This window comes from Streptomyces sp. NPDC028928 (genome assembly GCF_055564915.1).
Genome location: NZ_JBVHVI010000010.1, coordinates 131,142 through 188,812, shown reverse-complemented (window position 1 = coordinate 188,812; position 57,671 = coordinate 131,142). Strand labels below are relative to the sequence as shown.

42 protein-coding genes, 1 tRNA gene and 2 pseudogenes (1 of these 45 only partly in view) are annotated in these 57,671 nt (G+C 72.8%); 28 read left to right on the top strand and 17 right to left on the bottom strand.

Translation table 11 applies throughout. The features are described 5' to 3' along the window. From ACZ4U1_RS24470 to ACZ4U1_RS24455, 4 genes are all read left to right on the top strand, one after another. A protein-coding gene (locus tag ACZ4U1_RS24470; RefSeq protein WP_467905943.1) for a phage holin family protein crosses the window boundary here: on the top strand, window positions 1-1,592 show its 3' portion. The gene continues 502 nt to the left of window position 1, outside the view; 1,592 of the gene's 2,094 nt are visible here — the last part of the coding sequence; the start codon falls outside the window, past its left edge; the stop codon is at window positions 1,590-1,592. Window positions 1,593-1,670: 78 nt separating this feature from the next. Continuing rightward, window positions 1,671-2,732 (top strand): ATP-binding protein, encoded by a 1,062-nt coding sequence (locus tag ACZ4U1_RS24465; RefSeq protein ID WP_467905941.1) that lies wholly within the window; start codon window positions 1,671-1,673, stop codon window positions 2,730-2,732. Between the two features lie 56 nt (window positions 2,733-2,788). Beyond that, window positions 2,789-4,522, top strand: coding sequence for a vWA domain-containing protein (locus tag ACZ4U1_RS24460; RefSeq protein ID WP_467906217.1), 1,734 nt, complete (start codon window positions 2,789-2,791; stop codon window positions 4,520-4,522). Window positions 4,523-4,588: 66 nt separating this feature from the next. After that, window positions 4,589-5,014 carry an OsmC family protein gene (locus tag ACZ4U1_RS24455; protein ID WP_467905940.1) on the top strand — a complete coding sequence of 142 codons (426 nt, stop codon included), beginning with the start codon at window positions 4,589-4,591 and terminating at the stop codon, window positions 5,012-5,014. Here the strand turns inward: ACZ4U1_RS24455 and narJ are convergent. The 3 genes from narJ to ACZ4U1_RS24440 all read right to left on the bottom strand — a co-directional run bounded on the left by narJ (window position 4,989) and on the right by ACZ4U1_RS24440 (window position 7,409). Then, a complete protein-coding gene (gene narJ, locus ACZ4U1_RS24450) occupies window positions 4,989-5,531 on the bottom strand; it encodes a nitrate reductase molybdenum cofactor assembly chaperone (RefSeq protein WP_467905939.1) in 543 nt (180 codons plus the stop codon). The genes ACZ4U1_RS24455 and narJ overlap by 26 nt on opposite strands. Window positions 5,532-5,619: 88 nt before the next feature. Continuing rightward, window positions 5,620-6,483, bottom strand: a complete 864-nt coding sequence (locus tag ACZ4U1_RS24445; protein ID WP_467905937.1) for a helix-turn-helix domain-containing protein — start codon at window positions 6,481-6,483, stop codon at window positions 5,620-5,622. 98 nt (window positions 6,484-6,581) lie between these two features. Further along, entirely contained in the window at window positions 6,582-7,409 is an 828-nt protein-coding gene (locus tag ACZ4U1_RS24440) for a helix-turn-helix domain-containing protein (RefSeq protein WP_467905935.1), read from the bottom strand. Window positions 7,410-7,496: 87 nt separating this feature from the next. On the opposite strand from ACZ4U1_RS24440, the gene ACZ4U1_RS24435 reads away from it, so the two are divergent. Together ACZ4U1_RS24435 and ACZ4U1_RS24430 are read left to right on the top strand one after the other, a co-directional pair. Further along, window positions 7,497-7,802 (top strand): 4a-hydroxytetrahydrobiopterin dehydratase, encoded by a 306-nt coding sequence (locus tag ACZ4U1_RS24435; protein WP_467905933.1) that lies wholly within the window; start codon window positions 7,497-7,499, stop codon window positions 7,800-7,802. A gap of 5 nt (window positions 7,803-7,807) precedes the next feature. After that, window positions 7,808-8,575 (top strand): class I SAM-dependent methyltransferase, encoded by a 768-nt coding sequence (locus ACZ4U1_RS24430; protein ID WP_467905932.1) that lies wholly within the window; start codon window positions 7,808-7,810, stop codon window positions 8,573-8,575. Here the strand turns inward: ACZ4U1_RS24430 and ACZ4U1_RS24425 are convergent. The 4 genes from ACZ4U1_RS24425 to ACZ4U1_RS24410 all read right to left on the bottom strand — a co-directional run bounded on the left by ACZ4U1_RS24425 (window position 8,572) and on the right by ACZ4U1_RS24410 (window position 15,443). Continuing rightward, complete coding sequence (locus tag ACZ4U1_RS24425; protein ID WP_467905931.1) at window positions 8,572-8,901, bottom strand: STAS domain-containing protein; 330 nt, start codon at window positions 8,899-8,901, stop codon at window positions 8,572-8,574. The genes ACZ4U1_RS24430 and ACZ4U1_RS24425 overlap by 4 nt on opposite strands. Window positions 8,902-9,002: 101 nt before the next feature. Further along, window positions 9,003-9,461: a cyclic nucleotide-binding domain-containing protein gene (locus ACZ4U1_RS24420; protein WP_467905930.1), complete on the bottom strand. Its 459-nt coding sequence runs from the start codon at window positions 9,459-9,461 to the stop codon at window positions 9,003-9,005. Window positions 9,462-9,749: 288 nt separating this feature from the next. Further along, complete coding sequence (locus tag ACZ4U1_RS24415; RefSeq protein WP_467905928.1) at window positions 9,750-12,413, bottom strand: cellulose binding domain-containing protein; 2,664 nt, start codon at window positions 12,411-12,413, stop codon at window positions 9,750-9,752. A 99-nt stretch (window positions 12,414-12,512) separates the two neighbouring features. After that, entirely contained in the window at window positions 12,513-15,443 is a 2,931-nt protein-coding gene (locus ACZ4U1_RS24410; RefSeq protein ID WP_467905927.1) for a glycoside hydrolase family 48 protein, read from the bottom strand. A 261-nt stretch (window positions 15,444-15,704) separates the two neighbouring features. On the opposite strand from ACZ4U1_RS24410, the gene ACZ4U1_RS24405 reads away from it, so the two are divergent. The 4 genes and pseudogenes from ACZ4U1_RS24405 (at window position 15,705) to ACZ4U1_RS24390 (ending at window position 20,894) form a co-directional block, all read left to right on the top strand. Continuing rightward, window positions 15,705-17,180, top strand: a complete 1,476-nt coding sequence (locus ACZ4U1_RS24405) for a cellulase family glycosylhydrolase (RefSeq protein WP_467905925.1) — start codon at window positions 15,705-15,707, stop codon at window positions 17,178-17,180. A gap of 31 nt (window positions 17,181-17,211) precedes the next feature. Beyond that, window positions 17,212-19,020, top strand: coding sequence for a glycoside hydrolase family 6 protein (locus ACZ4U1_RS24400; protein WP_467905924.1), 1,809 nt, complete (start codon window positions 17,212-17,214; stop codon window positions 19,018-19,020). Window positions 19,021-19,194: 174 nt separating this feature from the next. After that, window positions 19,195-20,112 (top strand): class I SAM-dependent methyltransferase, encoded by a 918-nt coding sequence (locus tag ACZ4U1_RS24395; protein ID WP_467905923.1) that lies wholly within the window; start codon window positions 19,195-19,197, stop codon window positions 20,110-20,112. 74 nt (window positions 20,113-20,186) lie between these two features. Continuing rightward, window positions 20,187-20,894: pseudogene (locus tag ACZ4U1_RS24390) on the top strand (SDR family oxidoreductase). Window positions 20,895-20,907: 13 nt separating this feature from the next. Here ACZ4U1_RS24390 and ACZ4U1_RS24385 read toward each other — a convergent pair. Further along, a complete protein-coding gene (locus ACZ4U1_RS24385) occupies window positions 20,908-21,612 on the bottom strand; it encodes a glycoside hydrolase family 75 protein (RefSeq protein ID WP_467905921.1) in 705 nt (234 codons plus the stop codon). 207 nt (window positions 21,613-21,819) lie between these two features. Between ACZ4U1_RS24385 and ACZ4U1_RS24380 the strand changes: the two genes are divergently transcribed. Continuing rightward, the gene (locus ACZ4U1_RS24380) at window positions 21,820-22,431 is read left to right on the top strand and encodes a hypothetical protein (protein WP_467905920.1); all 612 of its coding nucleotides are present in this window, start codon (window positions 21,820-21,822) and stop codon (window positions 22,429-22,431) included. Between the two features lie 87 nt (window positions 22,432-22,518). Here the strand turns inward: ACZ4U1_RS24380 and ACZ4U1_RS24375 are convergent, their stop codons facing one another. The 3 genes from ACZ4U1_RS24375 to ACZ4U1_RS24365 all read right to left on the bottom strand — a co-directional run bounded on the left by ACZ4U1_RS24375 (window position 22,519) and on the right by ACZ4U1_RS24365 (window position 28,081). Continuing rightward, window positions 22,519-23,355: an aldo/keto reductase gene (locus tag ACZ4U1_RS24375; protein WP_467905919.1), complete on the bottom strand. Its 837-nt coding sequence runs from the start codon at window positions 23,353-23,355 to the stop codon at window positions 22,519-22,521. Window positions 23,356-23,483: 128 nt separating this feature from the next. Continuing rightward, window positions 23,484-25,310 carry an AMP-dependent synthetase/ligase gene (locus ACZ4U1_RS24370; protein WP_467905918.1) on the bottom strand — a complete coding sequence of 609 codons (1,827 nt, stop codon included), beginning with the start codon at window positions 25,308-25,310 and terminating at the stop codon, window positions 23,484-23,486. Window positions 25,311-26,593: 1,283 nt separating this feature from the next. Continuing rightward, complete coding sequence (locus ACZ4U1_RS24365; protein WP_467905916.1) at window positions 26,594-28,081, bottom strand: MFS transporter; 1,488 nt, start codon at window positions 28,079-28,081, stop codon at window positions 26,594-26,596. Between the two features lie 111 nt (window positions 28,082-28,192). Between ACZ4U1_RS24365 and ACZ4U1_RS24360 the strand changes: the two genes are divergently transcribed. Continuing rightward, window positions 28,193-29,170, top strand: a complete 978-nt coding sequence (locus ACZ4U1_RS24360; RefSeq protein ID WP_467905915.1) for an Lrp/AsnC family transcriptional regulator — start codon at window positions 28,193-28,195, stop codon at window positions 29,168-29,170. A gap of 15 nt (window positions 29,171-29,185) precedes the next feature. Here the strand turns inward: ACZ4U1_RS24360 and ACZ4U1_RS24355 are convergent, their stop codons facing one another. After that, window positions 29,186-30,055, bottom strand: coding sequence for a LysR substrate-binding domain-containing protein (locus tag ACZ4U1_RS24355; protein WP_467906215.1), 870 nt, complete (start codon window positions 30,053-30,055; stop codon window positions 29,186-29,188). A gap of 170 nt (window positions 30,056-30,225) precedes the next feature. Here ACZ4U1_RS24355 and ACZ4U1_RS24350 point away from each other — a divergent pair, with 170 nt between their 5' ends. Beyond that, a complete protein-coding gene (locus tag ACZ4U1_RS24350) occupies window positions 30,226-31,290 on the top strand; it encodes a bile acid:sodium symporter family protein (RefSeq protein WP_467905914.1) in 1,065 nt (354 codons plus the stop codon). Here ACZ4U1_RS24350 and ACZ4U1_RS24345 read toward each other — a convergent pair. Both ACZ4U1_RS24345 and ACZ4U1_RS24340 read right to left on the bottom strand, forming a co-directional pair. After that, window positions 31,240-33,117, bottom strand: a complete 1,878-nt coding sequence (locus ACZ4U1_RS24345) for an exo-alpha-sialidase (protein WP_467905912.1) — start codon at window positions 33,115-33,117, stop codon at window positions 31,240-31,242. The genes ACZ4U1_RS24350 and ACZ4U1_RS24345 overlap by 51 nt on opposite strands. A gap of 115 nt (window positions 33,118-33,232) precedes the next feature. Then, window positions 33,233-34,150 carry a quinone oxidoreductase family protein gene (locus ACZ4U1_RS24340; RefSeq protein ID WP_467905910.1) on the bottom strand — a complete coding sequence of 306 codons (918 nt, stop codon included), beginning with the start codon at window positions 34,148-34,150 and terminating at the stop codon, window positions 33,233-33,235. A 107-nt stretch (window positions 34,151-34,257) separates the two neighbouring features. Between ACZ4U1_RS24340 and ACZ4U1_RS24335 the strand changes: the two genes are divergently transcribed. Next, window positions 34,258-34,695, top strand: coding sequence for a MarR family winged helix-turn-helix transcriptional regulator (locus tag ACZ4U1_RS24335; protein WP_467905908.1), 438 nt, complete (start codon window positions 34,258-34,260; stop codon window positions 34,693-34,695). A gap of 35 nt (window positions 34,696-34,730) precedes the next feature. Here ACZ4U1_RS24335 and fdhD read toward each other — a convergent pair whose 3' ends face one another. Beyond that, window positions 34,731-35,579, bottom strand: coding sequence for a formate dehydrogenase accessory sulfurtransferase FdhD (gene fdhD, locus ACZ4U1_RS24330; protein WP_467905907.1), 849 nt, complete (start codon window positions 35,577-35,579; stop codon window positions 34,731-34,733). 263 nt (window positions 35,580-35,842) lie between these two features. Between fdhD and ACZ4U1_RS24325 the strand changes: the two genes are divergently transcribed. From ACZ4U1_RS24325 to ACZ4U1_RS24315, 3 genes are all read left to right on the top strand, one after another. Continuing rightward, window positions 35,843-36,082, top strand: a complete 240-nt coding sequence (locus ACZ4U1_RS24325) for a hypothetical protein (RefSeq protein WP_467905905.1) — start codon at window positions 35,843-35,845, stop codon at window positions 36,080-36,082. Between the two features lie 115 nt (window positions 36,083-36,197). After that, entirely contained in the window at window positions 36,198-37,145 is a 948-nt protein-coding gene (locus ACZ4U1_RS24320; RefSeq protein WP_467905903.1) for a beta-ketoacyl-ACP synthase III, read from the top strand. A 116-nt stretch (window positions 37,146-37,261) separates the two neighbouring features. Continuing rightward, a complete protein-coding gene (locus ACZ4U1_RS24315) occupies window positions 37,262-37,939 on the top strand; it encodes a GntR family transcriptional regulator (protein ID WP_467905902.1) in 678 nt (225 codons plus the stop codon). A 9-nt stretch (window positions 37,940-37,948) separates the two neighbouring features. Here ACZ4U1_RS24315 and ACZ4U1_RS24310 read toward each other — a convergent pair. After that, a pseudogene (locus tag ACZ4U1_RS24310) lies at window positions 37,949-38,401 on the bottom strand (MFS transporter); the annotation flags it as partial. 418 nt (window positions 38,402-38,819) lie between these two features. Between ACZ4U1_RS24310 and ACZ4U1_RS24305 the strand changes: the two are divergent. From ACZ4U1_RS24305 to ACZ4U1_RS24275, 7 genes are all read left to right on the top strand, one after another. After that, a tRNA-Leu gene (locus tag ACZ4U1_RS24305) sits at window positions 38,820-38,907 on the top strand. Between the two features lie 431 nt (window positions 38,908-39,338). Beyond that, complete coding sequence (gene fusA / locus ACZ4U1_RS24300; RefSeq protein ID WP_467905901.1) at window positions 39,339-41,402, top strand: elongation factor G; 2,064 nt, start codon at window positions 39,339-39,341, stop codon at window positions 41,400-41,402. 204 nt (window positions 41,403-41,606) lie between these two features. Further along, on the top strand, window positions 41,607-42,923 hold the full coding sequence (locus ACZ4U1_RS24295; protein WP_467905899.1) for an ABC transporter substrate-binding protein: 1,317 nt from the start codon (window positions 41,607-41,609) through the stop codon (window positions 42,921-42,923). Window positions 42,924-42,928: 5 nt separating this feature from the next. Then, a complete protein-coding gene (locus ACZ4U1_RS24290) occupies window positions 42,929-43,915 on the top strand; it encodes a carbohydrate ABC transporter permease (RefSeq protein ID WP_467906213.1) in 987 nt (328 codons plus the stop codon). Further along, a complete protein-coding gene (locus ACZ4U1_RS24285) occupies window positions 43,908-44,768 on the top strand; it encodes a carbohydrate ABC transporter permease (RefSeq protein WP_467905898.1) in 861 nt (286 codons plus the stop codon). The genes ACZ4U1_RS24290 and ACZ4U1_RS24285 overlap by 8 nt, the downstream gene beginning before the upstream one ends. Before the next feature lie 29 nt (window positions 44,769-44,797). After that, a complete protein-coding gene (locus ACZ4U1_RS24280) occupies window positions 44,798-46,162 on the top strand; it encodes a GH1 family beta-glucosidase (protein ID WP_467905896.1) in 1,365 nt (454 codons plus the stop codon). A gap of 86 nt (window positions 46,163-46,248) precedes the next feature. Then, window positions 46,249-47,904: an N-6 DNA methylase gene (locus ACZ4U1_RS24275; protein ID WP_467905894.1), complete on the top strand. Its 1,656-nt coding sequence runs from the start codon at window positions 46,249-46,251 to the stop codon at window positions 47,902-47,904. A gap of 64 nt (window positions 47,905-47,968) precedes the next feature. On the opposite strand, the gene ACZ4U1_RS24270 is transcribed toward ACZ4U1_RS24275, so the two are convergent. Then, window positions 47,969-52,078 (bottom strand): Eco57I restriction-modification methylase domain-containing protein, encoded by a 4,110-nt coding sequence (locus ACZ4U1_RS24270; protein ID WP_467905892.1) that lies wholly within the window; start codon window positions 52,076-52,078, stop codon window positions 47,969-47,971. 223 nt (window positions 52,079-52,301) lie between these two features. Between ACZ4U1_RS24270 and ACZ4U1_RS24265 the strand changes: the two genes are divergently transcribed. The 4 genes from ACZ4U1_RS24265 to ACZ4U1_RS24250 are packed head-to-tail and all read left to right on the top strand — an operon-like array spanning window position 52,302 to window position 57,320. Continuing rightward, the gene (locus ACZ4U1_RS24265) at window positions 52,302-52,784 is read left to right on the top strand and encodes a GNAT family N-acetyltransferase (protein WP_467906212.1); all 483 of its coding nucleotides are present in this window, start codon (window positions 52,302-52,304) and stop codon (window positions 52,782-52,784) included. 53 nt (window positions 52,785-52,837) lie between these two features. Then, a complete protein-coding gene (locus ACZ4U1_RS24260; protein WP_467905891.1) occupies window positions 52,838-54,334 on the top strand; it encodes an ABC transporter substrate-binding protein in 1,497 nt (498 codons plus the stop codon). A gap of 2 nt (window positions 54,335-54,336) precedes the next feature. Next, complete coding sequence (locus ACZ4U1_RS24255) at window positions 54,337-56,079, top strand: ABC transporter permease subunit (RefSeq protein ID WP_467905889.1); 1,743 nt, start codon at window positions 54,337-54,339, stop codon at window positions 56,077-56,079. Next, complete coding sequence (locus tag ACZ4U1_RS24250) at window positions 56,076-57,320, top strand: MFS transporter (protein ID WP_467905888.1); 1,245 nt, start codon at window positions 56,076-56,078, stop codon at window positions 57,318-57,320. Before ACZ4U1_RS24255 ends, ACZ4U1_RS24250 begins: the two co-directional genes overlap by 4 nt. Window positions 57,321-57,671: the final 351 nt, after the last annotated feature.

Below are 57,671 nucleotides of genomic sequence, written 5' to 3'. Positions count from 1 at the left end.
TCCAGCTCGACGGCGTCGGCCACGACGTCCTCGTGGACGCGGTCCGCAAGGGGCTGATGCCGACCGTGGCCCGCTGGCTGTCCGCCGCCGACGGCACGGAGCACACCACCCGCCTCCCCACCCACCGCCTCACCCCCTGGCGCACCGACTGGTCCAGCCAGACCGGCGCCAGTCAGCTCGGCATCCTGCACGGCAGCACCTTCGACGTGCCCGCCTTCCGCTGGTACGAGAAGGACCGCGGCGAGGTGATGGTCTGCAACCGGCCGACGAGCGCCGCCGAACTGCAGCGCCGGGCCGTACGGCACACCCGCGACGGCGGGCTGCTCACCGTCGACGGCGCCAGCCGCGGCAACCTGTTCAGCGGCGGGGCCGGCGAACAGGCCCTCGTGCTGTCGATCGCCACCCGCCGCCGCGGCCGGGAGAACCGTTCCCGCGCCGGCTACTTCGCCTACTTCTCCGACCCCGCGAACGCCGTCCGCACCGCCCTGTCCTTCGTCGCCGAGGTGGCCCGCGAGATCGGCCAGTCCACCCGCGCACGCCTGCGCGGACAGCGCCCGCGCGTCGCCCGGGGCGGCCTGTACCCGTTCGTCCGCGCCTTCGCGACCGTCGTCGAACGGGACGTCGTGGTCGCCGCGGTCATGGGTGACATGCTCGCCGGCCGCACCTCCGTCTACGCCGACCTCGTCGCCTACGACGAGGTCGCCCACCACTCCGGCCCGCACAGCCGCGACGCCGAGAAGGTCCTGCAGCGCCTCGACCGGTCCCTCGCCCTCCTCGAACGCGTCGCCGAACACGCCCCGCGCCCCTACCGGATCGTCGTCCTCTCCGACCACGGACAGAGCCCCGGCGAAACCTTCCGCTCCCGCTACGGCCTCACCCTCGGCGACCTGGTCCGGGCCGGCTGCGGACTGCCCGTCCCGCGCCGGGCCGAGCGGACCCGCAGCGGCGCCGAGGCCCGCACCGCCGTCCGCGCCGCCCTGCGCCGGCCGGTGGAGGAGAAGCCCGAGGACCACCGCCCCGCCCGCCGCTCCGAGCCGATCGTGCTGGCCTCCGGCAACCTCGGCCTGGTCTCCTTCCCGGACGTCCCGCACCGCATGACCAAGGAGGAGATCGACGCCCGCCACCCCGCCCTGCTCCCCACCCTCGCCAACCACCCCGGCATCGGCTTCCTGCTGGTGCGCAGCGAAGAGCACGACGGCGTGGTGCTGGGCGCCCACGGTGCCGAGATCCCGCTGGCCAGGCTGGACGACGAACCCGGCCCGCTGGCCGCCTTCGGCCCCGGCGCCGCCGACGCCGTCCGCCGCACCCACTCCTTCCCGCACACCGCCGACATCATGGTGAACTCCGCCTACGACCCCGCCGACGGCGAAGTCCTCGCCTTCGAGGAGCAGATCGGCTCCCACGGCGGCCTCGGCGGCGCCCAGTCCCACCCGTTCCTGCTCTCCCCCCGGGAGCTGTCCGCACCGGCCGCGGACGGGGAGGAGCTGACCGGCGCCGAGCACGTCCACCGCGTACTGCGCCGCTGGCTGGGCGAGTCGGACGGACCCCAGGTGCCGCTCGCCCCGGACGTGGAGGAGGAGCGGGCCGCCTGAAAATCGGCTGCGCCCGCACCGCCGTACACCCACACTGTTCGAGTCGTACATCACTCGAACACCCAAGGACTCCTCGCTTTGCAGGCCGCCGTCACCGTCACCCCCGCCCGTGTCCCCGAACTTCTCCTCGGCCTGGCCACCGTCCGGCCCGTCTTCCTCTGGGGCGCCCCGGGCATCGGCAAGTCGTCGCTGGTGCGGGAGTTCGCGGCCTCGCTGGGGCTGGAGTGCGTGAGCCTGCTGGGCACGCAGCTCGCGCCCGAGGACCTGATCGGCGTGCCGCAGATCCGGGACGGACGGTCGGTGTTCTGCCCGCCGGAGGTGATCGCGCGGGACGAGCCGTACTGCCTGTTCCTGGACGAGCTGAACGCCGCCGCCCCGGACGTGCAGAAGGCGTTCTACTCCCTCATCCTGGACCGCCGGATCGGGAACTACGAGCTGCCGGAGGGGTCCGTCGTCATCGGCGCCGGGAACCGCTCCACCGACAACGCCCTGGCCCGGCCGCTCGCCTCCGCCCTGGTGAACCGGCTCGCCCACGTCCACCTCGAGGTGTCCGCGAAGGACTGGCTGGCGTGGGCCGCGGACAACGGCATCCACCCGTGGATCCTGGACCACCTCACCGACCGGCCGGACCACCTGTGGTCCAAGCCGCCCAAGACAGAGGAGCCGTTCTCCACGCCCCGCTCCTGGCACATGCTCTCCGACGCCCTGCACTCCTTCGGCCCCGACCTGGACGAGCCGACCCTGAACGTCCTCGCGCACGGCACGCTCACCCCGGCGCACGCCACCGCCTTCTGCGGCTACGTCAAGGTCGTGCGCAGCCGGTTCGGGATCGAGGCGATCCTCAAGGGCGACGCCCGCTGGCCGCACCGCGTCCAGGACCGTGACCTGCTGTACTACCTCGCCGAGTCCTTCCGCGGCCGGCTCGTGAAGGAACTGCCCGCCGGCAAGGAGCACATGTCGGCGAACGGCCGGCAGATCGCCTACCGCGCCAAGGCGCTGCTGGTGCAGCTCGCCGAGATCTCCGTCGAGGTCGCCCAGACCGTCATCGCCGCGGACGCCGACGGCAACCCGGTCCTGCCGTCGTGGTTCCTGGTCGAGGCCGCCCGGGACATGCCCCGCCTGGTGGAGGCGCGGCGGTGAGCCCCGCCCCGCCGAAGAAGAAGCGGGACCGGGCCGGCGAGGCGTTCGCCGAGGGGATGCGGCTGCTGCGCGCCAACCCGGCACTCGCCGCCGTCGAGTTCAGCGTCTGCCGCAGCGAGAGCTGCGTCTTCGCCCCGCGCGAGGGCCTGCTCGTCACCGACTCCGACGGCACCGTGCACGCCGACCCCGACCGGCTCGCCGAGCCCGGTGCCTGGGCGTGGGCGCTCGCGCACGCCGCCCTCCACCTCGGCTTCGGACACCTCCCGGCCGCGAAGGGGCCGCGCGAGCAGCCCGACCGGTACGACCTCGCCGCCCGCTGCGTCGTCGTCAACCGCTTCCTGCTCGGCTTCCCCGTCGGCACCGCCCCCGAGGAACTGCCCGCGAGTTACCCCGACGGCGACGAGGAGCGGCTCGCCGCCCGCTGGCGCGCCCACGGCCTGCCGCCCGCCTACGAACGCTGCGGCACCGCCGGATCCGCACCCGACCAGGTGCTCACCGAGTGGCTCGCCTGGCGGGGTCCCGCCCCGGACCGCCAGCTGGCGTTCGCCACCGCCCTGACCCGGACCGTGTCCGCCGCGATGGACATGGCCGGCGGACGCCGGGACAGCCTCGACGACGAGCCGGCCGTGCGCCGCCCCTGGGAGCAGGCGCTGAGCTGGTTCGTCTCCTCCTACCCGCTGCTCGGCGGCATCGCGGCCGGCATCACCCTGGTCGCCGACGCCGAACTCGCCCGCGCCCACGGCATCCAGATCGCCGCCGTCGACCCCGAGGCCGGCGAGATCTACGTCAACCCGCTGCGCCGCTTCGAGGACGAGGAGTGGCGGTTCATCCTCGCCCACGAGATGCTGCACGCCGCCCTGCGCCACGGCGACCGCTGCGGCACCCGCGACCCCTACCTGTTCAACGTCGCCTGCGACTACGTCATCAACGGCTGGCTGGTCGAGATGCGGGTCGGCACCATGCCCGAGGGACTGCTGCACGACCCGCAGCTGGCCGGCCTGTCCGCCGAGGAGGTCTACGACCGCCTCGCCGGCGACCTGCGCCGAATGCGCCGCCTGGCCACCCTGCGCGGCAAGGGCACCGGCGACGTCCTCGGCGGCCCGCTCCGCCCGGTCCGCGACTACGTCGACCTGGACGAGTTCTACCGCCGCGGCCTCACCCGGGGCCTGGACCTGCACCGGGCGCAGGAGCGCGGCTTCCTGCCCGGCGGCCTGGTCGAGGAGATCCGCGCCCTCAGCCACCCGCCGCTGCCCTGGGACGCGCAGCTGGCCCGCTGGTTCGACGAGTTCGTGCCCCGCCCGGAACCCGTCCGGTCGTACGCCCGGCCCGCGCGCCGCCAGGCCTCCACCCCGGACATCCCGCGCGCGGGCCGCTACTTCCCGCTCGAGGAGGTCGCCCGCTGCACCTTCGGGGTGGTCCTCGACACCTCCGGCTCGATGAGCCACAGCCTGCTCGGCAAGGCGCTCGGCGCGATCGCCTCCTACGCCGAGTCCCGCGACGTACCGGCCGCCCGTGTGGTGTTCTGCGACGCGGCCCCGCACGACGCCGGCTATCTGCCGGTCACCGAGATCGCGGGCCGGGTCCGGGTCCACGGGCGCGGCGGTACGGTCCTGCAGCCCGGCATCGACCTGCTGCACCGGGCCGACGACTTCCCGCCCGGCGCGCCCGTGCTGGTGATCACCGACGGCTGGTGCGACGTGCTGCGGGTGCGCAGGGAGCACGCCTATCTGATCCCGCAGGGAAGTCACCTGCCGTTCACACCGCGTGGGCCGGTCTTCAGAGTGCGATGAGCCCGAATGTGATCGGATAGGAGATCCGGGAACCCCGGAACCGCGACACTCGCGAAAGGAAGCATCGTGGCCACCACGCGCACCGCGCACACCGTCTGGGAAGGCGAACTGCTCAAGGGCAGCGGCACCGTCACCTTCGACTCCTCCGGCATCGGCTCGCAGCCGGTGTCGTGGCCGTCGCGCGCCGAACAGGCGAACGGCAAGACCAGCCCCGAGGAGCTGATCGCCGCCGCCCACTCCAGCTGCTTCTCCATGGCGCTCTCGCACGGCCTGACCGGCGCCGGCACCCCGCCCACCCGGCTGGAGACCAAGGCCGACGTCACCTTCCAGCCCGGCGAGGGCATCACCGGCATCCACATCACCGTGCGCGGCGAGGTGCCGGGCCTGGACAAGGACGGCTTCCGTGAGGCCGCCGAGGGCGCCAAGAAGAACTGCCCGGTCAGCCAGGCCCTGGCCGGTACGACGATCACGCTGACGGCCGAGCTGGCCTGACGCTCCGGTGCCGCGCCCCGCCCGGGGGCGCGGCACCGCCCTGTCCGGGCGGCAGGGTGGCGCACACCGCGTCCAGGACGCCCGCATACGGTGTGCCGTAGCCGGTCAGTCGCATACGCAGTCGCTCCAGGCCGTCGCGGTACTCGGTCAGCAGAACGCTGTCGCCGGTGCGCGCCGTGAACTCCAGCACCGCCGGCAGGAAGTCCGGCAGCTCCTCGCCGTTGAACTCCAGCCCGTGCCGGCGGTAGACGTCCTGGAACCGGGCCACGGACATGCCGTGCCGCCGGACGTCGCCGTCGTGCCACCGGCTCATGTACAGGCTGTGCCGGTCCCCGAGGCCGAAGACCCGCACATAGTGTGCGGCCAGTTCCTCCGGCGGGGTGAGGGCCGCGTGGTCGGTGAACTCCCGCAGCTGCGGGGCTGCCTCACGCAGCAGCGGCAGCCGGGCGATGAGATCGCCGTCCGGGTAGGTCAGGCAGAGCGCCGCCGCCTGGTAGAGCACCGCGTCCGAGGGCATCAGGCCTCCTTCGCGTCGTCGTACTCAGGAAACTAGGGGCGGGCCCGGGAACGCACCTGTTCGCAGACCCGTACGGGTCACACCGGGCTCAGAGCCGCTCGCGGTGCTCCCGCAGCAGCTTCAGCGTGCGCCGGGCGGACGCGGCCCGGGCCGTCATGTGGTCCAGCACCTCCAGGTGCGCGGCCACCTCCCGGCGCGCGTCCAGGTAGAGCGCGCCGGTCAGGTACTCGGTGAACACCATGTCCGGCAGCTCCGGCTCGGCGAAGCGGAACAGCGTGAACGGCGCGTACGTCCCCGGGTGCGGACCCGCCGCGAACTCGGCTATCTGCAACGTGACCCGGTCCCGTCCGGCGTACTCCAGCAGCCGGTCCAGCTGGTCCCGCAGCACCTCCGGGCGCATGCTCACCGGGCGCCGGAGCACCGTCTCGTCCATGATCACCCACAGGTGGGGCGGGTCGTCCCGCTCCAGCAGCCGCTGCCGCTCCATGCGCAGCGACACATGCCGCTCGACCGTCTCCGGCGAACTCTGCCCGATCGTCCCGGCCTCCAGCACCGCCCGCGCGTAGTCCTCGGTCTGCAGCAGGCCGGGCACGAAGTGCGGCTCGTAGGAGCGGATGATCCGGGCGGCGCCCTCCAGGCTGACGTACAGGCTGAACCAGTCCGGCAGCACGTCGTGGAACCGCTGCCACCAGCCCGGCTGGTTCGCCTCCTCGGCCAGCCGCACGAACGCGTCGGCCTCCTCCTCGGGCACCCCGTAGGTGTCCAGCAGCACCTGCACGTAGGGGATCTTCAGCGCGACCTCGGCCATCTCCATCCGCCGTACGGTCGCCGACGCCACCCTGAGCACCCGGGCGGCCTCGTCGCGGCTGAGGCCCGCCGCCTCCCGCAACTCCTGCAACCGCTTGCCGAGCACCACCTGGCCCACGGTGGGCGCAGCCCGCCGCTCACTCACGCCACGCCCTCCCCTACGCGCCGATCCGCGGGGAGCAGTCTGTCACGGGTCGCCGTCTCGCACACGTGCCCGAGGCGACGAACCGCCCCGGGCCGGTGTCAACCGGCCAGGGTGTGCAGGTACTTGGCGGTCGCCGGGTCCGCCGGGAGGAACGTCTCGATGGCGAGTTCGGCGACCGTGACGTCCATCGGCGTGTTGAACGTGGAGATCGAGGACACGAACGACAGGACCCGGCCGGCGTGTTCGATGCGCATCGGCAGCGCGAAGTACGGTACGGGCTCGGCCGGTTCGGCGCCGGGCGGCTCCTCCGGCACCGGGTAGGCGGCCACCTCCTCGTACAGCGCGCGGAGCCGGTCCGAGCGGTGCAGGGCGATCTCCCGCTCCATCTGGGCCAGCAGATGCCCGCGCCACTCCCGCAGATTCCGGATGCGCGGCGCCAGCCCCTCCGGGTGCAGGGTCAGCCGCATCGCGTTCGGCGCCGGGGCCAGCAGCTTCTCGGGCACGCCCGCCAGCAGCATGGCGATGCCCCGGTTGGCGGCGACGACCGTGTACCCGGCGTCGACCACCAGCGCGGGGTAGGGCTCGTAGCCGCGGATGAGCCGCTCCATGCCGTCGCGCAGCGCGTCCAGCGCCGGGTCGTCCAGCGGGGTCTCCGGATAGCGCGGGGCGTAACCGGCCGCCAGCAGCAGGGCGTTGCGCTCCCGCACCGGCACCTCCAACTGCTCGGCGAGCCGCAGCACCATCTCCTCGCTCGGCCGGGACCGGCCCGTCTCCACGAAACTGATGTGCCGCGCGGAGGAGTCGGCGCGCAGCGCCAGCTCCAGCTGGGAGATCCGGCGCCGCTCCCGCCAGGCGCGCAGCAGCGGGCCGACACCCTTGCCGGTGGCGGCGGAGGAGGCGGAGGGACCGGACACGGCGAGAGGCATACCGCCGACCCTAGTACCGGCGGCGTGGCAGGCTGAACCCATGTCCGCCTTCCCCGCACCGGGGACAGCACCGAAGGGAGCCCGGCCATGGCCGTCGAACCGCTGTCGCAGAAGGAGATCGAGGACCGGCTGGCCGAACTGCCCGGCTGGTCCCTGGACGGCGACCGCCTCACCCGCACCTACCGGCTCGGCTCGCACTTCGCGGCGGCGGCACTGGTCGTGCACATCGCCGGCATCCAGGACGAGCTGGACCACCACTCCGACCTCACCCTCGGCTACAACACCGTCTCCCTCAGCGTGAACACCCACAGCGCGGGCGGCGTCGTCACCGGGAAGGACTTCGGCCTCGCCCGCAGGGTGGAGGACATCGCCCCAGGCCACGGGGCACACTGAGCGGCGTGCTCGACTACGAGAAGGAAGCCGGCGACTACGACGCCTTGCGCGGCGGCGAGGCCCGCGCCCAGGAGGCCGCACAGGCCGTCCTCGGCCTGATACCCGGGGGGCCGGGCCGCCTTCTCGACGTGGCCTGCGGTACCGGGCTCGTCAGCCGGCGGCTCGCCGCCGCGCGCCCCGGCCTGCGGGTGACCGGCGCGGATCTCACCCCGGCCATGATCCGCATGGCCTCGGCCCGGCTGCCCGGCGCGGTCGTCCAGGCCGACAGCCGCCGGCTGCCCTTCCCCGACGGCACCTTCGACGCGGTCACCAGCATCTGGCTGCTGCACCTGCTGGACGACCCCGAGGACCTGCGCGCGGTGCTCGCCGAGTGCGCCCGGGTGCTGCGGCCCGGCGGGGTGTACGTCACCACCGTCGACAAGGCCGCCGCGCACGACGTCGGCAGCGACATCGACACCGTCCTCGCGACCCGCCCGCGCCGCCCCGCCGCCGACGCCGCGGACACCGTCACCGCGCACGCCGTCCGCCTCGGCCTCCGGCCCGCCGGCCAGGGCTCCTTCCGCGGCACCGGACAGGGCCGCAGCCCCCGCAGCACCATCGCCGACCTGCGCCGGGGCTGGTTCACCCAGCTGCCGCCGGGCGAGCCGCGCACCGAGGAGTTCGCCACGCGGCTGGCCGCACTCCCCGACCAGGACCGTCCCCGCCCCGACCCGCACTTCACTTTGCGCGCCTTCCGCAGACCGGCGCCGGCGGACGTCCCCGCCGGGTCCTAGGGAAGCTGCGGCTGTACCTCGAAAGTGCCCCACAGGCCCGTCGCGTGGAGCATGCGCAGGAAGCCGGTGCTGTCCGTGACCAGCCGCAGCCGGCCCCGCCGTGCCAGGACGCGGTCGCGTGCCCGGCACAGCACGCCCAGGCCGGTGCAGTCGATGAACTCGGTCGGCCGGAGGTCCAGGACCAGGTCGGGGCGCGGGCGCGCGGTGAGGGCGTCGAGTCGTTCCGCCAGGGCGGGCGCGGTCAGCAGATCGATCTCTCCGGGCAGCGGCAGTACCGTGGGACCGGCGGGCAGGGCCGGTCCGGGCGGCTCGTGGGTCTCGGGCATGGCCCCAGCGAACCGGGACGGCGGGGATCCCGGTAGGGCCGAACGGCCCACGCGGGGGCCTGGGCGGATCATCGGCTGCGCGCTGGGCGTGGACACGGCGTTCAGAGCAGGTCGCCGCTGCCGTACGGGGCGTAGAGATCGAGCAGCCGGATCCGGGAGGCGTGCAGCCGCTGGGCGGCCACGCGGCCGACCCAGACCGCGATCGTCCGGCCGAACCCGGGGTCCGCGGCGCACAGCGCGAGCACGGAGCCGGCGTCGAACTCCCAGGCCCGGACCGGGCTCGTCGCCTCGGCGCCGAGCTGCCAGAGGTACGGGGGGAAGTGCCAGGACCAGCCGACCAGTTCGCCGTGGCCGAGGGTCCGGATGACGGCGGGTCGGCGGCCGGGCACCCGCACGTCGAGGGCGACGGTGCCGGTGCGCACGATCCAGAAGCGGTCGGCGCGCCGGCCCTCCTCGAACAGGCGGGTGCCGGCCTCGAACGAGACCTCGCGGGCGAGGCGCATCAGCGGTTCCCGCTGGTCGGCCGGCAGAGCTGTGGTCATGGTGGTGGCGGAGGTCATCGCCCCGGCTCCCTTCCTGGTGGCTCCTGCGTCCACCCTGGTCGCGCCGGGCGCCCGGCACCATGGGCCGCATGGGCACGGCAGGGGGCCCTTCGGCCCGGGCGCACAGGGACCCGGGCACCCGAAGGGCACAGGGAGCCGGTAGGAGAGGAAACGGGAAGGGCGCCACCCGCTTCTCGCGGATCCGGATTGCGCGGTGCACGGCAGTCGGCCGCTTCTCCGCGTGGTCGAACGCGTCCTTCCCGCTGCTACCAGCACACCACGGGAACCGCCGGAGCACCAGAGGGGTCAGGCGGTCGTGCAGGTCTGGTCGCCCAGCTTGAACGTCGCCGGTTTCCCGTTCGAGCCCGACCAGCTCCCGGTGAAGCCGAACGCCACCGACGAGCCCGCCGCCACGGTGCCGTTCCAGCTCACGTTCTTCACCGTCACCGCCGACCCCGACTGGGTGTAGCCGGCGTTCCACAGCTGCGTGATCTTCTGGCCGTTCGGGAAGGACCAGCCGAGGGACCAGCCGTTCCAGGCCGCCGAGCCGGTGTTGGTGAGCTGTACGTCCGCCTGGAAGCCGTCCGACCACTGGTTGGTGATCTTGTAGGTCACCGTGCAGGCGCCGGCCGGGGCCGGATCCGGTGTCGTACCCCCGTCCCCGCCCCCGCCGCTCGTGCCGGAGGTGTCGCCGTAGATCACGCCCCGGCCGTTGGTCCCGATGTACACACGGCCGTACACCCGCGGGTCGCCCGTGATCGCGGCGCCCGTCCAGCCCCACTGGTGGGCGTCGTCGTTGATGCGGGTCCAGGTCGCGCCCTTGTCCGTGGAGCGGAAGATGCCGCGTACCCCGCCGATCTTCGCGCTGGTGTACAGCGTCTGGTACGAGGCTCCGGTCGCGGCCTTGCCGAAACCGATGGTGTCGGCCTGCTCGACGTTCGACAGCTTGGCGAAGCTCGCGCCGCCGTCCGTGGAGTGCCACAGGCCGTACGCCCCGTCCGTGGCCCCGCCCGCCAGCCAGATGTCGCCCTTCGTGCCGGGCAGCGCCTTGAAGCGGACGCTGTCACCGCTCGGCAGGCCCGTCGCCGAGGATGTGGTGAAGGTCGCGCCGCCGTCCGTGCTGACGTAGAACTTCCCGGACTTGAAGCCGTAGAAGGTCTTCGGGTCGAGCCGGTCCGACTCCACGATCGCGCCGGACGGGATGCCGCTCGACGCCGACCAGGAGGTGCCGAAGCCCGTCGTGTACCGCACACCCGTGCCGGCCGGGCTCCACACGAACCGGCTGCCGTCGGACGCGGCCGCCACCGTGCCGCCCCCGCTCACCCCCGAGGGGTCCGTGCCCGCGAACCAGTTGGCGCCGTTGTCCGTCGAGAACGCGATGTGCGGGCCCGAGTCCAGGTCGCCCACGCGGACGACCGTGCCGGGGGCGGCCTCGGCGAAGTCCAGGCTGGTGGTCGTGGTGAAGGCGGGGGAGGTGTACATCATCGACGGCACCTTGGTGAGATCGGTGTGCCGGAAGCCGCCGATGTCGCCGAGCGCGCTGAACAGCTGGGCGCCGCCGGAGGGTGGTGCCGCGAGGTCGTTGACCGCGGTCTCCTCCAGGCCCTGCACCATCGGCTTCAGGGTGAAGGTGCCGCCGCTGTCCCACGCGGACAGGTTCTCGGTGCCGTAGATCGTCGCACCCGTGCCGTACATCATCCGGCTGGAGTTGAACGGGTCGATCTCCAGGGACTCGGTCATCCAGCCCAGCTTCGGCGTCTGTTCGGGCGGGGACGGGTTCGCGCCGAAGGTCAGCCAGGGGGAGGAGGACACGTCGAGGGTGTACCGGTTCGAGCGGTTGGGGTACGACGTGTAGTCCCAGGCCCTCGTCCAGCTGCCGCCGCTGTCGGTGGAGCGGAAGATCTGCGTGTCCGGCCACCACGAGCTGTACGCCGTCGCCATCACCGTGCCCGGGTGCTGCCGGTCGACGGTCAGTCCGCTGAAGCCGTAGTAGGTGTCGGCCTCCGCGACCGGGCTGATGTCCGTCCAGGTGCCGGTCGCCGTCGCGTACCGCCACAGCCGCCCCTTGCCGCCGTCGTACGGGCCGCCCTTGTCGCTGTAGGCGAGGTAGAGACAGCCGTTCTCCGCGTCCAGGACGCCCTTGTGCGCCAGGTAGCCCGTGGGCTGCCCGGCCAGCCGGGTCCAGGTGGCGCCCGCGTCCGTCGAACGGTAGACCGCGTTGTCCTTGTCGGCGACCCCGACGTAGATCGTCTTCGTGGCGGTCCCGGACGACCCCGTCGACTCGTCGAAGGTGACCCAGACGATGCCCTGGTTGTCGCTCGCGTAACCGGACGCATCACTCGGGTCCTGCTGGTAGTTGCCGACGTTCGGGAAGTTCGCCACCTGCGACCAGGTCGCCCCGGAGTCCGTCGACCGCCACAGGCCCTTGCCGCTGGGCGCGCCCAGATACAGCACGCTGTTCCTGTGCGGGTCGATCGCCAGCCGCTCGCCCATGCCCCGGCCGGGCATGTTGCCGCCCAGCTTGAACGGCAGGTCCGCCTTCTGCCAGCTCGCACCCCGGTCGGCGGAGCGCAGCACCGCGCCGTTCGTCGGATCCCAGCTGTTGGTGTACGTCCCGACGGCCGCGTACACCCGGTCCGGGTCGACCGGGTCGGAGGCCAGGCTCACCACGCCGGTGTGGCCCCACTCGTTCCAGCCGACCGAGTCCAGCAGCGGGGTCCAGCTCTTCGTCGGCTCCTGCCATCGGTAGGCGCCGCCGATGTCGGTGCGGGCGTAGACGAGGTTCTTCTCGGAGCGGTTGAACACGATCCCGGGGACGAAGCCGCCGCCGTCGATCCGGGCGTTCTTCCAGGTGTACGTGTCGGCGGCGAGGGCGGTCTTCGGGGCGCCGGCGGCCAGTGCGGGCGGGGTGCCGGCGAGCAGCCCGGCGGCGAGGGCCAGTACGGCGGTGAGGATACGGGTTCTTCGCACGGTGGGGGTCCTTCCTCGGGGGAACGCGCGACGACGGGGCGGCCCCCAGTGCGGGTGGGGGCCGCCCGTCGCGGTACACGGAGCCTTAGCGGGGACTGGTTATTCGAGAAGCTCCGCGTACGAGCCCATGGCCAGGGCGATGTCCGCCTGGGCCCAGAAGCGGTGGTAGGTGAAGACGGGCGCGGCACCGCCCTTGAGGTAGGCCTCGATCTTCGACCAGTTCGGGTCGCTCTTGTAGAAGGACCTCAGCGAGGAGAACGTGGACGAGGAGTTGATCGCGTCACCGTTGGGCATGGTGCCGGTCCAGCCGCTCGGCACGTACACGCTGTCGTTGAACCGGCTGTAGTCGGTGCGGGTCTCGGGGACGGCGATGCCGAGGCTGTCCTGGTAGTTGCTCCACATGCCGTCCAGCAGCGCCTTCGCCGTGGACTTGGCGGCGGTGTCACCGGACTTGGCGGCGTAGTAGGTCAGCGTCTTGGCGTACGCGGCGGCCACGCCGACGTCGTCGGTGTAGTCGGCGACGGTGACGTGAAGGCCGCTGTTGCTGCCGGGGCTCGACGCGTTCCAGGTGTCCGGCTGGCCCGACCACTGGAGGGTGGAGGGGATCCGGTAGGTGCCGTCCGGGTTGATCGTGGTCTTGGACAGCGCCCACTTCACCCACTTGTCGAGGATCGCCTTCGCCGTGGCGTTCCCCGTCTGCTGGTAGTACTCGGCGACCCGCTCCATCGACCACGCCTGGAAACCGAACCACTGGTTGGACGGCGGGTCGTGGTAGACCGGCTGCCAGTCGTAGGCCATGCCGTAGAAGGTGGCGGTGCCGGCCGGCGGGCTGGCGTACCGGCCCTGCCAGCTGTTGGTCGCGCCGCCCGCGATCGCGCCCTCGGACGACTGGAGCCACTGGTAGAACTCCAGCTGCCGCTTGAGCGAGGTGGACCAGTCCGTCGCGCCCGTCGCCGACTTGGGCTTCAGGTCGGCGTAGGAGCTGAGCGCGTAGGCCGCGAGGGGGTTCTGGTAGCCGCCGTGGACATGGCTGGAGCCGATCCGCCAGGCCCAGCCGGCGGAGGTGTCCGTGGCGCCGCCCCAGGCGTAGTACCAGGACAGCAGGTAGTGCGAGGCGTCCTTGCCGGTGCCGGCCGGGCAGGACGTGCTGGTGCAGTTGCCGATCTTCTTGAAGTACTTGTCGTACATCGCGTACCGCAGGTAGTCGCCCATCTTCGCGGCCTTGGCGACCGTCCCGGACACGTCACCCCCCTTGCCCTGCGCCTTCGCCCACACGTCGGCCCAGTACGCGGCCTGCACCGCGCGCGCGTCCGCGTCGGGGGCGTCGGTGTACTTCCACTGCTTGGCGTAGGAGCTGTCGCCGGTGAACAGGTCCAGATAGCCGTTCCTGCCGCCGTACTTGAAGGCGTCGCAGGTCGGCTGCGGGACGGTCTCCCACACGGATTCCTGCGCACCGCGCTGGAAGGTGTTGATGTACGACGGGCCGGTGGCCGTGGGGCCGGCCTCGCACTTGCCGGGCTCGTTGCCGTAGCCGTAGACGTTGTCCACGTCCTGGATCCAGTGCATGCCGTAGACGTCGTCCGTGCCGTAGGCCGACTTCAGCTCACCGGCGATCGGGTCCGAGCCCACCGACACGCCCGTGTCCAGCTTCGCCGGGTACTCGTTCGGCGTGTCCAGCTCGGGCGCGTACGTCGCCGGCTTGGAGGCGTTGTAGAAGGAGTTGGTCGGCTGGTCGGCGTGCGTGGGGATCATGTACTTCTCCATGATCGCCCAGGCGCCGTTGAACTTCGACCAGTCGCCGGTGACCTTGCCGTACATCGCCTGCAGCCAGAGAAGGTAGCTGTACGCCTCCGACGTGGTCTCGTGGCCCTGGTCCGGGGCCTCGACGATCAGCGTCTCCACCGAGTGGTAGGGGATGCCCTCGGGCGAGAAGTAGCCGTTCGCCGGGTTGGTGATCTTCCCGTAGAGGTCCAGGAAGCGGGCGTCGTACGCCTTCGAGGCGGGCAGCTCGGTGACCGTGACCGTCGCCTTGGTGTGGCCGGTGGCCGAGGCGGTGAACGTCGCGCTGCCGGTGCCGGAGGAGTCCGCCGTGACGGTCACCGTCTGCGCGGTGTTCCAGTTCGACGGGGTGAAGGTCAGCGAGGAACCGCCGGTCACGGACAGGCCGGTGTTGCCGTCCGTGCGCGCGGTGCTCACGGTCACGTTCGCGCTCGGCTGCGTCGACAGCTTCACCGAGAACGTGCCCGACTTGCCCTGCTGCACGCCGAGTTGGCTCGGCGAGGCGACCACGGCGGGGCCGGAGGCGACGGTGATGCCGACCGGGGTGGAGGCGGCGGACGCGCCGAGGCTGTCGTACGCCTTCGCCACCAGGGAATGACTGCCCACCGACAAGCTGGAGGCCGAGAGCGAGTACGGCGCGCTCGTGTCCGTGCCCAGCAGCGTGGTGTCGTCGTAGAACTCCACCTTGCTGATGGTCGCGTTGTCGGCGGCCGCGGCGGTCGCCGCGAGCGGCACCGCCTGGCCCTGTGTGTAGACCGCGCCCGCGGTGGGGCTGGTCAGCACGGTCACCGGCGGCTGGTGGGCGCCGGCACAGGTGGTGCCGTTGACGGCGAAGGAGGCGGGGGCGGTGTTGCTGCCGCTGTAGGTGAACTGGGCGCCGGTGGAGACGGCGGCGCCCGCGGCGATGGTGCCGTTGTACGAGGCGTTCTTCACGGAGACCGTCTGGCCGGACTGGGACCAGGTGCCGTTCCAGCCGCTCGTCAGCTTCTGGTTGCCCGAGTAGGCGTACGTCAGCGTCCAGCCGTCGATGGTGTCCGTGCCGCGGTTGGTGATCGTGAGATCGGCGGTGAAGCCCGAACCCCAGTCGTTCGTCTTGTAGTCGACGCTGCACTGCACGGACGCCGCGTGCGCGGCCGTGTTTCCGGTGGCGAGCATCGACAGGGGCAGGGCGAACGCGGCGGCCACCGCGGTCCACAACCGGCGCACCGTTCTGCGCCGACGCACCGTTCTGCGTTTGCGTCCGGGATCCATGTGCTGGTTCCTCCTTGCGGGCTTGCGGCTCGGTAAGAAGTCAAGGCTTGAACCAGTGGGAGCGCTCCCATAGTGAGGACGGGGCCAGGACCGGTCAAGGTGCTTGAAGAGTCGAAAAGATTCGACGGATCCGGTTGAGGAAAGTCGAGCAACGCCCCTGGGCATTCCGGCCACTTGGCGCTACCTTCACTCGCACCAGTGGGAGCGATTCCGTTCAGTCGACGCGTCCGTCCCGGCGCGCCAAACTGCAAGGAGTCGCTCATGCGACACCCCCCGCGTTCAGTACTTTTAGCCGCCGCCGGTGCGGTCGCGCTCGTGTCGAGCGCGCTCGTCCCGGTGGTCTCGGCCCAGGCGGCCACGCCCGCGTGCACGGTGGAGTACACCGTCACCAGCCAGTGGGACAGCGGCTTCCAGGGCTCCGTGAAGATCACCAACAACCAGGCCGCGCTGACCGGTTGGAAACTCACCTTCGACCTCACCGGCGGGCAGAAGGTCACCCAGGGCTGGAACGCCAAGTGGTCCCAGTCCGGCACCACCGTGACCGCGGCCAACGAGAGCTGGAACGGCACGCTCGGCGCCGGCGGGAGCGTCAGCGCAGGGTTCCTCGCCTCCTGGTCGGGCGGCAACACCGCGCCCACCGTGTTCAAGCTCAACGGCACCACCTGCAACGTCGACACCGAGCCGACCGACCCGCCGCCGACGGACCCGCCCCCCACCGGCGGCACCGCGCCCGCCCTGCGCGTCTTTGGCAACAAGTTCGCCGACGCCGGCGGCACAACCCGCCGCCTGCTCGGCGTCAACCGGTCCGGCGGCGAGTTCATGTGCGTGCAGGGCTACGGCATCTGGGACGGCCCGGTGGACGACGCGGCGATCAAGGCGATCGCCGACTGGAAGGCCAACGCGGTCCGCATCCCGCTCAACGAGGAGTGCTGGCTGGGCCTTTCGAACATCAAACCCGAGTACGGCGGCGCCAACTACATCGCCGCCGTCAAGGACCTGGTGGCCCGGGTCGAGGCGCACGGCATGACCCCGATCCTCGAACTGCACTGGTCCTACGGCCAGTACACCGGGAACTCGGCCGGCTGCTCCGACGTGCACGCCACCTGCCAGAAGCCGATGCCCGACATGCGGTACACCCCCTCCTTCTGGGCGTCGGTGGCGAGCACCTTCAAGGACGACCAGGCGACCGTGTTCGACCTGTTCAACGAGCCCTACCCGGACCGGGCGACCGCCGGCACCACGGACGCCTGGACGTGCTGGCGGGACGGCGGCACCTGCCCCGGGATCTCCTACGAGGTCGCCGGCATGCAGGACCTCGTGGACAGCATCCGGGCCACCGGCGCCAAAAACGTCATCATGGCCGGCGGGCTCGCGTACTCGAACGACCTCAGCCAGTGGAACACGTACAAGCCCACCGACCCGGCCGGCAATCTCGCCGCCGCCTACCACGTCTACAACTTCAACACCTGCTCGACCGAGAGCTGCTGGAACTCCACGCTCGCCCCGGTGGCCGCCCAGGTGCCGCTGGTCGCCGGGGAGATCGGTGAGAACACCTGCTCACACGGGTTCACCGACCAGGTCATGAAGTGGTTCGACGACCGGGGCCTGTCCTACCTGGGCTGGACCTGGAACACCTGGGACTGCTCCTCCGGGCCGTCCCTCATCTCCGCCTACGACGGCACGCCCACCGCGTACGGCATCGGGCTGCGCGACCACCTGCGCGCCCTCAACCCGTAGATCCCACGGAACACCGAAGGAACCCGCACTCATGAGTCGTACCAACACAACGCTGCTGGTGGCGCTGGGGCTTCTCGCCGGAGCCTCCGGAACGGCCTTCGCGGCCCTGCCCTCCGGCTCCGACGCCGCCGTCGCCGCCGTGCCCTGCGCCGTCGACTACAAGATCCAGAGCCAGTGGGACACCGGCTTCACCGCCGCCGTGACCATCACCAACAACGGCGCGGCCAAGTCGAGCTGGGCGCTGAAATGGACGTTCGGCGGTACCCAGAAGGTCACCAGCGGCTGGAGCGCGAAGATCACCCAGAGCGGCACCGCGGTCACCGCCGCCAACGAGAGCTACAACGGCACGCTCGCCACCGGCGGCACGGTCAGCTTCGGCTTCAACGGCTCCTACAGCGGCACCAACTCCGTCCCCGCCACGTTCACGCTCGACGGCGTCACCTGCAACGTCGACGGCGGCACCGGTGGCGGCACCGGGGGCAGTACCGGGGGCAGCACGGGCGGTGACACGGGAGGCAGCACCGGTGGAGACACGGGAGGCAGCACCGGTGGCAGCACCGGCGGCGGAGGCGGCGGGGACACCGGCAGCCGCGCCGACAACCCCTACGCCGGCGCCAAGGGCTACGTGAACCCCGAGTGGTCGGCCAAGGCCGCCGCCGAACCGGGCGGCAGCCGAGTCGCCAACCAGCCCACCGCGGTCTGGCTGGACCGGATCGCCGCCATCAACGGCGTCAACGGCGGCATGGGTCTGCGGGCCCACCTCGACGAGGCACTGAAGCAGAAGGGCTCCGGCGAGCTGGTCGTCCAGCTGGTCATCTACGACCTGCCCGGCCGTGACTGCTCCGCCCTCGCCTCCAACGGCGAACTGGGGCCGAACGACATCGACAAGTACAAGACCCAGTACATCGACCCGATCGCGTCGATCCTCTCCGACGCCAAGTACGCGGGCCTGCGGATCGCCACCGTCATCGAACCGGACTCGCTGCCCAACCTGGTCACCAACGCGGGCGGCACCGCCGGCAGCACCGACGCCTGCGCGACCATGAAGGCCAACGGCAACTACGAGAAGGGCGTCAGCTACGCCCTGGACAAGCTGGGCGCCATCCCGAACGTCTACAACTACATCGACGCCGGCCACCACGCCTGGCTCGGCTGGGACTCCAACCTCGGGCCCACCGTCCAGGAGTTCTACAAGGTCGCGACCACCAACGGCGCGAGCCTGAGCGACGTGACCGGCTTCATCGTCAACACCGCCAACTACAGCGCCACCAAGGAGCCGTACTTCAAGGTCACCGACAGCGTCAACGGGCAGACCGTGCGCCAGTCGAAGTGGGTCGACTGGAACCAGTACGTGGACGAGCAGTCCTTCGCCCAGGCGCTGCGCGACAAGCTGGTCGCGGCCGGCTTCAACAGCAACCTCGGCATGCTGATCGACACCTCCCGCAACGGCTGGGGCGGCTCCGCCCGGCCCACCAAGTCCGGCCCGCTGACCTCCGTCGACGACTACGTCAACGGCAGCCGCATCGACCGGCGCATCCACGCCGGCAACTGGTGCAACCAGAGCGGCGCCGGCCTCGGTGAACGGCCGACCGCGGCCCCGGCGGCCGGGATCGACGCCTACGTGTGGGTCAAGCCCCCGGGGGAGTCGGACGGAGCCAGCTCCGCCATCGACAACGACGAGGGCAAGGGCTTCGACCGGATGTGCGACCCGACGTACGGCGGCAACGCCCGCAACGGCAACAACCCCAGCGGCGCGCTGCCGAACGCACCGCTGGCCGGACACTGGTTCTCCGCCCAGTTCCAGCAGCTGATGCAGAACGCCTACCCGCCGCTGTCGTAGCCGGGTGAGCCTCCGCCGGGGCCGGGCCGCACCGGTCGGGCCCCGGCGGACCGCGTTCCCCCCCCCGCTGATGTTGCCGCGGCACGGATCGTTTTTGCCGCATCGGCAACACCGCTGGCCTCCGCCCGGCGTGCCGTCGCACCCTGACGGCATCCGGAAGAGAGGCTGACCACCATGGCGCACGACCACCACGAGCACGGACACCAGCACGGACACCAGCACGGCCACGGGCACGGGCACGGGCACGGCACGGACATCGACTGGAACGAGTTGGGCCCCCTGCTGGAGTCGCAGGCGGAACTGTTCACCCCGGTCTACGAGCGGGCCATGGCCTGGCTCGGGCAGGAGGTGACCGAGCCGGGACTGATCGTGGACGCGGGCAGCGGTCCCGGAGTGGTCTCCTGCCTGTTCGCCGAGGCCTTCCCCGGGGCCCGGGTCGTCGCCGTCGACGCCACCGCGCCGCTGCTGGAGCGCGCCCGCGCCCGGGCCGCCCGCCAGGGCGTGGCCGACCGCTTCGACACCCTCGCCGGTGAACTGCCCGAGGTGCTGGACGAGTTGGACTACCCGGTCGACCTGCTGTGGGCCAGCCGCAGCCTGCACCACCTCGGCGACCAGCGGGCCGCGCTCGCCGCGTTCGCCGCGCGGCTCGCCCCCGGCGGCACCCTCGCCCTCCTGGAGGGCGGTCTGCCCTCCCGCTTCCTGCCCCGGGACATCGGCATCGGCCGCCCCGGACTGCAGGCGCGGCTGGACGCGCTGGAGGAGGAGTGGTTCGCCCGGATGCGCGCCGACCTGCCGGGTTCGGTCGCCGAGACCGAGGACTGGCCCGCCCTGCTGACCGCCGCCGGCCTCAAGCACACCCGCACCCGCACCTTCCTGCTCGACCTGCCCGCCCCCGCCGGCGACCGGGCCCGCGCCTATGTCGCCGCGCACCTGTCCCGGCTGCGCGACGGTGTCGGTGACGCCCTGGACGCCGAGGACCGCGCCACCCTCGACCGGCTGCTCGACCCGTCCGACCCGGCGAGCGTGCACCTGCGGCCCGACGTGTTCGTCCTGGGCGCGTACACCGTGCACACGGCCGTCCGCCAGGGATGAGGCGGACACTTGACTTGGAGCGCTCTCCAAGTGATGGACTCCCTGCGTTCACCGACACAACAGGGGGGCCAGACATGACCACGAACGACGCTCCGGTCGCGCTCATCACCGGCGGAGGCACCGGGATCGGCGCGGCCGTCGCCCGGCAGCTGCTGGCCGCCGGGTGGCGGGTCACCGTCACCGGGCGCACGGAGCGCCGGCTGCGGGACTTCGCCGACGGACTCGGGAATCCTCAGGAGCTGCAGACGGTCGCCGGTGACGCGGCGGCCTTCGACGACGTCCAGGACGCGGTCGACCGCACGCTCAAGGCGTACGGCCGGCTGGACACCGTCGTCGCCAACGCCGGCTTCGCCACCCACGACACCGTCGCCGAGGGCGACCCGTCCGGCTGGCCCGAGATGGTGCTCACCAACGTCCTCGGCCCGGCCCTGCTCATCCGGGCCTCCGTCGAGGCGCTGAAGGAGACCGGCGGCCGGATCGTCCTCATCGGCAGCGTCGCCGGGTTCGTGCACGGCCCGGGCAACCTCTAAGGCGCCACCAAGTGGGCGATCACCGGGCTCGCCGAGAACACCCGGCGCCAGGTCACGGATTTCGGGATCGGTGTCACGCTGGTCGCCCCCGGCCGGGTGGAGACCCCGTTCTGGGACGGGCTCGGCAGCCTGCCCCCGGGGCATCTCCTCACCGCCGACCAGATCGCCGACTCGGTCGTCTGGGCGATCCGGCAGCCGGCCGGGGTCGATGTCAACACCGTCGTGGTCCGCCCGCTGGGCCAGCCCAACTGACGTACATCCTGGTTCAGTTGTTGGCGATGAACTGCTTGGCCAGCCGGTCCCCGAGGGAGACCGCGGCACTGTGGCTCTCGATGGGGGACACCTGGGAGTTCTTGAACAGGATGTAGGTCACGCCCGAGTCGGTGCCGCCGGTCTCCGGGTCCGGGTCGATGCCGAGCGCCTTCGCGGTGGCGTACGACGCCTCACCGATGATCTTCGACGGACCGGTGTCGCCGACAACGGCGTACTCGACCTTGTTGTTGTAGATGACGGCGACCACACCGCCGCCCTTGATGCCGGCGCTCGCGTAGTTCCAGATGCCGCTGGTGCTGGGCACCACGACGTACGGCAGCGTCTCCGCCTTCAGCGGCTTGCCGTCGGACTGGTGGAAGGCGGTGTCGTCCTGGTACCAGGGGTCGCGGTCCTCGTTGCAGTTGGCGGTGCGCTGGCCGTCGCAGTCGATGTCCATGTCGGCCTTCCAGAACACCGCGCCGTTCTTGCCGCACACGGGGACCGTGGCCGATGTCTCGTCGTCCGTCTTGTACTTGCCGTTGGAGATCTGCGAACAGGACGTCACCTTGGCGAGCAGGTCGGCCGCGCCGACCGTGCCCTCCTGTGCGGACCTGGGGGCGGACTCGGGGGCGGCCGCGGAGGCGTGCGCGGGCAGCAGGCCGGCGGCGAGCAGGGCGGTCCCGGAGGCCGCGGCGAGAGTCAGTGTTCGAAGACGCACGTGGGGGCCCTTCTGTTAGGAAAGTTTCCTTACCGTGTCGCGTCCACGGTGGCCCACCGGCATGCCCCCGTCAACCCTGGGGTTGCGAACGGCTGAAACCTATGCGTATTGCGGTGATTTGCCGCGCCGTAGAGACTGGACGGGCCGTACATATCCTGATGTGTCCGGCACCGTCTCGGCGGTCCCCGTACCCCGGAGGTGAGGCTCATGTTCGTACGCGCGGTGTACGCGACCGGAGATCCGGCGCTGCTCGACACGGCCGTCCGGTCACTGAACAGCGAGGGGCGGGACCTGCTGGAGGAACGCCCCGGATACCGGGGCGCGGGTGTGTTCGCGGACCGGGAACTCGGCAAGATCCTCGCGGTGAGCTGGTGGGAGACCGAGGAGGAGCGGCGGCACAGCGACGAGGTGATGCGGGAGCGGCGCGGGGCGCTGCTGGAACCGTTCGCGGGCACCGTGGCGGTCGCCAACTACGAGGCGGCGGTGCTCCACCAGGTCAGAGCGCCGCGCCAGGGCGGCGGACTGCGCGTCTCCAGAATGGAGTTCGACCCGCGCGACGCGGATCTGGTCATCGACACCTTCCGGGCCACGGTGGTGCCGATGGCCGAGTCGCTGCCCGGACTGGCCCGGGCGACCCTGCTGATCGACCGTGACCGCGGGCGGGCACTGGCCGGCACCCTGTTCGTCGACCGCGCCTCCTTGGCGGCCTCGCGCGCGGCCGTGGCGACCGTACGCCACGAGGCGTCGGCGAAGGCGCACGTGGACGTCGTCGGACTGGAGGAGTTCGAGGTGGTGTACGCGGACGTGCGCCTGGAGTGAGCCGACGGCACACGGCCGTTGCGTCCCGCTGTCGGGCGGGGCGCAACGGCCGGGTGCTGCGCGGGGCGTGTCGCCCGTGCCGGGGTGTCAGCCCATGTCGAAGGTGGCCGGGTCGGGGCCGAGCCGCCGGTCCTCGTTCAGCGCGCTGATCGCCGCGAGGTCCTCGTCGTCCAGGCTGAAGTCGAACACCTCGATGTTCTCCCTGATCCGGGACGGCGTCACGGACTTCGGGATCACGATGTTGCCGAGCTGGAGGTGCCAGCGCAGCACGACCTGGGCCGGGGTGCGGTTGTGCTTCCGCGCGATCGCGACGATCGCCGGCACCTCCAGCAGGCCCTTGCCCTGGCCGAGCGGCGACCAGGCCTCGGTGGCGATGCCCTGCCCGGCCTGGTACTCCCGCGCCTCGCGCTGCTGCAGGTGCGGGTGCAGCTCGATCTGGTTGACCGCCGGGACGACCGAGGTCTCCGCGAGCAGCCGCCGCAGGTGCTCGGGCAGGAAGTTGGACACGCCGATGGCGCGGACCCGGCCGTCGGCGAGCAGTTTCTCGAACGCCCTGTAGGTGTCGAGGTACCTGTCCCGGGACGGCAGCGGCCAGTGGATCAGGTACAGGTCGACGTAGTCGAGCCCCAGCTTCTCCAGGGACGCGTCGAAGGCGCGCAGCGTGGAGTCGTACCCCTGGTCGCTGTTCCAGAGCTTGGTGGTGACGAAGACGTCCTCGCGGGGCAGGCCGGAGGCGGCGATGGCCTTGCCGGTGCCCTCTTCGTTGCCGTAGATCGCAGCGGTGTCGATGCTGCGGTACCCGGCCTCCAGCGCCGTGGCGACGGCCCGCTCGGCCTCGTCGTCCGGCACCTGCCAGACGCCGAAGCCCAGCTGGGGCATCTCGACGCCGTTGTTGAGGATGATCGGGGGGACCTTGCTGCTCACGAGCCTCTTGATCCTTCGGTTGTCGACAGGTGGTACTCCCATCGTCAACGATCACGGGCCGCTCCGCATTCCTGACGGCACGATCCGCGTGCCGCGACTGTGTGGCGCACCACGAGGAGCGGCGCTCCTCACATCTCGTACAGCGCGTCGACCTCGTTCGCGTACGCCTTCTCGATCGCCTTCCGCTTCAGCTTCAGCGAGGGCGTCAGCAGCCCGTGTTCCTCGGTGAACGGCTGGGCCAGGATGCGGAAGGTGCGGATCGACTCGGCCTGGGAGACCAGGGTGTTGGCGGCGACCACCGCCCGCCGTACCTCCGTCTCCAGGTCCGGGTCGCGCACCAGCTCGGCCTGGGTCATCCCGGGCTTGCCGCGCATCTGGAGCCAGTGCTCGACCGCCTCCTGGTCCAGGGTGACCAGGGCGGCGATGAAGGGCCGGTCGTTGCCGACCACGATGCACTGGTTGACCAGGGGGTGTTCGCGGACCCGCTCCTCCAGCACGCCGGGGGAGACGCTCTTGCCGCCGGAGGTCACCAGGATCTCCTTCTTGCGGCCGGTGATGGTCAGATAGCCGTCCTCGTCCAGGGAACCGAGGTCGCCGGTGGCGAGCCAGCCGTCGTGCAGGGTCTCGTCGGTCGCCTTCGGGTTGTTGAGGTAGCCCTGGAAGACATTGCCGCCGTGCAGCCAGATCTCCCCGTCGTCGGCGATGTGCACGGTCACACCCGGGATGGCCTGGCCCACCGTGCCGTAGCGGGTGCGCTCCGGCGGGTTGGCGGTCGCCGCGGCCGTCGACTCGGTCAGGCCGTAACCCTCGTAGATCTGCACGCCCGCGCCCGCGAAGAACAGCCCCAGCCGGCGGTCCATGGCCGAGCCGCCGGACATCGCGTTCCGGATCCGGCCGCCCATCGCGGCGCGGACCTTCGCGTACACCAGCTTGTCGAACAGCTGGTGCTGCATGCGCAGCCCCGCCGACGGGCCCGGCCCGATGCCCCAGGCCTTCGCCTCGACCGCCTCCGCGTACTTGACGGCGATGTCGACGGCCTTCTCGAACGGCCCCGCCTTGCCGTCCTTCTCCGCCTTGCGGCGGGCCGCGTTGAACACCTTCTCGAAGATGTACGGCACCGCGAGGATGAACGTCGGCCTGAACGCGGCCAGATCGGGCAGCAGGGCGGCGGCGTGCAGCTGCGGCTGGTGCCCGAAGCGGACCCGGCCGCGGATCGCGGCGACCTCCACCATCCGCCCGAAGACGTGCGCCAGCGGCAGGAACAGCAGGGTGGACGCCTCGTCGCCCTTCTTCGAGTGGAACACCGGCTCCCAGCGCTGGATCACCGTGTCCGCCTCGAACATGAAGTTGCCGTGGGAGATCACACAGCCCTTGGGGCGGCCCGTGGTACCGGAGGTGTAGATGACGGTGGCGACCGAGTCGGGGGTGACCGCCTCCCGGTGCCGGTGCACCACCTCGTCGTCCAGGTGCGCCCCGGCGTCGTACAGCTCCTGCACACAGCCGGCGTCCAGCTGCCACAGCCGGCGCAGGTTCGGCAGCCGGTCGATGACGGTGGCGATGGTCATCGCGTGGTCCTCGTGCTCCACGATCGCCGCGGTGACCTCGGCGTCGTAGAGCATCCAGAAGCACTGCTCGGCCGAGGAGGTGGGGTACACCGGCACCACCTGGGCGCCGATGGTCCACAGGGCGAAGTCGAAGAGGGTCCACTCGTAGCGGGTGCGGGACATGATCGCGACCCGGTCGCCGAACCGGACACCACACGCGAGCAGGCCCTTGGCGAGGGCCATCACCTCGTCGCGGAACTCGGCGGCGGTCACGTCCCGCCACTGTCCGGAGGCGTCCTTGCGGCCGAGCGCGATGTGGAGGGGGTCGCTCTGGGCATGGTCGAAGACGACGTCTGCCAGACCGCCCACCGGCGGCGGCGACGCCAGCGGAGGGTTGGTGAACTCGCGCAACCTCGCTCCCCGTGTCTCGCGCCTCAGTGACGTGGTCTCCATCACCGCACAGCGCGGTGAAAGCTACCCCACCCGGTCGGTATGCGGGAGGGGTGCGGAAACCGAGCAAACCTCACGTTCCGCCTGGCCGGCCACCGTGAAATGCCCGCACATGGGGAAGGGCCGGACACAATACTGACGGGTCAGTAAGTTTCGGTACCGTAATCTCCACCGAATCTGTACGCACCGATTACGGCGCCCCGGGACGGGCCGGCCCCACGCATGCGGGGCGGCACCGGCCCCGTTCGCCGGGATCGCGTCCACCGTGCCGCTGGCTGTTGTGCCGGTGGTGGCCGGGGGCGGCGCCAGCCGCCGCACTGCCGCCGCCGGCACCGCTGCCACCGTCTCCGTCGGTTGCCCGGCGCCGGCCGTCGTTGCGTCGGCCGCCCGGGCCGCTGGCGCCCGTCCCGCCGGTGGCCGGGGCCACCGGCCCGCCCGTCCCGCTGGTCGTCGGGGCCGCTGCCGTCATTCCGTCGGTTCGCCCGGGGGTTGGCCGTCGTTGTGTCGGCAGCCCGGGCCGTTGGCGACCGTCCCACCGGTCGCCGGAACCGTCGGCTGCCGAGCCGTCGAGCCGCCGGGGGCCGCCGACCGTCCTGGCCGCTGGCCACAGTCCCGCCGGTCGCCGGGACCGCTGCTCGTTCCGTCGGCTCCCCCGGGGCCGGCCGTCGTTGCGTCGGCTGCCCGGGCCGCTGGCGACTGTTCCGCCGGTGGCCGGGGCCACCGGCCGCCCTGGTCGCTGATCATCCCGCCGGTTGTCGGGACCGCTGCCACCGTCTCCGTCGGTTCGCCCGGGGTCGGCCGTCGTTGCGTCCGGCCGCTCGCGCCGCTGGCGACCGTCCCGCCGGTCGCCGGAACCGCCGGTCGCCGGAACCGCCGAGCCGCCGGGTCGCCGGGTCGCCGGGTCGCCGGGTCGCCGGGTCGCCGGGTCGCCGGGTCGCCGGGTCGCCGGGTCGCCGGGCCGCCGGGCCACCGGGCCACCGAGCCACCGAGCCACCGGACCACCGGGCCGCCGGGCCCGCGACCGCCCTGGCCGCTGGCCACAGTCCCGCCGGCCGCCGGGCCACCGGGCCACCGGGCCGCCGAGCCGCCGGGCCACACTGCGGCCGGGACCGTCGGGAGCGGCGGCCGCCGTGCCGCCAGTTCGGCCTGTCGCCGGTCCGCTGGTGGTCGGCGCCCCGGTTGCCCGTGTCGCCGGCGTCCCCGTGTCGCCGGTGTCGCCGGTGTCCCGGGTCGTCCTCCGGCGTTCAGTCGTGAGTCGCCGCCGCCTTCTCCCGCGGTTGGGCGGAGGGCTTCGTGGGGGTCGGTCGGCCTGTGTGCATCAGGGCCGCCACCAGGGTGGCCGCCGCCACTCCTGCCAGGCCGGCCGCCACCAGGGCGGCGTTCAGGCCCGAGGCGAACGTGGACCGCAGGGTGTGGTCCGGGAAGGCCTCGCGCAGCGAGCCGGCGCCGCCGCCGGCCAGGGTGTGGGCCGCGGTGGGCGGGAGGGGGCCGGTCATGCGGGAGGTGAGGACGGTGCCGAAGACGGCCACACCGAGGGCGTACCCCAGCTGCCGGACGGTGTTCACCGCCCCGCCCGCCATCCCGGACCGCTCGGCCGGCACCGCTGCCAGCGCCGCCCCGGCCACCGTCGGCGCGACGAACCCCGTGCCGATCCCGACCAGCACGAACCCCGGCACCAGCGCCGTCCAGTCCGCGCCCGCGTCCAGGACCGCCTGGCCCAGGGTGCCGACGGCGATCAGCAGCAGCCCGCCGCCGACCGTCAGCCAGGCCGGCACCCCGTGCAGCAGCCGGCCCACCAGCACGGCGACGACCATCGAGACCGCCGTCATGGGCAGCAGTGTCAGGCCGGCGTGCACCGGTGACATGCCGAGCAGCGTCTGCATCCAGAGGGACAGGTACGCGATCCCGCCGAACGCCACCCCGTTGAAGGCGAAGGAGCCGAGCATGGTCCCGACGAACGCCGGCCGGCGCAGCAGTGAGAGGTCCAGCAGCGGATGCGTCACCCGCCGTTCCACCAGCACGAAGACCAGCAGGGCCAGCGCCGCGGCCGCGAACGCGCCCAGCGTGACGGGCGCCGTCCAGCCGTCCTCGCCGGCGCGCACGACGGCGTACGTCGCGCCGCCCGCGAACACCGCGAAGGCCGCCGTACCCGCCCAGTCCACGCTCAGCCCGCGCGGCCCGCGCGACTCGGGGACCGCCCGCAGCGTCAGCCACACCGCCGCGACGCTCACCGGCAGGTTCACGAAGAAGATCCACCGCCAGCCCGGGCCCTCGGTGATCAGCCCGCCCAGCACCGGCCCGACCGCCGCCGCCCCGCCGCTGACCGCGCCCCACACCCCGAGCGCCGCGGAACGCTGCCGGCCCTGGTAGACCGAGGCCAGCAGCGGCAGCGTCGTCGCGAACATCGCCGCCCCGCCGATCCCCTGCAGCGCGCGCGCCGCCACCAGCAGCCCCGGCCCGGACGCCAGTCCGCACAGCAGGCTGGCCGCCGCGAACAGCACCACACCCGCCACGTGCACCCGGCGCCGCCCCAGGATGTCGGCCGCGGCACCCACCCCGAGCAGCAGCGCGGCCAGGGCCAGCGCGTACCCGTCGACCACCCACTGCAGATCGCCCAGCGACGCGTGCAGCGCGCCCGCCATGTCCGGCAGCGCCACCACCACGATGGTCACGTCCAGCAGCAGCATGAACGTGCCCAGGCACACGGCCGTGAGCGTCCCCCATCTCCGCATGTCCTCAACTCCCCTTGTGAACGGGCTTCGTGTCGCTGCGTACGATGGCGGTACGGCGGCCGATCGGACGCCTGGGAAAGCCGCACGCGACGGAATCCGACGGGGGAGAGCATGCTGCGGATGGAATCCGACACCTTCGACCTGCTGGACCTCCAGTTGCTCTCCGCCCTGGAGCTCGACGGCCGGGCCCCGTTCAGCCGGATCGCCGCCGTCCTCGGCGTCTCCGACCGGACGATCGCCCGCCGCTACCGCCGGCTGTGCGCCGAGGGCGGCCTGAGGGTCGTCGTCCTGCGGGACGCCGTACGCCTCGGCCAGGACCAGTGGATGCTGCGGCTGCGCTGCGCGCCCGACAGCGCCACCGTCATCGCCGACGCGCTCGCCCGACGACCGGACACCTACTGGATCGGGCTGGCCTCCGGCGGCACCGAGATCGCCTGCATGACCCGGCCGCGCAGCCCCGGCGACCACGACGACCTGCTGCTCGGCAAACTGCCCCGCACCCCGAGCGTCGTAGAGATCCGCGCCCTGCAGCTCCTGCACCGCTTCTACGGCGGCCCGGTCGGCTGGCTGCCCAAGTTCCGGGCGCTCAGCGACGAGCAGATCGCCGCCCTGCGCCCCGACCTGCCCGAGCCCGGCCCCGCCCGCCTGGAACCCGAGGACGCCCCGCTGCTCGCCGTCCTCGAACGCGACGGCCGCGCCACCTACCCCGAACTCCAGCGCGCCACCGGCCGCTCCGAGTCCGCGATCAAGCGCCGCCTGTCCGCCCTGATCGCCTCCGGCGCGGTGTACGTCGACATCGAGTACCACTCCGAGGTCCTCGGCTATCCCAAGGCGGCCATCCTGTGGATCACCACGGCCCCGGGCGCCCTGGACTCCGTCGGCCGGACCCTGGCCGGCCACGACGAGATCGCCTTCGCGTCCGCCACCGCCGGCCCCTCCCACATCGTGGTCACCGCCGTCGTCCGCGACACCGCGGCCCTGTACGCCTACCTCAGCGGCCCCCTGGGCCACCTGGACGGCGTCCAGCACGTGGAGGCGACGCCGTTCCTGCGCCGGGTGAAGCAGCTGACGTACCGTCCCGCGCGCTGACCGCCGGCCCGGGGGTCAGTCGCTCCTGCGGCGCAGCCGCTCGCCGCCCGCCAGGATCGCCGCCGCCAGCGCGTTCGCGGCCTCCTCGGCCGGCCCCCGGCGGCGGCCGTGGACCAGGACGAAGTCGACCTTGCCCAGGTCGGGCAGGCCCGCGCGGTCGGGCAGCCGGAACAGGCCCGGCGGGATCAGCCGCCGGGAGTGGGCCATCACCCCGAGGCCGGCCCGGGCCGCGGCGATCAGGCCGTTGAGGCTGCCGCTCGTGCACACGATCCGCCACGGGCGGCCCTGCTCCTCCAGCACCTCCAGCGCACGGGCCCGGGTGATGCCCGGCGGCGGATACACGATCAGCGGAACCGGCCGGTCGGGTTCCAGACGCAGCCGCTCGCCGCCGATCCACACCAGGTCGTCGCGCCACACCAGCTCACCGCGCGGATCCTCCGGGCGCCGCTTGGCCAGCACCAGGTCGAGCTTTCCGGCGGCCAGCTGCTCGTGCAGGGTGCCCGACAGCTCCACCGTCAGCTCCAGGTCGACCTCCGGATGGTCGTAGCGGAAGCCCTCCAGGATCTCCGGCAGCCGGGTCAGCACGAAGTCCTCCGAGGCGCCGAAGCGCAGCCGGCCACGCACGCGCGTGCCGGTGAAGAACGCCGCGGCCTGCTCGTGCACCTCCAGGATCCGGCGGGCGAACCCCAGCATCGCCTCCCCGTCCTCGGTCAGCTCCACCGAGTGGGTGTCCCGGGAGAACAGCTGCCGGCCGGCCGCGTCCTCCAGCCGGCGCACATGCTGGCTGACCGTGGACTGGCGCAGCCCCAGCCGCCGGGCGGCCTGCGTGAAGCTCAGCGTCTGGGCGACCGCCAGGAAGGTGCGCAGCTGCGTCGGGTCGTACACGACGTCCAAGCGTAGCGGGGTCATCGCGCATCATGATGGCAGTCAGAGTGGTATGCGGGATTCCCGATCGGCGGCCGGAGGAGGACGATGGAGAGGGGCCCTACGGCCCGGGACCGCCCGTCACCCACAGCAATCGGAGCACCGTGAAACGCCTGCGCTGGCCGAGTTGGATGCCGATCGACCCGTACATCGTGCTGCTGCTCGGGACGGTGGGTCTCGCCGCGCTCCTGCCGGTGCGGGGCACCGCCGCCGATGTCACCTCCGGCGCGTCCACGGCCGCGATCGCCTTCCTCTTCTTCCTCTACGGCGCCCGGCTGTCCACCCGTGAGGCGCTGGACGGACTGCGCCACTGGCGGCTCCACATCACCGTCCTGATCTGCACCTTCGTCATCTTCCCGGTGTTCGGGCTGGCCGCGCGCGGACTGGTGCCCGTCCTGCTGGACCAGCCCCTCTACCAGGGCCTGCTGTTCCTGACGCTGGTGCCGTCCACGATCCAGTCGTCCATCGCGTTCACCTCGATCGCCCGCGGCAACGTGCCCGCCGCGATCTGCGCCGGGTCCTTCTCCTCGCTCATCGGCATCGTCCTCACCCCGCTGCTCGCGGCGGGACTGCTCGGCGGCGAGGAGGTCGGGTTCTCCACCGACTCGCTCGTGAAGATCGTGCTCCAGCTGCTGGTCCCGTTCCTCGCCGGGCAGGTGTTGCGGCGGTGGATCGGCGAGTTCGTCACCCGGCACAAGAAGGTCCTCGGGCTCGTCGACCGCGGCTCCATCCTGCTGGTCGTCTACAACGCCTTCAGCGAGGGCATGAACCGGGGCATCTGGCACCAGGTCAGTCCGGTACGGCTGGCCGGGCTGCTCGGCGTCGAGGCCGTCCTGCTGGCGGTGATGCTGGCCCTGACCTGGTACGGCGCCAGGGCGCTGGGCTTCGGCCGGGGGGACCGGATCGCCATCCAGTTCGCCGGGTCGAAGAAGTCCCTCGCCTCCGGGCTGCCGATGGCGAGCGTCCTGTTCGGCGGCCAGGCCTCCCTGGCCGTCCTGCCGCTGATGCTCTTCCACCAGATGCAGCTGATGGTGTGCGCGGTCATCGCCAAACGCCGGGCCCGCGACCCCGAGGCGACGAGCGAGGCGGGTCCCGAGGCGACCACGGGAGCGGACTGCGAGGTCGCCAAGGACGCGCCCGGGGGCTCAGCCGCGCACCCGGTCGAGGGGCAGCCGGAGAACCGTGTCCTGCGGTGACCGCAGCACCTCCGGGTCCGCCAGCTCCCCGTCGGTGAGCACCCGGTCCCAGACGCGCACCTCGTCCAGCGCGCCGGTGAGGAAGGCGCGGCTGTCCATCCGCTGACCGAGGTGGACCCCGAACGGCGAGTTCCGGCTGACCGAGCCCGGGACGTCCGCGACGGAGGACTCCGTACCGTCGACGGACAGCGACAGCCGGCCTCCGCCCCGGCGCAGTACGGCGTGATGCCACGCCCCGTCGTTGTACGCGCTGCCCGTGCGCACGTACGCGGTCTGCGGAGCACCGGCCCCGTTCCGTACGGTGATCAGCCCCTGGACCCGGTTGTTCGCCGGTTCCCCGCGCAGCCACACCTGCGGCTGGCTGGTGCCGGTCCCGCCCATCCACAGCAGCGGCTGCTCCCCGCTGGTCGCCGTGTACCGGAACCACACGGACGCGGTGAAGTCCTTCGTGCCCAGGGGCAGACCGGCGCGGTACGGCAGGCGTACGGCGTCGTCGGTGCCGTCGAACTCCAGCGCGTTCCCGGACACGCCGTCCACCTCCTCCGGGGCGCCGAGTACCACCGCCGGGCGGGCGCGCGCGGCGAGATCGGGGGTGACCGGGTCGGGGCCGCGGCGCGGGGCCAGCCAGTCCTCGGTGAAGCGGGCGAAGCGGATCTCGTCGCGCGCGTCCACCGCGCCGCCCTCGTACAGCAGGCCGACCGTGCCGGAGCCGATGCGCACCAGGTCGGAGTAGCCGGACCAGTCCGTGGTGACGACCGTGCCGCGGTCGACGCCGTCCCAGGTCCGGCCGCCGTCGTAGGAGGAGCGGATCATCATCGTGCGGCGCCGGTCGGGGTCGCCGGGGCAGGCCAGCAGCAGGCGGTCGCCGAGGCGCAGCAGCGAGCCCTGCACCTGCGGGGTGTACAGGCCGGGCAGGTCGCGGAAGGGCGCGGTGAAGCCGGCGCCGCCGTCGCGGCTGACGGTCTGGGTGCGGTGGCCGAGGTCGGTGCCGTCCTGCTCCCGGCCGCTGACCAGCACCGAACCGTCCCCGCGCTCGGCGAGAGCGAGTTCGGAGGGTTTCTGCCGGAAGGTGCCGTCGGCGGCGATGGGCCAGCTGTCGGTGGCGCCGATCCGCCAGTGGCCGCCGTGGTCGTCGCTGACGACGAGCGCCGCGTGGTTGGCGGTGACCCGGCTGCCGTTCCAGGTCTCGGTGTTGACCCCGAAGACCAGGCGCCCCGCGTACCGGCCGCGGGTCAGCTGGATGCCGTGCACGGGACCGGTGGCGTACCAGGAGTTCCAGTCGGCGGGCAGGATCTCCGGGCTCAGATCGCGCGGCTGCGACCAGCTGAGGCCGTCGTCGTCGCTGTACTGCAGATGCGGGGTGCGGTCGCAGGGCACCGAGCAACCGGCGCTGTCCGTACGGCCCGTGTTGTAGGTCTCGGCGAGCCATATGCGGCCGGTGTCGCGGTCCACGACCGGCGCCGGGTTGCCGTGGGTGTCGCCGGCACCCTCGTTGACCACCTGTAACGGCCCCCAGGTGCGCCCGCCGTCGGTGGAGCGCTTGAGGACGATGTCGATGTCGGCCGCGTCCCCGCAGTTGAGGACCCGCCCCTCGGCGAACGCCAGCAGCGTGCCGTCGGCCGTTCGGACGACGGCCGGGATGCGGAAGCAGGCGTAGCCGGGGTCCTGGGCGGCCTTGAACAGCACCTGCTGCTCGAACTCCGCCGTGTCGTCCGCCGGCTGGGCGTGGGCCGGATGGGCGGGGGTGAGGGTGGCGAGGAGGCCGGCGGCGGTGACGGCGGCGGTGGCGAGTGCGGATCTGAGACGGGCGCGCAGACATGACGGCACGGTGCGACCTGCCCTTCGTCAGCCGGACATCTGGACATCCGGACATCCCACGTCCAACGTGCGTCTCATCGACGGTAGTGGGCAGTGGCGCACGTCACAAGAAGCGTGCAGGCGGTCACGGGCGCAGGACGACCTTGCCGAGGTTGGTCCGGCTCGTGATCGCCTCGTGCGCCGCCGCCGCGTCCTCCAGGGCGAACTCCCCGTGCACGGCGGGCTTCAGGGCGCCCTCGGTGAACAGCCGCCACAACTCCTGCCGCCACTGCTCGTACAGGTCCGGCCGGCCGCGGGCGATCAGCGCCATCTGGAAGCCGATCACCGACTTGGCGCCCACCAGCAGGTCGTACGCCTGGATGGTGCCGCCGCCCGAGCTGTAGGCGACCAGGCGGCCGTGCGGGGCGAGCGCGGCGAGGGCGGGGGTGAGCAGGTCGCCGCCGACGGCGTCCAGGACGCAGTCGACCGGACCGCCCCAGCTGTCGTCGCCGTACCGGACGCAGTCGTCCGCGCCGACCGACCGCACGAAGTCCGCCTTCGCCGGGCCGGAGACGGCTCCCAGCACCCGTCCCGCGCCCCGTGCCCGTGCCAGCTGGACGGCGAGATGGCCGACGCCGCTCGCCGCCGCCGTGACGAGGACCGACTCGCCCGGTGCGAGCCGCGCCGCCTCCAGTGCCCCCAGGGCCACCAGGCCGCTGCGCACCAGCGCCACGGCGGTCACGGCGCCGGCGTCGTCCGGTATCGGTGAGGCCATGGCCTCGTGCAGTACGGCGACCTCGGCGTACCCGTGCCCGAAGCACAGCCCGGTCACCCGGTCGCCGGCGCGGAAGCGGGTCACGCCCTCGCCGGCCGCGACCACCTCGCCCGCGATCTCGCCGCCCAGCGGCACCGGCTCGGCGGCCTCGGTGACCTTGCGGACCACCGGCAGGGTGACGCCGACGGCCGCACAGCGCACCAGTAGCTCCCCGGGGCCGGGCTCGGGCACGGGCGCCTCCTCCAGGAACAGAGGGCCGCCGGTGGATTCGTATCGGACACGACGCATCGCAACCACCTGAGTCAGTCGTGGGGACACCCATGAAATCATTGGGAGTCCCAACGGTAGGGGAGGTTCGTTGGGAAGTCCAATGATTCTTCGGATAGGCTGCGGGCATGGCCGAAGCACCCCTGCCCGCGATCCGCTCCCTGCCCAGCTGGCTCCTCGGACGGGCCGCCGCGCGGGGCCGTGCCCTGGTCGCCGAGGCCCTCGCCGCCGAGGGGCTGAAGATGTGGCACCACGTCGTGCTCTCCGCCGTCCGGGACCTCGCCCCGGTGGCCCAGGCCGATCTCGGCCGCAGCGTGAGCCTCGATCCGAAAGACGTCGTCGGCATCCTGAACGACCTGCAGTCCGCGCACCTGGTCGAGCGCGCCCCCGACCCGCGCGACCGGCGCAAGAACGCCGTCTCCCTCACCCAGGAGGGCGCCCGGCTCCTCGTGCGCTGCGAGAAGGCGGCCCGTGAGGCCAACGACGCGCTGCTCGCCCCGCTGTCGGCCGCGGAACGGGATCAGTTCATGGGCCTGTTGCTCCGGATCTCCGGCACCGAAGGCTGAACGGCTGAACGGTTGAACGGCTGAACGGCGCGGGCTCAGCCCCGGGCGGCCGGCTCCCGCAGGACGATCCGGTCCTCGCCCGCGTACACGTTCATCGAGCTGCCGCGCAGGAAGCCCACCAGGGTCAGCCCCGTCTCCGCGGCCAGGTCCACGGCGAGCGACGAGGGTGCCGACACGGCCGCGAGCACGGGGATGCCCGCCATCACCGCCTTCTGCGCCAGCTCGAAGGAGGCCCGGCCGGAGACCATGAGGATCGTCCGGGACAGCGGCAGCCCGCCGTTCTGCAGGGCCCGTCCGATCAGTTTGTCGACCGCGTTGTGCCGGCCCACGTCCTCCCGGGTGTCCAGCAGCTGCCCGTCCTCGTCGAACAGGGCCGCCGCGTGCAGGCCCCCCGTCCGGTCGAACACCCGCTGGGCCTCCCGCAGCCGGTCGGGCAGGTCCGCCAGCAGCTCGGGGGTGACCCGGAGCGGGGGAGTGTCGGCGATCGGCCAGCGCGTGGTCGTACGGACGGCGTCCAGGCTGGCCTTGCCGCACAGCCCGCACGAGGAGGAGGTGTAGACGTTCCGCTCCAGGGTGAAGTCGGGCAGGACGACACCGGGCGCGGTCTTCACGTCGACCACGTTGTAGGTGTTGGAGCCGTCCGCCGTCGCGCCCGCGCAGTAGACGATGTTCTGCAGATCGGCCGCCGTGGCCAGGACGCCCTCGCTCACCAGGAAGCCGGCCGCCAGCGCGAAGTCGTCGCCCGGGGTGCGCATCGTGATCGCGAGCGGTTTGCCGTTCAGCCGGATCTCCAGGGGCTCCTCGGCGACGAGCGTGTCCGGGCGGGTGGAGACCACGCCGTCCCGGATACGGAGGACCTTGCGTCGTTCCGTGACTCGTCCCATGTTCTGATCAGCCCCGGTTCTGTACGCGCTGGCAGCCCAAACGGCCCTTCACGATCTCATTGTCCTGCACCTGGGGAGCGAGCGTGCGGCCCACCGCCGGACAAGGGCGCCGGCGACAGTCCGTCGGCCGGCCGCCCGCGGTGTGCGATCGTGCCCGGCGTGGGCAACTCCGTCGCGTATCCGTCTTCCGTTCCCCAGACAAGGCCGAGGCCTGCCGGCGGGCCGAGCGCCTGTCCCGGCTCCTGACACGACGGCACGCGCAGGTGCGGCTCACGGCCGACCTGGAGACGGTCGAGGACGTGCGCCGGACGGCCGCGGCCGTTCCCGGTGCGCGGTACGAGTACGCGGACACCCGCACCGATCCGGAAACGGGCGCGTACATCGGCTTCGCTCGACCTCGACCTCGCGACCGCGTACGACGACGCCCTCCGGCCGGAGCTGCCCCTGGTGGCCTCGGCGACGGGGCGGGCTGGGAGAAGTACGACGGGGTCCAGGTCGTCTGAGGAGAGCCGACAATCCCGGCGCCCGATTCCTGTGGCCTTACCTGCCGTCGTACCCGTGAGTCACTGATCAGACTGGTGAATCCCGCTACCCACGGCCACGAGGGGGATCCCCGGAATGAACGGCTCACGCATCGCCGCCATCGGTCACTACCAGCCCGCCCAGGTGCTCACCAACGAGGACCTGGCGGGCATGGTCGACACCAGTGACGAGTGGATCCGCACCCGGGTGGGCATCCGTACCCGGCACATCGCCGGCCCAGACGAGCCCGTGGACGAGCTGGCCGCGCACGCCGCCGCCAAGGCCCTCGCCGCGGCCGGCCTCAGCCCCGGCGACATCGACCTGGTGCTGGTCGCCACCTCCACCGCGATCGACCGCTCCCCGAACACCGCCGCCCGCGTCGCGGCCCGGCTCGGCATCCCGCAGCCCGCCGCCATGGACGTCAACGTGGTGTGCGCCGGCTTCACCCACGCCCTGGCCACCGCCGACCACACCCTCCGGGCCGGCGCGGCCACCCGCGCCCTGGTCATCGGCGCCGACAAGATGTCCGAGGTCACCGACTGGACCGACCGCAGCACCTGTGTCCTGGTCGGCGACGGGGCCGGGGCCGCCGTCCTGACGGCCTGCCCGCCGGGGGAGGAGCCCGGGGTCGGGCCGGTGCTGTGGGGCTCGGTGCCGGAGATGGGGCACGCCGTGCGGATCGAGGGGACGCCGCCGCGGTTCGCGCAGGAGGGGCAGAGCGTCTACCGCTGGGCCACCACCCGGCTGCCGGCCATCGCCCGCCAGGCCTGCGAGAAGGCCCGGGTGGCGCCCGAGGACCTCGCCGGGGTCGTCCTGCACCAGGCCAACCTGCGGATCATCGAGCCGCTGGCCGAGAAGCTCGGCGCCGTCAACGCGGTGATCGCCCGCGATGTGACCGAGTCCGGCAACACCTCGGCCGCCAGCATCCCGCTCGCCTTCTCCAAGCTGCGCGAACAGGGAGCGCTCAGCACCGGCGACCCGGTGCTGCTCTTCGGCTTCGGCGGCAACCTGTCGTACGCCGGGCAGGTCGTGCGCTGTCCCTGAGCCGGGCTTCCGCACGCCCCGTCTCCGGACTCCGTGCGCCGTAGACTGTAGACGAAAGACAATCGATACTGAGCGTCCAGCGCCCACGCGTCCAGACCGCCCAGGAGGGGACCGCGATGTTGTCGACCGGACTGCCGCAGGGGGCGGTGCCCAGGCTGGAACGGCCCGGCCCGCTGCGTGATCGCGTGTACGAGGCCCTGCTGGAGCTGATCACCACCCGCGCCCTGCAGCCCGGTCAGCACCTCGTGGAGAGCGAACTCGCCGGGCACCTCGGCGTCTCACGGCAGCCGGTGCGCGAGGCGCTCCAGCGGCTCAACAGCGAGGGATGGGTCGATCTGCGGCCCGCCCAGGGCGCGTTCGTGCACGAGCCGACCGAGGAGGAGGCCGACCAGCTGCTCACGGTCCGCACCCTGCTGGAGGCGGAGGCCGCCCGGCTGGCCGCCGCGCACGCGGGCAGCCCCGGCATCGCCGCCCTGGAGGAGCTGTGCGCCGAGGGCGAGCAGGCGGTGGCGGCCGAGGACGTGGACCGTGCGGTCGCCCTCAACGCCGCCTTCCACGCCAAGGTGATGGAGCTGGCCGGCAACACGGTCCTCGCCGGACTCGCCGCCCAGGTCGACCGGCGGGTCCGCTGGTACTACACGCCGGTGGCCCGGCAGCGCGGCCGGCAGTCGTGGATCGAGCACCGCGCGCTGATCACCGCGATCGCCGCCCGTGACGAGCAGCGGGCCACCGAGCTGATGCGCGAACACACCGAGCACACCCGGCGGTCGTACCACGAGCGGAACGCGACCTGAAGCGACGCCCACGGGAGGGCGGGACCCGGGCAACGCCCGTCGGCGGGCGGAGAGCGGTCGACTCCCCGGCCGCCGACGGGCGTTGCTCCCCGTCGTCAGCAGGGCGAGTCCCGCCGCCACCATCGACACCCCGCCGGCCAGCGCGTACGCCCCGTCGTACCCCCAGGCGCCGACCACCATCGAGCCGAGGCCGCCGCCGAACAGTCCGCTGACCAGCTTGCCGCTGTACACCAGGCCGTAGTTGGTGGCGTTGTAGTTCTCGCCGAAGTAGTCCGGGGTCAGGGCGGCGAACAGCGGGTAGAACGCGCCGCCGCCGAAGCCGGACAGGAACGCGAACACCAGGAACAGCGGCTCGCTGCGGACGTCACCGGCCCAGATCACACCGAACTGGGCGAGCCCCAGGACGACGATGACGAAGACCAGGGTCGCCTTGCGGCCCCACCGGCTCTCTATCCCTCGTCCACGCAGCCGTCGTAGATGTCGATGATGTGGCCGCCGCACAGGGTGTAGACGCGGTCGACCCCCTCGGCCTTCAGCGCCTTGGCAACGAGATGACCGCTGACGCTCTGTACACAGTGGATTGCTTGCAGTCGACGAATGCTGTATGAAGCCTGTCTTCCGGCGCCAGTTCCGCCAAGATCCGGCCGGCGGCGTTGTGGCCTGCCTCACCCTCGCCGCAGCGCCGACCGCTGGCGAAGGGCGCTTCCCGTCCCTGGTGAGCACGTTGGGCACACGAGACCTCGCGGACTGTATACCGTCGGCAATCCTGCGGCCCCGGGCCGCCCGGTGGACGGATACGCAGGTGAAACGCACTCCGAAACCTTGGTATTGTTGTCCATGTCGCCGCGGGGAACACGCCCCACAAGGCGGCAGACACCTGGTCCGGGTGGCGGAATGGCAGACGCGCTAGCTTGAGGTGCTAGTGCCCTTTATCGGGCGTGGGGGTTCAAGTCCCCCCTCGGACACCAGCGGAGACCCCTGTCGATCAGGGGTCTCTTTGCTTTCCCGGGCTGCCGGAACCCCGCTGCCCGCGGAAATTCGCATGCCCCGCCCCCGTTCCCCTGCCTAGACTCGCCACGCACCGCGCGCCGCACCGACATCACGGTGGCGCGCTTCATGAGCCGTGACGATCGAGGGGAGCCGGGCCGTGCGTGACCGTACCGCCGTCGTCGTTTCCCCCGCACGGACCGAGGTGATCCTGGTGTCCTCGTCCGTCCGGTGCCCGCTGCGCGGCCGGCACCGGATGCCCGTGACACCCCGCTGACACCGCGCCGACACCCCGGCGGCCCGCCAGGGCACCCGCCCGGCCGCCGCCGTACGTCCGCACCCTTCGGCACACGGGGAACACGGGGAATCGCGCTGCCCACTTCCAGCACCACTTCCCGAAAGGCACCGGGCCGTGCGCACCCACATCGACACCCTCGCCGCCGTCCGCAACCTCGGCATCCTCGCCCACGTCGACGCCGGCAAGACCACCGTCACCGAGCGGATCCTGTACGCGACGGGCACCACCCACAAGCGGGGCGAGGTGCACGACGGCACCACCGTCACCGACTTCGACCCGCAGGAACGCGACCGGGGCATCACCATCTTCGCCGCCGCCGTGAGCTGCGCCTGGGACGGCCATCGCATCAACCTGATCGACACCCCCGGCCACGTCGACTTCGCCGACGAGGTCGAGCGGTCGCTGCGCGTCCTCGACGGGGCGGTCGCCGTGTTCGACGCCGTCGCCGGCGTGGAACCGCAGAGCGAGTCGGTGTGGCGGCAGGCCGACCGGCACGGTGTCCCGAGGATCGCGTTCGTCAACAAGCTGGACCGCGCGGGCGCCGACCTCGACCGGGCCGTGGACTCCATCCGCGACCGGCTGCACCCCGCGCCGCTGGTCGTACAGCTGCCGATCGGCGCCGAGGACGGCTTCACCGGCGTCGTGGACCTGGTGCGGATGCGGTCCCTGGTGTGGGGTGACGGCGAGGGTACGGCCGTGGAGGGCCCGGTGCCCGAGGAGTTGCGGGAGGAGGTGGTACGGCGGCGGCGCGCGCTGGAGGAGGCGGTCGCCGAACGGCATCCGGCCGCCCTGGAGGAGTTCTGCGACCGCGAGACACTCTCCGCCCAGTCCCTCACCGCGGCCCTGCGCGACCTGACCCGCACCGGGGACGGCGTGGTCGTGCTGTGCGGCTCCGCCTACCGCAACCGCGGCATCGAACCGCTGCTGGACGCGGTGGTGGCCTACCTGCCGTCGCCGCTGGACGTCCCCGCCGTACGCGGTGTCCACGAGGGTGCCGAGCAGCGGCGGCCCGCCGACCCCGAAGTCCCGTTCGCGGGGCTGGTGTTCAAGGTGAACGCGTCCGCCACCGGCCGCCTGGCCTACGTGCGCGTCTACTCGGGCACGATCGAGAAGGGAGACACCGTGGCGGACCCCGGCGGCGGGCGCACCGAGCGGGTCGCGCGGATCCTGCGGGTCATGGCGGACCGGCACGTCCAGCTGGACCGGGCGGTCGCCGGTGACATCGTCGCGCTCGCGGGTGTGAAGTCGGCCCGGGCCGGCGCCACACTGTGCGATCCCGGTGCCCCGCTGCTGCTGGAGGCGCCCGTGACCGCCGAGCCCGTGGTGTCCGTCGCCGTCGAGGCACGGCGGAGTACGGACACCGGGCGGCTCGCCACGGCACTCGCCCGGCTCGCCGAGGAGGACCCCTCGCTGGTGGTGCGCACCGACGCCGAGACCGGGCAGACCGTCCTGTCCGGGATGGGCGAACTCCATCTGGAGGTGGCGGTGGAGAAGATCCGCCGCGACGGCGGGCCGGAGGTCACCGTGGGCCGCCCCCGGGTGGCGTACCGGGAGACCGTCGTGGGCGGGGTCGCCGGGTTCGTGTACCGGCACGTCAAACAGGACGGCGGGGCGGGCCAGTTCGCCCATGTCGTCCTGGACGTGGAGCCGCTCGGGCCCGAACCGGGCGTCACCGGCTTCGCCTTCCGGTCCGCCGTGGTCGGCGGGCGCGTCCCGCAGGAGTACGTGCGCGCGGTGGAGGCCGGCTGCCGGGACGCGCTCGCCGAGGGGCCGCTCGCCGGGCATCCGGTGACCGGGCTGCGCGTCACGCTCGTCGACGGCTCCACGCACGTGAAGGACTCCTCCGACACGGCCTTCCGCACCGCCGGCCGGCTCGGCCTGCGCGAGGCCCTGCGGGCTTGTACGACGGCACTGCTCGAACCGGTCGCGGAGGTCACGGTGACCGTGCCGGAGGACGCGGTCGGCGGGGTGCTCGGTGACCTGGCCGCCCGGCGCGGCCGGGTCGGCGGTTCGGAGACCCGCGGCGGCGCGGCCGTACTGACCGCGACCGTTCCGCTGGCCGAACTGTTCGGCTACGCCACCCGGTTGCGCAGCCGCACCCAGGGCCGGGGCACCTTCACCACCCGGCCCGCCGGCTACGCACCGGCACCGGCCCCGGCACCGGCCCCGGTCCGGTAAGGGGCACGTCCCCCCGTGCCGGCCCGCACCATGAGCCACCGTGACCCGTGGTGCGGGCCGGCCGCACCGAAGGGCGACCCGCCGGACCCGCGCGACGCGAGGTGCGGCGGAACTGCGCGATCTCTTGACGAGCGCCGCCCGGAAGGATTAACTCACGTCCTAAATTAAGTCGTGAGTGCAATCCCCGAAGGGACACCGGGAGCCATGCGCAGCATCCGAGCCGCGGCCGTAGGCGCCGTCACCCTGTCTCTCGCCCTAGCGGCCACGGCCTGCGGAGGCGGATCGTCCACCGGCGGCGGGTCGAACGACTCACCCGGGACGCTGACGTACTGGGCCTCCAACCAGGGCGCCAGCGTCGCCGTGGACAAGCAGGTTCTCCAGCCGGAACTCGACAAGTTCGAGCAGCAGACCGGCATCAAGGTGAAGCTGGAGGTCGTGCCCTGGTCCGACCTGCTCAACCGGATCCTGACCGCGACCACCTCGGGCCAGGGCCCGGACGTGCTGAACATCGGCAACACCTGGAGCGCCTCCTTGCAGGCGACCGGCGCGCTGCTGCCGTGGGACGAGCAGAACTTCGCGAAGATAGGCGGCAAGGACCGGTTCGCCGCGACCGCGCTCGGCTCGACCGGCGCCCCGGGCAAGGACCCGGCGGCGGTCCCGCTGTACTCGATGGCATACGCCCTCTACTACAACAAGCGGATCTTCGCCGACGCCGGCATCGCCAAGCCCCCGGCCACCTGGGACGAGCTGGTCGCCGACGCCAAGAAGATCAAGGCCGAGGGCAAGTCCGCGCTCGGCGCCGAGGGTTCGAACCTGTCGGAGAACATCCACCACGTCTTCGTCTTCGCCAAGCAGCACGGCGCCGACTTCTTCACCGCCGACGGCAAGCCCGACTTCACCAACCCCAAGGTGGTCGAGGCGGTGAAGAGTTACGTCGACCTGATGGCCAAGGACGAGGTCATCCCGGCCGGGGACGCCGAGTACGCGCAGAACCAGTCCGTCAGCGACTTCGCCAAGGGCAAGCAGGCGATGCTGCTGTGGCAGTCCGCCGCGGCCAACCTCAAGTCCCAGGGCATGAGCGAGGACGCCTACGGCATCGCGCCGGTACCGGTGATCTCCGGAAAGCCCGGCAGCGGCACCCAGGTCAACTCCGCGGTCATGGGCATCAACATCGCCGTCTTCAAGAACACGCACAACCTCGACGGCGCCACGAAGTTCGTGAAGTTCATGACCTCCGACGCCGAGCAGAAGATCCTCAACACGGCCTACAGCTCCATCCCGCCGGTCACCTCCGCCCAGTCGGACCCCGCGTTCAGCACCCCGGCCACCGAGGTGCTGAAGAACACCCTCGCCGCGAGCGCCGCCGCGCTGCCCCAGGTGCCGTCCGAGTCGCAGTTCGAGACGGCGGTCGGTACGGCCGTCAAGGAGCTGTTCGCCGACGCGGCCGCCGGACGCGCCGTCACCGCCGACGACGTCGAGGCGAAGCTGGAGAAGGCCCAGCAGCAGATGCCGGCGGCGTGACCACGATGACGACCACCGCACTGAAGGAACCGGTGCGCGAGACGTCCCCCGGTGCGGCGCGCGAACCCCGCCGCCGCACCGGGCGGATCAGACGCGTCTCCCTGCCGTACCTGCTGCTCCTGCCCGCCCTGCTCCTCGAACTCCTCGTCCACCTGGTGCCGATGGCGATCGGCATCGTGATGAGCTTCAAGCAGCTCACCCAGCTCTACATCCGCGACTGGGGCACCGCCCCGTGGAACGGCTTCGACAACTACAGGGTGTCGGTGGACTTCGACGCCCCCGTCGGCAAGGCGCTGCTCCAGTCCTTCGGCATCACCGTCGGCTTCACCCTGCTGTCGGTCGGCCTGTGCTGGCTGGTCGGCACGGCCGCCGCCGTCTTCATGCAGGACACCTTCCGGGGGCGTGGCCTGCTGCGCGCGCTGTTCCTGGTGCCGTACGCGCTGCCCGTCTACGCGGCCGTCATCACCTGGGTGTTCATGTTCCAGCACGACAACGGCCTGGTGAACCACGTGCTGCACGACCAGCTGCACCTCACCGACAAGCCGTCCTTCTGGCTCATCGGCGACAACAGCTTCTACGCGCTGCTCACCGTGTCCGTGTGGAAGGGCTGGCCGTTCGCGTTCCTGATCGTGACGGCCGGGCTGCAGAACATCCCCCGGGAGCTGTACGAGGCCGCCGCGCTGGACGGCGCCGGGATGTGGCAGCAGATCCGCCGCATCACCCTGCCGTCGCTGCGCCCGGTCAACCAGGTGCTGGTCCTGGTGCTGTTCCTGTGGACGTTCAACGACTTCAACACGCCGTACGTGCTGTTCGGCAAGGCCGCTCCCGAGGCCGCCGACCTGATCTCGGTGCACATCTACCAGTCCTCCTTCGTCGCCTGGAACTTCGGCACCGGCTCGGCCATGTCCGTCCTGCTGCTGCTGTTCCTGCTCGTCGTGACGGGCGGATACCTGCTGCTCACCTCGCGCGGACGGAGGGCCGCCGATGTCTAGCGCCAACTCGCCCACGGCGCCGCCGCGTTCGTTCCTGTGGTCGCGCAGGGTGTTCCTCACCCTGCTCGCCGGGTTCGTACTGGTCCCGGTGTACGTGATGGTCTCCAGCTCGCTGAAGCCGCTCGCCGACGTCACCGGCCGGTTCCGCTGGCTGCCCAGCGAGCTGACCGTCCGGCCGTACATCGACATCTGGTCGACCGTGCCGCTCGCCGAGTACTTCGTGAACTCGGTGATCGTGGCGGGCGCGGCGACGGTCTGCTCGGTGGTCATCGCCGTGTTCGCCGCCTACGCCGTCAGCCGCTACGACTTCCGCGGCAAGCGCGTCTTCACGGTCACCGTGCTGTCCACGCAGATGCTGCCGGGCATCCTCTTCCTGCTCCCGCTCTTCCTGATCTACGTCAACATCGGCAACGCCACCGGCATCGCCCTGTTCGGCTCCCGCGGCGGGCTGATCCTGACGTACCTCACCTTCTCGCTGCCGTTCTCCATCTGGATGCTGATCGGTTACTTCGACTCGGTGCCGCGCGACCTGGACGAGGCGGCGCTGGTCGACGGCTGCGGTCCGTTCGGCGCGCTGTTCCGGATCGTCGTACCGGCCGCGGTCCCGGGCATCGTCGCGGTCGCCGTGTACGCCTTCATGACCGCCTGGGGAGAGGTGCTCTTCGCCTCGGTCATGACCAACGACACCACCCGCACCCTCGCCGTCGGCCTCCAGGGCTACTCCACGCTCTACGACGTCTACTGGAACCAGATCATGGCCGCCTCGCTGGTGGTCAGCGTGCCCGTGGTGGCCGGCTTCCTGCTGTTGCAGCGCTATCTCGTCGCGGGTCTGACGGCGGGTGCCGTCAAGTGACCCCCACGCCTGATCCCGAAGGGACTTCCGTGTCCGAACCCATCGACCTCGCCGCCCTCCCGCACGACTTCCTGTGGGGCACGGCCACGGCGGCGTACCAGATCGAGGGAGCCGTCGCCGAGGACGGCCGTTCGCCCTCGATCTGGGACACCTTCTCCCACACCCCGGGAAAGATCGCCAACGGTGACAACGGCGACGTCGCCTGCGACCACTACCACCGCTGGCGCGAGGACATCGGGCTGATGCGTCAACTCGGCGTCAACGCCTACCGGTTGTCGGTGGCCTGGCCGCGGGTGATCCCGGACGGCACCGGCCCGGTGAACCCCAAGGGGCTCGCGTTCTACGACGCCTTGGTGGACGCGCTGCTGGAGGCGGGCATCACCCCGTCCGTCACCCTCTACCACTGGGACCTGCCGCAGGTGCTCCAGGACCGCGGCGGCTGGCCGGAGCGGGACACCGCCCTCGCCTTCGCCGAGTACGCCTCCGTCGTCGCCGAACGCCTCGGCGACCGCGTCACCCTCTGGGCCACCCTCAACGAGCCCTCCTGCTCGGCCTGGATCGGCCATCTGGAGGGCACGATGGCCCCCGGCCGGCGCGACCTCACCGCCGCCGTCCGCGCCTCCTGCCACCTGCTCCTCGGCCACGGCCTCGCCACCCGGGCGATCCGCGCCGCCGCCCCCGGTGCCCAGGTCGGCGTCGTCAACAACCTCTCCACCGTGCACCCGGCCACCGACCGCCCCGAGGACCTGGCGGCGGCCCGCCGGCACGACGGCCATGTCAACCGCTGGTGGCTCGACCCGGTGCACGGCCGCGGCTTCCCCGCCGACATGGTGGAGACGTACGGCGTCGAACTCCCCGTTCGCGAAAGTGACTTGGCGGCCATCGCCGCGCCGCTCGACTGGCTCGGACTGAACTACTACTTCCCGGCCCACGTCACCGACGACCCCGGCGGGCCCGCGCCGTACGCCCGTTCCGTCCGCCGCGAGGGCGTCCCGCGCACCGGCATGGACTGGGAGATCGACGCGTCCGGCATCGAGACGCTGCTGCTGCGGCTCACCGAGGAGTACGGCGCCCGGAAGATCTACGTCACCGAGAACGGCTCCGCCTTCCCCGACGTGGTCCGTCCCGACGGCAGCATCGACGACCCCGAGCGCCGGGACTACCTGGAGCGCCACCTCGCCGCCTGCGCCTCGGCCGCCCGCAGGGGTGCGCCGCTGGCCGGATACTTCGCCTGGTCCCTGCTGGACAACTTCGAGTGGGCCTACGGCTACGACAAGCGCTTCGGCCTGGTCCACGTCGACTACCGCACCCAGGTCCGCACGATCAAGGGCAGCGGCCGGCGGTACGCGGACATCGTCCGCGCCCACCGCGCCCAGACCCGCCGGGCCGCCTGAGCCCGGCGGCGCATCCGGGAGTTGTTGACGGCGTCAACGAGTACGTTCATTGCGGGCCCGTAGCCGCCGTGTGTACGGTGACCGGTATGACGGACCACTCCGCCCCACCCCCCGGCGGACCCCTTGTCACCGCTTCCGAGATCGCCCGGATCGCCGGGGTCACCCGCGCCGCCGTCTCCAACTGGAGGCGGCGGTACGAGGACTTCCCCGCGCCCGCGGGCGGCAGCGCCACCAGCCCGCTGTTCGACCTGGCCGCCGTACAGACCTGGCTGGACCGCCAGCGCAAGGGCCAGGAGGTCTCCGCGGAGGTCCAGCTGTGGCAGGCGCTGCGGGCCGCCTCCGGCGACGACATGACCGGCGCCCTCGCCGACGTCGCACAGCTCCTCGCCGGCGGACCGGACACCCCGCCGCTGCCCGCCGACGTCGTCCGGCCGGCCCGCGAGCTGGCCGCGCAGGGGTCGCCGGGCGAGGTGGTCGAGGCCCTCGCCGAACGCTTCACCGACTCCGTCCGCCGGGCCGGATCCGACCAGGTCACCGCGCCGCGCATCGTCCGCGCCCTGCGGCACCTCGCCGGCGACGTACCCGCCGGCGCCACCGTCCTCGACCCGGCCTGCGGCATCGGCACCCTCCTCCTCGCCGTCGGGCCACGCCGGGGGACCCGGCGCCGCGGCCAGGAGGCCGACGCCCGCAGCGCCCGCTTCGCCCAGCTGCGGGCCGGCCTCACCGGACACGAGGACGTCACGATCGTCGCCGGGGACTCCCTCCGCGGCGACCACTGGGCCGGACTCCGGGCCGACCTCGTCGTCTGCGACCCGCCGGTCGGCGACAGCGACTGGGGGCGTGAGGACCTGCTGCTCGACTCCCGGTGGGAACTGGGCATCCCCTCCCGCGCCGAAGGCGAACTCGCCTGGCTCCAGCACGCCTACGCGCACACCGCACCCGGCGGGCGCGTGCTCATGGTCATGCCGGCCTCGGTCGCCTACCGCAAGGCGGGCCGGCGCATCCGGGCCGAACTGGTACGGCGGGGGATCCTGGCCAAGGTCACCGCGCTGCCGCCGGGCGTCGCCGCCTCGCACGCCCTGCCCGTGCACGTGTGGGAGCTGCGCCGCCCGGACTCCCCGGACACCGCCGCCACCAGCGTGCGCATGGTCGACCTCACCGCCAACTACCCGGACGGCTCCCTGGACCCGGAGCCCGCCCAGACCACCGACGTCCCGCTGATCGACCTCCTGGACGACACCGTCGACCTGACACCCGGCCGGTACGTCAGGGAGTCCCACCGGGACTACGCGGCCGAATACCTCACCCTCCGGCAGGAACTCACCCGCGAACTGCGGAAGTTGGCCGACCTGCTCCCCGACCTGACGGCCGGCGAGGGCCCCGGCGCACCCGCCGGGCCGTCGGTGAGCGTCGCCGACCTCGCCCGGGCCGGCCTCGTCGAGTACGGCGACCCGGAACCCGTCTCGGTCAGCGACCAGCTCGACACCGCCTTCCTGCGCGGCTTCCTGCGCAGCGCGGCCAACACCCGCCGCTCCACCAGCGCCAGCGGCACCTTCCGGCTCGACGGCAAGGGCGCCCGCATCCCCCAGATGGACCTCGCCGCCCAGCGCCGCTACGGCGCCGCCTTCAGCGCCCTGGAGGAGTTCGAGGAGCGGTCCCGCCGCATCGCCGAACTCACCCGCCAGGCCGCGGAACTGGCCCGCGACGGACTGGGCAACGGCACGCTCACCCCCCGGGAGTGAGGGCGCGGCCGGGCGATACGGTGGGCCGGAGAGGGTGTGGCGCACGCAGTCCCGGCGTTCTCGCTCAGGGGGCGGGGTGCCGGGGGCCCCGGCCCGGGGGCGGGGTGAGGGTGGAGGTGTAGGTCTCGCCGTCCACCAGCGGGGTGTCGGGGGTGAGCCCGGCGGCGGCCATACAGTCGTACTCGGCGAGGATCAGGTCCTTGGTGCGGTAACGGCCGTATTCCTTCAGGTCGTTGTCGCGGGTGACGTTGAAGGTGTCCAGGACGTACGCGGTGTCGTCGCGGGACACGCCGTACAGGTGGAAGAAGAAGGCGTCCAGTTCGGCCTTGAGCACCGCCCGGCGGTCCGGGTCCCAGCGGAAGGGGGCGCCGGTGTCGCCGAGTTCGCGGGCGAAGCCGCTCAGGTCGGTGGCCGTGTAGGTGAGTTCGGTCAGGCGCGGCACGAGGAAGGAGGCGTGCCGGGCCAGGGTCCCGGGCGTGGGGACGGGGAGCTGGCGGACCACGAAGTAGCTCATGGACGTGCCGCCGATCGACTGGCGGGCCGCGTAGTCCAGCACGAACGAGGACCACACGCTCGCCAGCAGGGCGGCCTGGTCGGCGAGCGCGAGCATGAACTTGTGGCCGAAGCCGTGGGCGGGCGCGACCGCGCAGATCATGGTGCGTTCGTTGCTCTTGTTGGTGATGTCCCGCCAGCCGAGCACCCAGTCCCGCTCCCAGCCCCGCGCGGCCAGCCGCGAACGCACGCCCGCCGCCCGGATCTCCTGACCGTGGCGGTCGATCTCGCCGGTGGGCACGTCCTGTTCGGGCACCCAGTAGCGCGGCATCGGGCAGGCCCCCGCGTCCTGGTGGCGCTCCACCGTGAGCCGGGGCAGCGTGCCCTTGTTCAACTGTTTCTCGGTGGCGCCCTCGTACGTGGAGAACCGGTGGTCGTAGTGGTGCAGCATCTTGGCCTCGTACAGCGGCAGCAGCCGCTCCTCGCCGCGGACCAGGACGTTGCCCTTCAGGTTCCACCCCTCCCCGAGGAGGTCGTCGAAGGTCTCGCCGCGCTGGGCGTCCGGACGGAAGACACCCGAGTCGTTCGCCATGTCGAACATGCGCAGGAAGGACACGCCCCACGGGTTGCCGTCCTCCCGTCCCTCGTGCACGAACACCGGCACCCGGCGGTAGATGCCCAGCGTGATCTCGGCGTCCCGGCGGCTGCCGAACACCGGGCAGGTACCGGTGTTGGGGTTCATCCGCAGGATGTCGTCCGCCGTCAGCCGGTACCGGCGCTCGGCGATCTGCGCGGCCTGGCGCACCTTGAACACCAGCTGCGCCGGTTCGTTCATGTCCCCGGTGCCGCGCAGCGTGAGCAGGCAGAACCGCAGCTGGTTGTGGACGCCGGGGAAGACCTTGTCCTCGTTCTCGAAGTCGTACAGGGCGGCCAGCCGGCCGTGCGTGACCAGGTCCTTGAAGAAGAACTGGGTGGTCGCGTCGGTGGCGATGCCGGTCGGCACGATGATCCCGGTGCGCCCGCGCGGACCGGTCAGGGCGCGGTCGGTCTCCGCGAAGACGGCGTAGGTGTTGATGTCGCCGCGGCCGGTCAGCGGGTAGCGGCCGCTGACGCGCAGGAAGTGGCTCTCGCCCTCCGCGCGGCGCTTGGCGGCCTCGAACTCCTCCGACAGCAGCCGCCCGTCGGGGTCCTCGCGCAGCGCGGCGATGGCCCGCTTGCGGGCGGCCGCGTTCTTCGCCCGGGCGATCTCGGGGCTGCGCTCGGCGAAGAACTCCTGCTCCTGCAGCTTCACCCGCTCCCACGGCGGGTTGCCCAGCACCGCGTCGAAGCCGCCCGCCCAGCCCGTCTCCGGCCGCACGCCCGCACCGGACTCCGGCACCGGGAAGACCTCGGGGAACTCCAGATGCCAGTGGAAGAAGCCGTACTCGTCGCGCAGCCGCAGGATCTCGGCGTGCGTGGCGTCCGGTACGGCGGCCTGGTCGCCTCCGCGCAGCGCCCGGAACACCTGGTCGGTGGGGGCGGCGGGCGCGCCCGGCCGCTTGGGCCAGACGAACGCGGCGCACCACGCGTCGGCCGCGTGCAGGTCCCGGAGGTAGTCGGCGGACTCAACGTAGGCGCGGTACGCGGACTCCTGGTGGCGGACGTCGGCGAGCGAGTCGGCGGGGGCGGCCGTGATCCGGGCCAGCTCGGCCGCGTAGCGGCTGTTGCCGACGGCCGGGGAGGCGCCGAACAGCAGCTCGTCCTGGCCGCCGCGCTGGGCCCGGTTGCGCTTCTGGAGATCGCCCGCGGTCCTCCTGTCGTCGCCCTCGATCGGCTTGAACGCGTCGGTCGGGACGCCGTCGGCGAGGAGCTTCGGGGTCGCGCCGATCAGCCCGTTGCCGTGCTTGAGGTGGGCGTCGAGGAAGCCGAGCGGCTTGCCCGGTTCCAGCGCCTCCAGCCACAGCGAGACCTTCGCCAGCTCCACGGCCATGGGGTTGAGGTCCACGCCGTACACGCACCGGGCGACCACCTCGTGCAGCGCGTGGCGGACCGCGTCCGGCGTCGGCTCCGGGTTGTGCTCCCGGACCGCCGCGACCTGCTTGGCGATCCGGCGGGCCGCCGCCACCAGGAAGTGGCCGGAGCCGCACGCCGGGTCGCACACCTTCAGGGAGAGCAGCTCGCGCACGATCGCCGCGGCCGGATCGGCCTCGCCCGCGCGGGCCGCCGCCTCCTCGCCGCGTCGCACCGCGTCCTGGATCACCGGGTCCAGCGCGGAGTCCAGCAGGCTCTCGATCAGCGACGTGGGCGTGTAGTAACTCCCCGTAGTCTTCCGGGTGTTGCCGGCGGCCTCGATCAGCTCGAACCGCCGCTCCACCGCGCTGTACGCCGGCTCCAGCTCCAGCAACGACTCGTAGACCGAGCCGAGTTCCTCCGCGCCCAGCTGCCGGTAGTCCACCGTCCGTCGGCGCCCCGCGCTGCCGTCGCGGACCTCGGACAGGTGGCGTACGGCGGTGAGCAGGGCCTGGTTGGCCAGCTTCAGACCGCGCAGGGGGGCGTCGGCGCCGGTCTCGGTGAACAGGCCGCCCAGGCCCGGCAGGCCCAGCTCGGGGAGGCCCTCCTCCCGGCCGAGCGCCGTCAGGACGAGGCACAGCGCGTCGTAGCGGTCGCCGTGCGCTGTGCCGCGCCGCCTGCGGGCGTGGGCGCGCAGCCGGGCCGACGAGAAGTACCGCTCGTACCGCTCACGGGCGAGCGCATCGGCGTCGGGCGCGAGCAGCGCGTCCCGGTCCTCGGCGATGAAGACGAACAGCAGCCGGTACACCAGGCGCAGCAGCGCAACCTGTAGCTCCCGGGGGCGGACGTGCTCGCGCAGCGCGCCGTTCTCCGGGTGCCGCAGAAAGCCCGTGCCCAGCACGGTGATCGCCTCCTGCACGCCCCGGCGCAGCTGGTCCAGCGCCCGCGTGCCGCCGGCGACGGCCTCCGCGCGCCACTGCTCCAGCCGGCAGGTGGCCGGGGCGGCGCCCTCGGCCACTTCGAACCGGGACACGTGCAGCAGCCGGTACAGCAGCAGGAACTCGCTGAACAGCTCGCCGTCGAAGATCGCCGCAAGGTCGAACTCGACGTACGAGGCGGTGGCCAGGGCGCTGGAGTCGCGCAGCAGCCGCACCTGGCGGCCGTTGGTCAGAACGGCCCAGAGATGGGCCTCGGAGCGGTTCAGGCACTCCTGGAGCATCGACTGCGGCGGGACCGTGCCCGCGCCGCCCGGCCGCCGGTCCAGCTCCGTCTGCCAGGCCGTCTGGTGGATCAGGGCGTGGTCCCAGCGGTGGGAGACCGGGAACCGCCGGCTCGGGTCGGAGTCGGCGGGGATGCCGGCCGGGCCGACCGGCAGGAGCCGGCCGAAGCCCAGCTCACGCCAGAGCGGGGTCAGCCAGTCGGTGCCGGCGCGGCCGGTGGGGTCGGTGGCCGGCCGGCCCGTCTCCGGGTCCTCGGGGAGCCGCTCGCGCAGTTCCCGCCACAGCGGCTTGAGGTATTCCCAGCTGCGCTCGGCCTCGTCGCGCACCGAGCGGGAGGAGGGCAGCCCGTAGTCGGCCGGGCTCGTCCCCGGCAGGTCCCGGCCCTCGGCGATCCGGAGCAGCAGATCGGCCGGCAGCAGCCCGCCGACCGTGTGGACGGCGGTGAACACCTGGGTGCGGGCGGTGGCGGACATGCTCCTCTTTTCTGCTGCTCGGGCCCATCGTTCCAGAGGGTCGCGGCAGACCGCCGCCACAGTACACGGGCTGCGGTTCGTCCGAAAGGGTTTCGATCCGTTGACGTCGTCAACAGAGGAGCCGGATGATCATGAACCCCGGCTTACTGCATATGATGTGCAAGTGCGTATCTATAGCGTGAGGCCGGCCACCCCCGGCGACCTCGACCAGGCCAGGTCCGTCATGCTCGACACCGTCTACCGGGACTTCGGCACCGGGTACGTCCCCCGGTGGCACGCCGACATCGTGGATCCGGCCGGCGCCTACCTCGCGCCCGCCCGGCACACACTGCTCGTCGCCGTCGACGGGCAGGTCGTCGGCACCGGCGCCCTCGACGCCAGGGGGCCGCGGCATCCGCCGAACCCGCGCTGGCTGGCCGAGCGGTACCCGTCCGGGGAGACCGCGCAGCTGCGCCGGGTGTACGTGCGCCCGGGGCACCGGCGCCGCGGCATCGCGCGCGAACTGGTGGCGCGGCTCCTGGACTTCGCCGTGGCGGACGGCGGATACCGGTCCGTGTACCTGCACACCGACCCGGCCGTGCCGGGTGCCGAGCCGTTCTGGCGGTCGCTCGGCACGGTCGTGCACGACGAGCGGCGGGAGGCCGGCGGCGGGCAGGGGATCGTGCACTTCGAGCTTCCGCTGAGACCGGCGAGTTATTGGAAATGATAATCATGTAATGTGCTGCTCGCCCTTCCGTGACCGACCCCGAGCTGAGGAACATGCCTGCCCCGCGCCCTGCCCGACTGCTGGCCGCCCTTCTCGTCACGCCCCTCCTCACGGGGTGCTTCGCCGCCGACTCCGGTACGGCGTCCGGCCCGTCCGCCGACGGCGCGCGGCTGCGGGTCGCCCTCGCCTTCCCGCCCGCCGAGCGGCTCTCCCCGTATGGCGCCGACGCCACCATCCTCAGCCGGCTCGGCGTCACCGAGGGCCTGACCGCCCTCGACGGCAACGGCTCCGCCGCCCCCGCCCTCGCCTCCTCCTGGCGTCAAGAGGGCGCCCGCAGCTGGCAGTTCACCCTGCGCGAGGCCACCTTCCAGGACGGCTCCGAGGTCACCGCCCAGGCCGTGGCCGCCTCCCTCACCCGGGCCGCCCACGCCGAGCCCGCCCCGGCCGCCCTGTCCGGCGTCACGCTCACCGCCGAACCCGTGGACCGGCACCGGGTGCGCGTCACCACCGGCCGGCCCGACCCGATCCTGCCGCTGCGCCTGGCCGGCCCGAGCCTCGCCGTGCTGTCCCCGAAGGCCTACGGCCCGAAGGGCGCCGTCGACCCGGTCGGCACCGGCACCGGCCCCTTCGAGCTGACCGGGGTCAGCGGCAGTTCGTCCGCGACCCTCGACCGGTACGACGGCTACTGGGGCGGCCGCGCCCAGGCCGCCGGCATCGACGTCCGCTTCGTCGCCGACGGCACCGCCCGCACCAACGCCCTGCGCAGCGGCGACACCGACATCGCCGAAGCCGTGCCCGTGGCGCAGGCCGCCACGCTCGGGCAGGGCACCCGCCGGGAGACCGCCACCACCCGCACCACCAGCCTGCTGCTCAACTCCCGCTCCGGACCCTTCGAGGACGCCGGGCTGCGCGCCGCCGCCCGCGCCGCCGTCGACACCTCCGGCCTCGCCCGGGGCGTGTACGAGGGACACGCCGACCGCGGCGCGGGCATCTACGGCCCCGCCGTCACCTGGGCCGAGGGCAGGCACCTCACGCCGGCCGGGCGGGCCCGGCCCAAGCGGCCCGACGGGGCCCGGATCACCCTCGCCACCTACGACAACCGGCCCGAACTCCCCGAAGTGGCCCAGGTGCTGAAGCAGCAGCTGGAACGGGCCGGGTTCCGGGTCAGGCTCGTCGTCCGCGAGTACTCCCGGCTGGAGGGCGACGCGCTCGCCGGAAGGTTCGACGCCTTCGTGCTCGCCCGCAACAGCCTCGTCGACACCGGCGACCCGGTCGCCGTCCTCGCCGGCGACTACACCTGCGACGGCGGCTACAACCTGGCCCGGCTGTGCGACAAGGACGTGGACCGGGCCGTGGCCGCCGCCGAGCGCACCGCCGACACCGCGAAGCGGCGGGACGCGGCACTGCGCGCCGAGGCCGAGATCCTGGGCACCGACGCCGTCGTACCGCTGGTCCACCAGCGGGTCATCACCGGCGTCGGCCGCTCGGTCAAGGGCGTACTGCTCGACCCGTACGAGCGCACCCTCATCGGCGCCGGCACCCGGCGCTGACCGTGCGCACCCTGCTGTGGCGGACCTCGCTCGCCGGCGCCCTGGTGTGCGGGATCGGCCTGCTGCCCTGGCTCAGCCGCACCGATCCCGCGCTCACCGTGCTCAAGGCCCGGGCCCAGGACCGCGACCCGGACCCCGCCGTACTCAGCGCCATCCGCGACCGACTCGGCCTCGACCAGGGGCCGTTGACGCTGCTCGGCCGCTGGCTCGGCGGGCTGGCGCGGGGGGACGCGGGCCGGTCCTGGATCTCCGGCGCGCCGGCCGGACCGGACGTGCTCCAGGCGCTCGGCGTCTCCCTGCTGCTCATGGCCGTCGCGCTCGTCGTGGCCGGCTGCACCGCCGCCGTCGTCTGCGCCCGCACCCTGTACCGGGGCGGCCGGACCCGGCCGGGCGGCACCGGCTCCGCGATGCTCGCCGCCCTGCCGGAGTTCCTCACCGCCTCCGTCCTCGCCACCGTCGTCGGCGTACAGCTGGGCTGGCTGCCCGCCCTCGGCTGGTACGGGCCCCGGTACACCGTGCTGCCCGCCCTCGCCCTCGGCCTGCCCGCCGGGGCCGTCCTCGGCCGGCTCCTGGACGACCAGCTGCCCGGCGCCTTCGCCGAACCCTGGGCGCGAGCCGCCGCCGCACGCGGACTGCCCCGGGCGCGCGTCGCCCGGCAGGCGGTACGGCGCTGCCTGCCCGGACTGCTGCCGAACACCGCGCTGTTCGTCGTCGGCATGACCGGCGGCGCCGTCGCCGTGGAGCAGATCTTCGACATCCCCGGCCTCGGCCGGACCACCCTCCAGGCCGCCCTCGCCCAGGACCTGCCCGTCCTCCAGGCGGGCACCCTCGCCCTCGTGCTGCTCGCCGCGCTCGCCGCGGGCGCCGCCCGGCTCGCCGTACGCCTGCTCACCGGCCCGGCCCTGCGCGACGGCGCCCTGCCCGCCCCGCACCGGCCCGCGCCGGCAGTACGGCGGACCGCACCGCTCCTCCTCGCCGGGGCCCTGCTCGCGGTCCTCGGCGCCGGGTTGCCCCGCGACCCGCTCGCCCTGGACACCACCGCACGCCTCCAACCCCCGTCCTGGACACACCCGTTCGGCACCGACGCGCTCGGCCGCGACCTGCTCGCCCGGGTCGCCCACGGCGCCCTGGACACCCTGCTGCTCGCCCTCGCGATCAGCGCCGGCACACTCCTCGCCGGGCTGCTGCTCGGACTGCTGCCCCGGCTGTCCGGGCCGCTGGTCGACACCGTCAACGCCGTACCGCCCGTGCTCGCCGCGCTGCTGGTCACCGCCGTCGCCGGCGGCGGCCCGGCCACCCCCGCGCTCGCCGTCGCCGCCGTCGCCTGGGCGCCGCTCGCCGCGCACACCTCCGCACTGCTCCGACTGGAACGCGCCGCCCTGCACCTCACCGCCACCCGGGCCCTCGGCGCCGGCCGCTGGTACCTGCTGCGCCACGAACTCCTGCCCGCCGTCGTCCCGTCCGTCACCCGGCACGCCCTGCTGCGCCTGCCCGGCACCGCGCTCGCCCTCGCCTCCCTCGGCTTCCTCGGCCTCGGCGCCCAGCCGCCGTCCCCCGAGTGGGGCCACCTGCTCGCCGAGAACCAGCCCTACGCCGAACGCGCCCCCTGGGCGGTCCTCGCCCCCGCCGCCGTCCTCGCCGTCCTGGGTGCGCTGGCGGTGACGTCCGCGGGCGCCCTACGCCGCCGCCCGGTCCGTCGTACGGCCGAAGGCCCGGTGCGCGCGGTCGAGCCGGCCACCCGATGAGCGCCCCGCCGGCCGACGTCCGCACCGCGGGCGCGCGCCTGTCCCCGCTGCTCCGACTGCTGATCCTCAGCCAACTCGCCTTCAACATCGGCTTCTTCGCCGTCCTGCCGTTCCTCGCCGAGCACCTCGGCGCGACGCTCGGCATGGCGGGCTGGCTGGTCGGTGTCGTCCTCGGGCTGCGCACGTTCAGCCAGCAGGGCCTGTTCGTGGTGGGCGGGGCCCTCGCCGACCGGTACGGCATCCGGCCCGTCGTCCTCACCGGGTGCGCGCTGCGCGTCGCCGGGTTCCTCTGGCTCGGGTACGCCGGACAGACCTGGTCGGTGATCGGCTCCGTCCTGCTGATCGGGTTCGCCGCCGCGCTGTTCTCACCGGCGGTGGAGTCGGAGGTCGCCCGGCAGGCGGTGCTGCGGGAGGAGGCGGGCGGCGGGCCGCGCGCCCGGGTGCCGGCGCTGTTCACCGTCGCCGGACAGGCGGGAGCCTTCCTCGGCCCCCTGCTGGGCGGCCTGCTGCTGACCGCCGACTTCCGCGCGGTGTGCCTCGCCGGGGCCGGCGTCTTCGTCGCGGTCCTCACCGGACACGCCGTACTGCTGCCCCGGCACATCCCCGGCCGGGAACCCGCCCGCGTCCGCGGCGGCCTCGGACCGCTCCTGCGCAACGGCCGCTTCCTCGCCCTGTGCTGCGGGTACGGCGCCCAACTCCTCGCCTACAACCAGCTCTACCTCGCCCTGCCCGCCGAGGCGGAGCGCGCGGCCGGTTCGCAGGCGCCGGTCGCCTGGCTGTTCGCACTGTCCTCCCTGCTGGTGGTCACCGCCCAACTGCCCGTCACCCGCTGGGCCGACCGCCGGCTCACCCCGCGCCGCTCCCTGGCCGCCGGGCTGCTGCTGACCGGCGCCGGATTCGCCGCCGTCGCCGCGGCCCGCCCGGCCGGCTGGACCGGTACGGCCGGACTGGCGCCGCTCGCCGCCCTGGTCGTCCTGCTCACCCTCGGCCAGATGCTGGTCGCCCCCGTCGCCCGCGCCTGGCTCCCCGACCTCGCCGAACCCGGCCGCCTCGGCCTCTACACCGGCGCCCTGTCCTCCGTCTCCGGCCTCCTCGTCCTCCTCGGCAGCACCGCCTCCGGCGCCCTCCTCGACCTGGGGCTGCCACCGGCGGTGCCGTGGACGGCCCTGGCGGCGGTACCGGTGGCGGCGGTGTGGCTCCTGCCGGGGGAACGGGGACGACGGCGCGGCGAGGGGGGCTGACGGGGGAGTGGGCCGGACCTGCGCGGTGAAGGGCTTTGGCCACGGGCCGACGGGGCGTGGAGGCGGCGCCGGGCACCGGGCGGCGGCGATCGCGTGGGCCCCGGGGAGCGGGGCGCTCGCCGCCTCGGCGGAAGGTCCGGCCGGGCCGGTGCGGAAGGTCCGGCCTGGCTCGTGCGGAGGGCCGGCGGGCTCGTGCCGAGCAGGGCCGCGCGGGCGTGACGGTGCGATCCGTGACACGCGTGTGGAAGGGGCCGGAACCGGAGCCGGGTCAGGGCCTTTCCCCCGCACGTCCCTCCCCGCGCCCCCCACCCCCCCCACCCCCGCTGTTTTCCCCGCCTCCCCACCCAACCC

Excerpts from the sequence above, each read along its gene's own strand:
- ACZ4U1_RS24285 (WP_467905898.1), top strand. The coding sequence starts at position 43,908 with ATGTCTAGCGCCAACTCGCCCACGGCGCCGCCGCGTTCGTTCCTGTGG.
- ACZ4U1_RS24270 (WP_467905892.1), bottom strand. The coding sequence starts at position 52,078 with ATGTCCGCCACCGCCCGCACCCAGGTGTTCACCGCCGTCCACACGGTC.
- ACZ4U1_RS24275 (WP_467905894.1), top strand. The coding sequence starts at position 46,249 with ATGACGGACCACTCCGCCCCACCCCCCGGCGGACCCCTTGTCACCGCT.
- ACZ4U1_RS24320 (WP_467905903.1), top strand. The coding sequence starts at position 36,198 with ATGAACGGCTCACGCATCGCCGCCATCGGTCACTACCAGCCCGCCCAG.
- ACZ4U1_RS24395 (WP_467905923.1), top strand. The coding sequence starts at position 19,195 with ATGGCGCACGACCACCACGAGCACGGACACCAGCACGGACACCAGCAC.
- ACZ4U1_RS24365 (WP_467905916.1), bottom strand. The coding sequence starts at position 28,081 with ATGCGGAGATGGGGGACGCTCACGGCCGTGTGCCTGGGCACGTTCATG.
- ACZ4U1_RS24425 (WP_467905931.1), bottom strand. The coding sequence starts at position 8,901 with ATGCCCGAGACCCACGAGCCGCCCGGACCGGCCCTGCCCGCCGGTCCC.
- fdhD (WP_467905907.1), bottom strand. The coding sequence starts at position 35,579 with ATGGGACGAGTCACGGAACGACGCAAGGTCCTCCGTATCCGGGACGGC.
- ACZ4U1_RS24420 (WP_467905930.1), bottom strand. The coding sequence starts at position 9,461 with ATGACCTCCGCCACCACCATGACCACAGCTCTGCCGGCCGACCAGCGG.
- ACZ4U1_RS24265 (WP_467906212.1), top strand. The coding sequence starts at position 52,302 with ATGCTCGACACCGTCTACCGGGACTTCGGCACCGGGTACGTCCCCCGG.
- ACZ4U1_RS24360 (WP_467905915.1), top strand. The coding sequence starts at position 28,193 with ATGCTGCGGATGGAATCCGACACCTTCGACCTGCTGGACCTCCAGTTG.
- ACZ4U1_RS24435 (WP_467905933.1), top strand. The coding sequence starts at position 7,497 with ATGGCCGTCGAACCGCTGTCGCAGAAGGAGATCGAGGACCGGCTGGCC.
- ACZ4U1_RS24380 (WP_467905920.1), top strand. The coding sequence starts at position 21,820 with ATGTTCGTACGCGCGGTGTACGCGACCGGAGATCCGGCGCTGCTCGAC.
- ACZ4U1_RS24315 (WP_467905902.1), top strand. The coding sequence starts at position 37,262 with ATGTTGTCGACCGGACTGCCGCAGGGGGCGGTGCCCAGGCTGGAACGG.
- ACZ4U1_RS24405 (WP_467905925.1), top strand. The coding sequence starts at position 15,705 with ATGCGACACCCCCCGCGTTCAGTACTTTTAGCCGCCGCCGGTGCGGTC.
- ACZ4U1_RS24340 (WP_467905910.1), bottom strand. The coding sequence starts at position 34,150 with ATGCGTCGTGTCCGATACGAATCCACCGGCGGCCCTCTGTTCCTGGAG.
- ACZ4U1_RS24460 (WP_467906217.1), top strand. The coding sequence starts at position 2,789 with ATGCGGCTGCTGCGCGCCAACCCGGCACTCGCCGCCGTCGAGTTCAGC.
- ACZ4U1_RS24410 (WP_467905927.1), bottom strand. The coding sequence starts at position 15,443 with ATGGATCCCGGACGCAAACGCAGAACGGTGCGTCGGCGCAGAACGGTG.
- ACZ4U1_RS24350 (WP_467905914.1), top strand. The coding sequence starts at position 30,226 with ATGCCGATCGACCCGTACATCGTGCTGCTGCTCGGGACGGTGGGTCTC.
- ACZ4U1_RS24250 (WP_467905888.1), top strand. The coding sequence starts at position 56,076 with ATGAGCGCCCCGCCGGCCGACGTCCGCACCGCGGGCGCGCGCCTGTCC.
- narJ (WP_467905939.1), bottom strand. The coding sequence starts at position 5,531 with ATGCCCTCGGACGCGGTGCTCTACCAGGCGGCGGCGCTCTGCCTGACC.
- ACZ4U1_RS24335 (WP_467905908.1), top strand. The coding sequence starts at position 34,258 with ATGGCCGAAGCACCCCTGCCCGCGATCCGCTCCCTGCCCAGCTGGCTC.
- ACZ4U1_RS24290 (WP_467906213.1), top strand. The coding sequence starts at position 42,929 with ATGACGACCACCGCACTGAAGGAACCGGTGCGCGAGACGTCCCCCGGT.
- ACZ4U1_RS24440 (WP_467905935.1), bottom strand. The coding sequence starts at position 7,409 with ATGCCTCTCGCCGTGTCCGGTCCCTCCGCCTCCTCCGCCGCCACCGGC.
- ACZ4U1_RS24295 (WP_467905899.1), top strand. The coding sequence starts at position 41,607 with ATGCGCAGCATCCGAGCCGCGGCCGTAGGCGCCGTCACCCTGTCTCTC.
- ACZ4U1_RS24400 (WP_467905924.1), top strand. The coding sequence starts at position 17,212 with ATGAGTCGTACCAACACAACGCTGCTGGTGGCGCTGGGGCTTCTCGCC.
- ACZ4U1_RS24260 (WP_467905891.1), top strand. The coding sequence starts at position 52,838 with ATGCCTGCCCCGCGCCCTGCCCGACTGCTGGCCGCCCTTCTCGTCACG.